57 protein-coding genes (2 of these 57 cut by a window edge) are annotated in these 56,096 nt (G+C 68.2%); 14 read left to right on the forward strand and 43 right to left on the reverse strand.

Features of this window, described 5'->3' with window-relative positions; genetic code table 11:
* Window positions 1-691: the 5' portion of a radical SAM protein gene (locus tag OOK40_RS31400; protein WP_266488333.1), read on the reverse strand. Its footprint begins 425 nt before the window's first position; the window shows 691 of its 1,116 coding nt (coding positions 1-691); the start codon lies at window positions 689-691; its stop codon lies off the left edge, out of view.
* A gap of 182 nt (window positions 692-873) precedes the next feature.
* On the opposite strand from OOK40_RS31400, the gene OOK40_RS31405 reads away from it, so the two are divergent.
* A complete protein-coding gene (locus tag OOK40_RS31405; protein ID WP_266488335.1) occupies window positions 874-3,045 on the forward strand; it encodes a tetratricopeptide repeat protein in 2,172 nt (723 codons plus the stop codon).
* 145 nt (window positions 3,046-3,190) lie between these two features.
* Here the strand turns inward: OOK40_RS31405 and OOK40_RS31410 are convergent, their stop codons facing one another.
* Window positions 3,191-3,745, reverse strand: a complete 555-nt coding sequence (locus tag OOK40_RS31410) for a YbaK/EbsC family protein (RefSeq protein ID WP_266488336.1) — start codon at window positions 3,743-3,745, stop codon at window positions 3,191-3,193.
* A 43-nt stretch (window positions 3,746-3,788) separates the two neighbouring features.
* A complete protein-coding gene (locus OOK40_RS31415; RefSeq protein ID WP_266488338.1) occupies window positions 3,789-4,361 on the reverse strand; it encodes a helix-turn-helix domain-containing protein in 573 nt (190 codons plus the stop codon).
* Window positions 4,362-4,470: 109 nt separating this feature from the next.
* Between OOK40_RS31415 and OOK40_RS31420 the strand changes: the two genes are divergently transcribed.
* Window positions 4,471-5,337: a DMT family transporter gene (locus tag OOK40_RS31420; RefSeq protein ID WP_266488340.1), complete on the forward strand. Its 867-nt coding sequence runs from the start codon at window positions 4,471-4,473 to the stop codon at window positions 5,335-5,337.
* Between the two features lie 15 nt (window positions 5,338-5,352).
* On the opposite strand, the gene OOK40_RS31425 is transcribed toward OOK40_RS31420, so the two are convergent.
* The 4 genes from OOK40_RS31425 to OOK40_RS31440 all read right to left on the reverse strand — a co-directional run bounded on the left by OOK40_RS31425 (window position 5,353) and on the right by OOK40_RS31440 (window position 7,665).
* Window positions 5,353-6,117, reverse strand: coding sequence for an acyltransferase (locus tag OOK40_RS31425; RefSeq protein ID WP_266488342.1), 765 nt, complete (start codon window positions 6,115-6,117; stop codon window positions 5,353-5,355).
* Window positions 6,118-6,411: 294 nt separating this feature from the next.
* The gene (locus OOK40_RS31430; RefSeq protein ID WP_266488345.1) at window positions 6,412-7,215 is read right to left on the reverse strand and encodes a hypothetical protein; all 804 of its coding nucleotides are present in this window, start codon (window positions 7,213-7,215) and stop codon (window positions 6,412-6,414) included.
* Between the two features lie 37 nt (window positions 7,216-7,252).
* A complete protein-coding gene (locus tag OOK40_RS31435; protein WP_266488347.1) occupies window positions 7,253-7,474 on the reverse strand; it encodes a hypothetical protein in 222 nt (73 codons plus the stop codon).
* The gene (locus OOK40_RS31440; protein WP_266488349.1) at window positions 7,471-7,665 is read right to left on the reverse strand and encodes a hypothetical protein; all 195 of its coding nucleotides are present in this window, start codon (window positions 7,663-7,665) and stop codon (window positions 7,471-7,473) included. The genes OOK40_RS31435 and OOK40_RS31440 overlap by 4 nt, the downstream gene beginning before the upstream one ends.
* Before the next feature lie 150 nt (window positions 7,666-7,815).
* Between OOK40_RS31440 and OOK40_RS31445 the strand changes: the two genes are divergently transcribed.
* Complete coding sequence (locus OOK40_RS31445) at window positions 7,816-8,919, forward strand: helix-turn-helix domain-containing protein (RefSeq protein WP_266488350.1); 1,104 nt, start codon at window positions 7,816-7,818, stop codon at window positions 8,917-8,919.
* 145 nt (window positions 8,920-9,064) lie between these two features.
* Here the strand turns inward: OOK40_RS31445 and OOK40_RS31450 are convergent, their stop codons facing one another.
* From OOK40_RS31450 to OOK40_RS31500, 11 genes are all read right to left on the reverse strand, one after another.
* Window positions 9,065-9,424: a hypothetical protein gene (locus OOK40_RS31450; protein ID WP_266488351.1), complete on the reverse strand. Its 360-nt coding sequence runs from the start codon at window positions 9,422-9,424 to the stop codon at window positions 9,065-9,067.
* A gap of 11 nt (window positions 9,425-9,435) precedes the next feature.
* Entirely contained in the window at window positions 9,436-9,831 is a 396-nt protein-coding gene (locus tag OOK40_RS31455) for a hypothetical protein (protein ID WP_266488352.1), read from the reverse strand.
* 1,020 nt (window positions 9,832-10,851) lie between these two features.
* Complete coding sequence (locus OOK40_RS31460; protein ID WP_266488354.1) at window positions 10,852-11,433, reverse strand: hypothetical protein; 582 nt, start codon at window positions 11,431-11,433, stop codon at window positions 10,852-10,854.
* Window positions 11,430-12,392 carry a hypothetical protein gene (locus OOK40_RS31465; RefSeq protein WP_266488355.1) on the reverse strand — a complete coding sequence of 321 codons (963 nt, stop codon included), beginning with the start codon at window positions 12,390-12,392 and terminating at the stop codon, window positions 11,430-11,432. The genes OOK40_RS31460 and OOK40_RS31465 overlap by 4 nt, the downstream gene beginning before the upstream one ends.
* Complete coding sequence (locus tag OOK40_RS31470; protein ID WP_266488357.1) at window positions 12,392-12,748, reverse strand: helix-turn-helix domain-containing protein; 357 nt, start codon at window positions 12,746-12,748, stop codon at window positions 12,392-12,394. The genes OOK40_RS31465 and OOK40_RS31470 overlap by 1 nt, the downstream gene beginning before the upstream one ends.
* Before the next feature lie 389 nt (window positions 12,749-13,137).
* The gene (locus tag OOK40_RS31475) at window positions 13,138-14,757 is read right to left on the reverse strand and encodes a hypothetical protein (protein WP_266488359.1); all 1,620 of its coding nucleotides are present in this window, start codon (window positions 14,755-14,757) and stop codon (window positions 13,138-13,140) included.
* Entirely contained in the window at window positions 14,754-15,485 is a 732-nt protein-coding gene (locus OOK40_RS31480) for a bifunctional DNA primase/polymerase (protein ID WP_266488361.1), read from the reverse strand. The genes OOK40_RS31475 and OOK40_RS31480 overlap by 4 nt, the downstream gene beginning before the upstream one ends.
* A complete protein-coding gene (locus OOK40_RS31485) occupies window positions 15,478-15,693 on the reverse strand; it encodes a hypothetical protein (protein WP_266488363.1) in 216 nt (71 codons plus the stop codon). The genes OOK40_RS31480 and OOK40_RS31485 overlap by 8 nt, the downstream gene beginning before the upstream one ends.
* A gap of 172 nt (window positions 15,694-15,865) precedes the next feature.
* Complete coding sequence (locus OOK40_RS31490) at window positions 15,866-16,075, reverse strand: hypothetical protein (RefSeq protein ID WP_266488366.1); 210 nt, start codon at window positions 16,073-16,075, stop codon at window positions 15,866-15,868.
* A gap of 285 nt (window positions 16,076-16,360) precedes the next feature.
* Complete coding sequence (locus tag OOK40_RS31495) at window positions 16,361-17,821, reverse strand: recombinase family protein (protein WP_266488369.1); 1,461 nt, start codon at window positions 17,819-17,821, stop codon at window positions 16,361-16,363.
* Between the two features lie 411 nt (window positions 17,822-18,232).
* A complete protein-coding gene (locus OOK40_RS31500) occupies window positions 18,233-21,079 on the reverse strand; it encodes a LuxR family transcriptional regulator (protein ID WP_266488371.1) in 2,847 nt (948 codons plus the stop codon).
* 109 nt (window positions 21,080-21,188) lie between these two features.
* Here OOK40_RS31500 and OOK40_RS31505 point away from each other — a divergent pair, with 109 nt between their 5' ends.
* Complete coding sequence (locus OOK40_RS31505; protein ID WP_266488372.1) at window positions 21,189-21,668, forward strand: ATP-binding protein; 480 nt, start codon at window positions 21,189-21,191, stop codon at window positions 21,666-21,668.
* A 41-nt stretch (window positions 21,669-21,709) separates the two neighbouring features.
* Here OOK40_RS31505 and OOK40_RS31510 read toward each other — a convergent pair whose 3' ends face one another.
* The 3 genes from OOK40_RS31510 to OOK40_RS31520 form a co-directional block, all read right to left on the reverse strand.
* Window positions 21,710-22,246 (reverse strand): gamma carbonic anhydrase family protein, encoded by a 537-nt coding sequence (locus tag OOK40_RS31510; RefSeq protein WP_266488373.1) that lies wholly within the window; start codon window positions 22,244-22,246, stop codon window positions 21,710-21,712.
* A 55-nt stretch (window positions 22,247-22,301) separates the two neighbouring features.
* Window positions 22,302-22,949: a DedA family protein gene (locus tag OOK40_RS31515; RefSeq protein WP_266488374.1), complete on the reverse strand. Its 648-nt coding sequence runs from the start codon at window positions 22,947-22,949 to the stop codon at window positions 22,302-22,304.
* Between the two features lie 123 nt (window positions 22,950-23,072).
* The gene (locus OOK40_RS31520) at window positions 23,073-23,510 is read right to left on the reverse strand and encodes a DUF4442 domain-containing protein (RefSeq protein ID WP_266488546.1); all 438 of its coding nucleotides are present in this window, start codon (window positions 23,508-23,510) and stop codon (window positions 23,073-23,075) included.
* A gap of 110 nt (window positions 23,511-23,620) precedes the next feature.
* On the opposite strand from OOK40_RS31520, the gene OOK40_RS31525 reads away from it, so the two are divergent.
* A complete protein-coding gene (locus OOK40_RS31525) occupies window positions 23,621-24,643 on the forward strand; it encodes a hypothetical protein (protein ID WP_266488377.1) in 1,023 nt (340 codons plus the stop codon).
* A 115-nt stretch (window positions 24,644-24,758) separates the two neighbouring features.
* Here the strand turns inward: OOK40_RS31525 and OOK40_RS31530 are convergent, their stop codons facing one another.
* From OOK40_RS31530 to OOK40_RS31545, 4 genes are all read right to left on the reverse strand, one after another.
* Window positions 24,759-25,604: a spermidine synthase gene (locus tag OOK40_RS31530; RefSeq protein WP_266488379.1), complete on the reverse strand. Its 846-nt coding sequence runs from the start codon at window positions 25,602-25,604 to the stop codon at window positions 24,759-24,761.
* A 4-nt stretch (window positions 25,605-25,608) separates the two neighbouring features.
* Window positions 25,609-26,451: a patatin-like phospholipase family protein gene (locus OOK40_RS31535; protein WP_266488380.1), complete on the reverse strand. Its 843-nt coding sequence runs from the start codon at window positions 26,449-26,451 to the stop codon at window positions 25,609-25,611.
* 603 nt (window positions 26,452-27,054) lie between these two features.
* Complete coding sequence (gene tuf / locus OOK40_RS31540; RefSeq protein ID WP_266488382.1) at window positions 27,055-28,224, reverse strand: elongation factor Tu; 1,170 nt, start codon at window positions 28,222-28,224, stop codon at window positions 27,055-27,057.
* Between the two features lie 313 nt (window positions 28,225-28,537).
* Window positions 28,538-29,248 carry a DNA alkylation repair protein gene (locus OOK40_RS31545; protein ID WP_266488385.1) on the reverse strand — a complete coding sequence of 237 codons (711 nt, stop codon included), beginning with the start codon at window positions 29,246-29,248 and terminating at the stop codon, window positions 28,538-28,540.
* A gap of 49 nt (window positions 29,249-29,297) precedes the next feature.
* On the opposite strand from OOK40_RS31545, the gene OOK40_RS31550 reads away from it, so the two are divergent.
* The 4 genes from OOK40_RS31550 to OOK40_RS31565 all read left to right on the forward strand — a co-directional run bounded on the left by OOK40_RS31550 (window position 29,298) and on the right by OOK40_RS31565 (window position 32,644).
* The gene (locus tag OOK40_RS31550; RefSeq protein WP_266488387.1) at window positions 29,298-30,002 is read left to right on the forward strand and encodes a TVP38/TMEM64 family protein; all 705 of its coding nucleotides are present in this window, start codon (window positions 29,298-29,300) and stop codon (window positions 30,000-30,002) included.
* A 317-nt stretch (window positions 30,003-30,319) separates the two neighbouring features.
* Window positions 30,320-31,195: an undecaprenyl-diphosphate phosphatase gene (locus OOK40_RS31555; RefSeq protein ID WP_266488390.1), complete on the forward strand. Its 876-nt coding sequence runs from the start codon at window positions 30,320-30,322 to the stop codon at window positions 31,193-31,195.
* A gap of 53 nt (window positions 31,196-31,248) precedes the next feature.
* The gene (locus OOK40_RS31560; RefSeq protein ID WP_266488392.1) at window positions 31,249-31,422 is read left to right on the forward strand and encodes a hypothetical protein; all 174 of its coding nucleotides are present in this window, start codon (window positions 31,249-31,251) and stop codon (window positions 31,420-31,422) included.
* Between the two features lie 64 nt (window positions 31,423-31,486).
* The gene (locus OOK40_RS31565; RefSeq protein WP_266488395.1) at window positions 31,487-32,644 is read left to right on the forward strand and encodes a methyltransferase; all 1,158 of its coding nucleotides are present in this window, start codon (window positions 31,487-31,489) and stop codon (window positions 32,642-32,644) included.
* 171 nt (window positions 32,645-32,815) lie between these two features.
* Here OOK40_RS31565 and OOK40_RS31570 read toward each other — a convergent pair whose 3' ends face one another.
* On the reverse strand, window positions 32,816-33,439 hold the full coding sequence (locus OOK40_RS31570) for a flavin reductase family protein (protein WP_266488396.1): 624 nt from the start codon (window positions 33,437-33,439) through the stop codon (window positions 32,816-32,818).
* Between the two features lie 128 nt (window positions 33,440-33,567).
* Here OOK40_RS31570 and OOK40_RS31575 point away from each other — a divergent pair, with 128 nt between their 5' ends.
* Window positions 33,568-34,026 carry a nuclear transport factor 2 family protein gene (locus tag OOK40_RS31575; RefSeq protein ID WP_266488400.1) on the forward strand — a complete coding sequence of 153 codons (459 nt, stop codon included), beginning with the start codon at window positions 33,568-33,570 and terminating at the stop codon, window positions 34,024-34,026.
* A gap of 93 nt (window positions 34,027-34,119) precedes the next feature.
* The gene (lnt, locus tag OOK40_RS31580; RefSeq protein ID WP_266488403.1) at window positions 34,120-35,739 is read left to right on the forward strand and encodes an apolipoprotein N-acyltransferase; all 1,620 of its coding nucleotides are present in this window, start codon (window positions 34,120-34,122) and stop codon (window positions 35,737-35,739) included.
* Here the strand turns inward: lnt and OOK40_RS31585 are convergent.
* A complete protein-coding gene (locus OOK40_RS31585) occupies window positions 35,663-36,568 on the reverse strand; it encodes a Gfo/Idh/MocA family protein (RefSeq protein ID WP_266488405.1) in 906 nt (301 codons plus the stop codon). The genes lnt and OOK40_RS31585 overlap by 77 nt on opposite strands.
* A gap of 149 nt (window positions 36,569-36,717) precedes the next feature.
* Here OOK40_RS31585 and OOK40_RS31590 point away from each other — a divergent pair, with 149 nt between their 5' ends.
* Together OOK40_RS31590 and OOK40_RS31595 are read left to right on the forward strand one after the other, a co-directional pair.
* Window positions 36,718-37,233: a DinB family protein gene (locus tag OOK40_RS31590; RefSeq protein WP_266488408.1), complete on the forward strand. Its 516-nt coding sequence runs from the start codon at window positions 36,718-36,720 to the stop codon at window positions 37,231-37,233.
* Window positions 37,234-37,317: 84 nt separating this feature from the next.
* Window positions 37,318-37,782 carry a hypothetical protein gene (locus OOK40_RS31595; RefSeq protein WP_266488410.1) on the forward strand — a complete coding sequence of 155 codons (465 nt, stop codon included), beginning with the start codon at window positions 37,318-37,320 and terminating at the stop codon, window positions 37,780-37,782.
* 11 nt (window positions 37,783-37,793) lie between these two features.
* Here the strand turns inward: OOK40_RS31595 and OOK40_RS31600 are convergent, their stop codons facing one another.
* The 16 genes from OOK40_RS31600 to OOK40_RS31675 form a co-directional block, all read right to left on the reverse strand.
* Window positions 37,794-38,348: a transposase gene (locus tag OOK40_RS31600; RefSeq protein WP_266478175.1), complete on the reverse strand. Its 555-nt coding sequence runs from the start codon at window positions 38,346-38,348 to the stop codon at window positions 37,794-37,796.
* On the reverse strand, window positions 38,318-38,920 hold the full coding sequence (locus OOK40_RS31605; protein WP_266478181.1) for a helix-turn-helix domain-containing protein: 603 nt from the start codon (window positions 38,918-38,920) through the stop codon (window positions 38,318-38,320). Before OOK40_RS31605 ends, OOK40_RS31600 begins: the two co-directional genes overlap by 31 nt.
* Before the next feature lie 91 nt (window positions 38,921-39,011).
* Complete coding sequence (locus tag OOK40_RS31610; protein ID WP_266478175.1) at window positions 39,012-39,566, reverse strand: transposase; 555 nt, start codon at window positions 39,564-39,566, stop codon at window positions 39,012-39,014.
* Window positions 39,536-40,138, reverse strand: coding sequence for a helix-turn-helix domain-containing protein (locus tag OOK40_RS31615; protein ID WP_266478181.1), 603 nt, complete (start codon window positions 40,136-40,138; stop codon window positions 39,536-39,538). Before OOK40_RS31615 ends, OOK40_RS31610 begins: the two co-directional genes overlap by 31 nt.
* A gap of 299 nt (window positions 40,139-40,437) precedes the next feature.
* A complete protein-coding gene (locus OOK40_RS31620) occupies window positions 40,438-40,911 on the reverse strand; it encodes a hypothetical protein (protein WP_266488412.1) in 474 nt (157 codons plus the stop codon).
* A gap of 341 nt (window positions 40,912-41,252) precedes the next feature.
* A complete protein-coding gene (locus OOK40_RS31625; RefSeq protein ID WP_266488414.1) occupies window positions 41,253-41,936 on the reverse strand; it encodes a uracil-DNA glycosylase in 684 nt (227 codons plus the stop codon).
* 78 nt (window positions 41,937-42,014) lie between these two features.
* Entirely contained in the window at window positions 42,015-43,595 is a 1,581-nt protein-coding gene (locus tag OOK40_RS31630) for an ABC transporter substrate-binding protein (protein ID WP_266488416.1), read from the reverse strand.
* Window positions 43,596-43,711: 116 nt separating this feature from the next.
* Window positions 43,712-44,473, reverse strand: coding sequence for an SDR family oxidoreductase (locus OOK40_RS31635; protein WP_266488419.1), 762 nt, complete (start codon window positions 44,471-44,473; stop codon window positions 43,712-43,714).
* Between the two features lie 17 nt (window positions 44,474-44,490).
* Window positions 44,491-45,252 (reverse strand): 3-oxoacyl-ACP reductase FabG, encoded by a 762-nt coding sequence (gene fabG, locus OOK40_RS31640; protein ID WP_266488421.1) that lies wholly within the window; start codon window positions 45,250-45,252, stop codon window positions 44,491-44,493.
* Between the two features lie 153 nt (window positions 45,253-45,405).
* The gene (locus OOK40_RS31645; RefSeq protein ID WP_266488423.1) at window positions 45,406-45,789 is read right to left on the reverse strand and encodes a DUF3037 domain-containing protein; all 384 of its coding nucleotides are present in this window, start codon (window positions 45,787-45,789) and stop codon (window positions 45,406-45,408) included.
* Entirely contained in the window at window positions 45,786-46,637 is an 852-nt protein-coding gene (locus OOK40_RS31650; protein WP_266488426.1) for a HipA family kinase, read from the reverse strand. Before OOK40_RS31650 ends, OOK40_RS31645 begins: the two co-directional genes overlap by 4 nt.
* A gap of 314 nt (window positions 46,638-46,951) precedes the next feature.
* Window positions 46,952-47,584 (reverse strand): DUF6875 domain-containing protein, encoded by a 633-nt coding sequence (locus OOK40_RS31655; protein ID WP_266488428.1) that lies wholly within the window; start codon window positions 47,582-47,584, stop codon window positions 46,952-46,954.
* Complete coding sequence (locus tag OOK40_RS31660) at window positions 47,581-48,144, reverse strand: hypothetical protein (protein WP_266488431.1); 564 nt, start codon at window positions 48,142-48,144, stop codon at window positions 47,581-47,583. The genes OOK40_RS31655 and OOK40_RS31660 overlap by 4 nt, the downstream gene beginning before the upstream one ends.
* A gap of 10 nt (window positions 48,145-48,154) precedes the next feature.
* Window positions 48,155-48,355 (reverse strand): MbtH family protein, encoded by a 201-nt coding sequence (locus tag OOK40_RS31665; protein ID WP_323136135.1) that lies wholly within the window; start codon window positions 48,353-48,355, stop codon window positions 48,155-48,157.
* Window positions 48,356-48,398: 43 nt separating this feature from the next.
* A complete protein-coding gene (locus tag OOK40_RS31670) occupies window positions 48,399-48,638 on the reverse strand; it encodes an acyl carrier protein (RefSeq protein WP_266488435.1) in 240 nt (79 codons plus the stop codon).
* Window positions 48,639-48,643: 5 nt separating this feature from the next.
* Window positions 48,644-50,035: a class I adenylate-forming enzyme family protein gene (locus OOK40_RS31675; RefSeq protein ID WP_266488437.1), complete on the reverse strand. Its 1,392-nt coding sequence runs from the start codon at window positions 50,033-50,035 to the stop codon at window positions 48,644-48,646.
* Window positions 50,036-50,595: 560 nt separating this feature from the next.
* Here OOK40_RS31675 and OOK40_RS31680 point away from each other — a divergent pair.
* Window positions 50,596-56,096, forward strand: the 5' portion of a protein-coding gene (locus OOK40_RS31680; RefSeq protein ID WP_266488439.1) for a non-ribosomal peptide synthetase. It continues 2,347 nt past the right edge of the window; the window shows 5,501 of its 7,848 coding nt (coding positions 1-5,501); the start codon lies at window positions 50,596-50,598; the stop codon falls past the right edge of the window.

Here is a 56,096-nt window from a genome sequence, read left to right on the forward strand (position 1 = left end):
GCACCACAGGATTCGCCCGCCACTGCGCGAAGAGTTCAGCGAAGAACGCCACCCATTCGCTTCTGGTCGCTCGCGACGGGGCACGGTGCGAGCCCTTCGCCTCCTCAGGAAGGATTCCGAGCTGTTCCGCCCCGAGGTCGCATGCATGGGCGTATATGGATCGAGCAGCCTCCGGCGAGGGATCACGCAGCACGGACAGCACGTCAAACGGAATCCTTCTGCGCACCAGCACCGCGATCCCCGCCGCTATTCTCCGCCCGGCTGGTGCACCCGCTCGTGTGACACGGCCCAGGTTCATGGCCTCGGGGCCGTCCACGCTGACGGATATCTGGACGCGATACCGGTCGAACAGGTCGCACCAGGCGTCGTCGATCAGGGTGGCATTCGTCTGGAACCGATGGACTGTGCCGGGGAGCCACACGGAAAGCAATTCCTCGAACTTTCGAACGCCTAACGTGAGCGGCTCGCCCGCGTGCCAGAGGACTTCCACGCGATGGCCGGAGTCGCTCCAGCGTGCTGCCGCCTCTGCGGCGGCACGGTTGACGGCAGCCGGCATGTCCAGGCGCTTTTCCCGATCTGGTAGATAGCAGTATCTGCAGTCGAGATTGCATAACGTCGTGGGCTGCATCACCATCAAGGACGGCCGCATACCAAGAGTTGCCCCGCTCTCCTCTTCGGACGCCGAACGCACGCGCACGCTCCTGGGGGCCGTCCTACGGGTGCCTTTCCATGCAACAGCGGCGCCGCAACCCTGTCAATGGCACCGGCGTTGAGCATTTCCGGATCCGAGGCGTCCGCTTCTTCACTGTTATGGACAGGCCTTGACGCGCCCCGGTATCATAAAACCCCACACTCAGAGGATTATTGTGGCGCATGACAGATCGAAATGATCCACATCCCTTGAGCGGCACGCACAACGATCTTTCCGGTTCTGCAGACAACATCATCCAGGCGGGTCACATTCTCGGTGGCGTGCACTTTCACTCCGACCGGGCAAGACAGGCGACGGTACTCCGGCAGCTTCCCCCCGTGCCGACCCATTTCACCGGCAGGGCGGCGGAACTTGCTCGGCTTGAGGCGATCCTGGCGACTTCGGACGCGAGTGCGCAGCCGACCGTGGTGGTCTCGGCACTCGCCGGCGCTGCCGGAGTCGGAAAGACGGCCCTCGCGGTTCACTGGGCCCACACCCTGCGAGAGCGCTTCCCCGACGGCGATCTGTACATCAATCTCCAGGGCTATGACGTCGGCCCTCCGCTCTCGGCCCTCCAGGCCCTGGAGCATTTCCTCTTGAGTCTGGACGTGCCTCCGGAACGCATCCCTCAGGACCTGGGCGCCCGGACAAGTCTGTACCGTACGCTCGTCAGCAGGCGACGTCTGATCATTCTGCTGGACAATGTGCGCAATGCCGCTCAGGTGCGCCCCCTCCTTCCCGGCACATCGCCGTCCTTCGTGCTCGTGACCAGCCGCAGCCAGCTGTCCGGTCTGGTCGTCCGAGAAGGGGCTCAGCGGATCGTCATCGACTCGCTCGCCCCGGAGGAATCGATCGAACTGCTCCGCTCAATTATCGGCAGGCCCCGCGTAGATGCTGAACCCGCGGCCTCGGCCCAGCTGGCGGGCTCCTGCGTCCACCTCCCTCTGGCCCTGTGCATCGCCGCCGAGCAGGCAGTTGCTCGCCCGCATCTCTCCATCGAGGCACTGGCAGCGGAGGTTGAGTCCGGAAGCAGTCGACTGGATGCGCTGGCAACCAACGATGACGACGAGACAACGGCGGTCCGTGAGGTCTTCTCCTGGTCGTACCGCAACCTGTCCCCGACAGCCGCAAGGACGTTCCGCCTGCTCGGGCTGCCATCAGGGCCAGAGATCTGTGTTACCGCGACCGCGGCTCTTACCGGGCTCACGCCGACACAGGCCGCCCGCGTCCTGGCCGGGCTCGCCAGTTCACACCTGCTCGAGACAGTGGGACCCGATCGCTATCGGATCCACGATCTGCTTCGCGACTACGCCGCCGAGCGTACCTTGGCGGACGATGCCGAAGAGGATCGTGCGGCCGCCCTGCGGCGGCTCCTGACGTGGTATCTGTTCGCCGCTGAGGCAGCGGCGGCAGTGCTCGACGTCCGCCGGGGTGCCGCACCCTTCGACATGACGGTGGGCGACCGTCCCGACCCTGCGCTGACGATCGAGTTCCGCTCCAGCAGGGCGGCGACGGACTGGTGTGAGAGGGAGTTTCTCAATCTTCTCTCAGCCTGCCGCCAGGCCGCCGAGTTGGGCGAGGACGTCGTGGCTTGGCAGCTGCCCATCGCGCTTCGATCCTTCTTCCAGTTACGAAGTCCGACCACTGACTGGATCACGTCCACCGAGAAGGGTCTGGCTGCCGCTCGGCGTCTGGATGACAGAGCTGCAGAGGCGACTGTCCTAAGGACCTTGGGGGCCGCGCACTACTACTGCGGTCGGTACGAGGAGTCCTTGCAGCACAATTGCGAGGCCCTGGCGGTCTGCCGAGAGATCGGCGAGGACGAGGGCTGGTACCTGAACAGCGTTGGAGACGCTCTGGTGTCGCTCGGCCGCTTCGAGGAGGCGATCGACTGCCTGCGGCAGGCTCTGACCGCCTCCGAACGGAACGGCGATGCCTCCCTTACCGCTCACACTCTGGAGAACATCGCCCCCGCGTACCGCGCCTTGGGACGCGATGACAAAGCGATAGATTCGCTGCAGGAGTCTCTGAGGATTTTCCGGAACCTCGGCCGTGCATACGGTGAGGGGCTCGTTCTGGACAAACTTGCCGCTACGCATCTGTCCCTGGGTCGCTTCGATGAGGCGGTCGGCTGCGGCCGGCAGGCGCTCGATCTGCACACGAAAGTCGGAAATCGCCTGGGCGAGGCGAACACTTTGCGCGTTCTTGCCGACGCTTTCAAGAACATGGGCCAGCCCCTCGAGGCCCGAAACCACGGGCAGCGCGCGCTGGCGATACTCGAGGGCCTGGGGCACCGTGATGCGGCAGACGTGAGCCTTGAATTGTGCGCGGTCGATGGCGGGAGTCAGCAATAGCCGAACCAATACTGAGGCAGCGGACCGAGATTCGTTGGCTCGTTCGCCGGGCGTACCTCCCTCAGATACGCAGCGCCTGCGAGGAGGCCGCATGGTCACCCCGTTGGCCGCCTGTCCTGTGCGCGCCACGCCGAACGGCCAAGAGCTAGGTTCCCAGTCCTTCGACAGTCACCGCGCCCGGCAGCTCCACGAACGTCTTCCCCGGCACGATCAGCTTCCCGCGCCGGCGTCCGCTTCCGATGAGCACCCACTCCGTGTCGACCACCGAGGAGTCGACCAGCAGCGGCCATTCGGCGGGCAGCCCGATGGGTGTGATGCCGCCGTACTCCATCCCCGTCTCGCCGACCGCCGTGTCCATCGAGGCGAACGACGCCTTGCGGGCGCCCAGTTGTTTGCGGACGACCCCATTCACATCCACCCGGGTGCTGGACAGGACCACACACGCCGCGAGCGTCGACTCGCCGCCGCGCTTGCCCGAGACGACCACGCAGTTCGCCGACTGTTCGAGCAGCTCCCGCCCGTAGTGCTCGACGAAGGCGGCGGTGTCCGCGATCTCCGGGTCGGTGTCGACGTAGATCAGCTGCTGGACGGGGATGTCGCCGTGCCATTCCCGCACGGCGTCGGCAACAGGCTCAGTGAGCAGTTCGAGGCAGTCGACGGCGGGCCGGGCGTCGTCGAAAGTGCCGATGGGAGCGCGCATTGGGCCACGCTAACAGCCGCTCCCACACTGGCGGTTGAGCTTCTCAGCGCGCGGGCGGGATCGAGACGGCCATGGTCATCTCCACCGGCTCGTCCCCCTCGTTGCGATAGGCGTGCGGAGTGTTCGCCTCGAAGGTGGCGGAGGTGCCTGCCGCTACGACGTGGGGCTCGCCGTCGACGACGAGGGTGAGCTCGCCGGCGGTGACGTGGAGTAGCTCGACCGTGCCGTCCGGGTGCGGGTCGGACTCGCTGGTGTCGCCGGGCATCAGCTTCCAGCCCCAGAGTTCGAGGGGACCGTTCCCCTCGGTGCCGACCAGCAGGGTCGTGTAGCTGCCGGTCGTTGTGGACCACATACGGACGGCCTGTTCCGGGGGTACGAGGCGGACCTGCGGGCCCTGCTCGTAGTCGAGGAGCGTGGTGATGCTGACGCCGAGGGCGTCCGCGAGTTTCACCGTGGTCCCGACGCTCGGATTCGTACGTGCCTGCTCGATCTGGATGATCATGCCCCGGCTGACTCCCGCCCGGGCGGCGAGGGCATCGAGTGTGAACCCCCGCTCGCCGCGCCAGCGCTTGAGATTGCGGGCGAGCGACTGGGTGAGCTGATCGAGGTCCGACACATTCCATCCAACTGTCCGGCCGTCCAATATTCTGGATGACAGAGTTCAATACATTGCACTACCGTGTGGCGCACCCAAACGTTCACTGCACTGTACTGCGAGGCCCGCCATGACCGCACTGTTCGCCCTGGCCACCAGCCTCCTGTGGGGTCTGGCCGACTTCGGCGGCGGACTGCTGACGCGACGTATGCCGGCCCTCACGGTCGTCGTCGCCTCGCAGGCGATCGCGGTGGTGGTACTCGGCGCGGTCGTCATCGCCACCGGCGGCTGGGCGGAGGCCGGTCCGCAGCTCTGGTACGCCGTCGCGGCCGGTGCCGTGGGCCCCGTGGCGATGCTCGCCTTCTACAAGGCGCTCGCCCTCGGCCCGATGGGTGTGGTCTCCCCGCTCGGCTCACTGGGCGTCGCCGTGCCCGTCGGCATCGGCCTGATCCTCGGCGAGCGGCCCGGGCTGCTGCAGTTCGCCGGAATCGCCGTCGCCGTAGCCGGAATCGTGCTGGCGGGCGGACCCCAGCTGCGCGGTGCGCCGGTGCAGCGTCAGGCCATCCTGCTGACCCTCCTCGCCGCCTTCGGCTTCGGCGCGGTGATGGCCCTGATCTCCGAGGCCTCGACCACGATCACCGGCCTGTTCCTGGCCCTGTTCGTGCAGCGCGTCACCAATGTGACGGTCGGCGGCGCGGCCCTGTTCGTATCGGTGAAGCGCGGGGCGCGGGCCCTGCCCGAGGACGGCGGGATGCGGATCGTATGGGCCTCGATCCCGGCGCTCGCCTTCGTCGGCCTCGCCGACGTCGCGGCCAACGGCACCTACTCCCTCGCCGCGCAGCACGGCCCCGTCACCGTCGCCGCCGTACTCGCGAACCTCTACCCGGTGGTGACGGTCCTCGCCGCGCTCCTGCTGCTCAAGGAACGGCTGCGTGCGGTCCAGGCGACGGGCGCGGGGCTCGCGCTGGTGGGCACGGTCCTGCTGGCCACGGGCTGATCGCCGCCCCTGCCGTCAGCTCTCCTCCAGCTCCGCGAGCGCCAGCAGCTGCTCGGAGGTGATGCCTTCCGGGATCGGCACGGGAGCGGGCGTGCGCAGCGGGGGCTGCCAGCCGCGGACCTGGTCCCAGCTGCGTACGACCCGGGCGGGGGCACCGGCAACCACCGAGTGGTCGGGGACCTCGCCGCGTACGACGGCGCCCGCCGCGACCACCACATTGCGGCCGAGCCGCGCGCCGGGAAGGATCACCGCACCCGTGCCCAGCCAGCAGCCGGGGCCGATCTCGACCGGCTCGGTGCGGGGCCACTGCTTGCCGACCGGCTCATGGGGGTCGTCGTAGCTGTGGTTGGTCGAGGTGATGTAGACGTACGGCCCGCAGTACGTGTCCGAGCCGATGGTCACCTTCGTGTCGGCGATGACATGGCTGCCGCGGCCCAGGACCACACCGTCGCCGAGCGTCAGAATGGGGTCGGCGCCCAGGTCGAGACCGGGCATCATCCCCGCTGTGAGCGTGACCTGTTCGGCGATGATGCAGTGGTCGCCGAGCTCGATCCAGGCCTCGCCGAAGACGGTGCCCTGCGGGAAGGCGAGCCGGGTGCCGGAGCCGAGCCGGCGAAAGCGCAGTGGGCCGGGGTGCTCCGCCGTGACTGCGCCTGTGTCCTGCACCCAGCGCCAGCCGCACTGGACGGCGCGCGTGAGGACGCGCCGCCGCCAGGCGGCGAGCGATGAGAACGTAGAGCTGTTCGCTCCGTGGTTCCCTGGCCGCCTCGCTCGGATCATGCGGGGCAGCCTAGCCCGAGCCGTCGCGCCCCAGGCCGCCAGGGGCGGAGGCTCCAGCGCGGGCCCCTCAGTGTCCAGCGCATCCCTCGGGAACAGCAACGGGCGTCGGGGCAGCAGTAGGACCAGTACTTATCCGGTGTCCTGGCTACCTGGGGGGATGCAGGGAAAGTGCCTCTGAGCTGCACAGATGGCACCGGTCAGTGATGGTTGTTTCCAGTCGTCTCTGGCTGGCATATGTCCCGGATGTGTCCTGAGCTGTAGCACGCGGCTGAGCCACGTCGGCTCAGGTCGCGCCTACCGCCGCCCGAGCCTCGCAAGAAAGTTGTCGACGAACTTCTCGACTTCGGCTTTCGTCTTTACGTCCCGCACGTCGAGGCGACTCACCCACTCGACCCCGGCATGCATCAGCAGGTTGTCCCGGCTGTGATCGTTAGACGCTCGGCGCGGCCCCTCGTGGTGCGGACCGTCCACCTCGATGACTCCCGCACGGCCCTTGTAGGTGATCAAGAAATCGGGCTCTCGCGTAGACCCGAGCACTCGTATCCCGCCCAGTGGCATGATCCCGATGGTTTCGTTGTCTGGCAGGGACGCTTGCCGCGCCTTGAGCACTCGGTAGACGCCGTGCTCCCACTCGTTGGTGAAATGCAGTTGGTCCTCGTGCGGGTGCTTGTGCTCCGGCTCAAGGCGGGCCCGGCGAGCCTGGTTCGTAGGCTGTGGACCGTTGACCGACCGCAGTGGCTTCCGCCAGTCCGCACTGGGGAGCGGGACCACCGGACAGACCTCGATGGACTCGATAATGATCGCGGATCTCCTAGGCATCACAGCATGCATGCCTCCCTCAATGCGTCGCAGCACCGCCTCAGTGAACTGGGGGACGAGGTGCGGCTCCACAGTGAAGTACACCTCGTACTCATCCGCTTGGTAATCGCCTGAGTTCCACAGGGACACGTCGACGGCGAGCACGTCAGTGGCGATTACTGCGGCTTCGGTATCACCCTGCTGATGAAGGAGGGTGGCAGCAGCAGCCAGCAACGGTTCCCCGCACTGGTCGATCGGGTTGTTCTGCATGATGTCGCCCAACGACAGCTCTTCACCCATGTAGAGCATTCTGACAGCCACCACCGACAACGCTGTGTCACTCGGCCCGCACGACCATGGCGAACGACGTGCGCAGCCGCCGGAACGACTTGTGGCCGCTGCGGCCGGTGTGGCTCATGCACTCCACGTCGACAGCAGCGGTGTCCGTTGAGGGCGTCGCCTGCCAGTCGCACCACAGGCACTCGGCCTCGAATGTCACGTCCGTGTCCGGGTGCTCGGTGATGCGGTGCAGGACATAGCGGAGTGTCGCGCGGGTCATCCGTCGTGCTCCTCGGCCAGGTGCGTCATCAGCGCGACGTTCGCATCGGAAGCGCCGCTGAAGTCCCCGCCCGAACGTGCATTGGCCTTCCGTACCCCGATGGACAGGCAGTCGGCGCAGCCAGGCACGGGCGACGGTTCCGGGGGCAGCTCCGCAAGCGTGTAGCACTGTGGCTTCTGGGTCTCTGCCATGGTCGCCTCGTCCCTCCGGTGGTCGTACCAGCGCGCTCCTTAGAGTCGTCTCTATGGCGACGGATCAATAGTGTGATCCGTAGTGTGAAGTGATCTGAGCAGAGGGGAACTTGCCTGTCTAGTGGCATCTGTAGGAGCAAGATGGAACCCATGGGCATCGGGGAACTGATCAGGGAGCTGCGCAAGGCACGCGGCTGGTCCCAAGGCCGGTTAGCGTCGACAGTGAACGACCAGTTCGGTACGACCCTCACGCGGGAGTACGTGAGCAACTGGGAGCGTTCCAAGGTAAAGCCGGGGGCGTACTACCTCCGCTGCTTGTCCGCCGTGCTCGATGTCCCGCTGGCTGTCCTTGAAGGTGAAGTGGACCGACGTACTTTCCTGACCGATGCGGCGGGTGCCGCCATAGCCCCTGTGGTTGCCTCAGACCTACTGTCCGAGGGCTTCGCTGCTCGACTCAACGGCGGCCCTTCGGCGGACGCGTGGGAAGCCAAGCTGGCCACGTACGGAACCGAGTACATGTCGCTGGGCGCGGCTGACATCCAACGCCGGGTGTCAGGTGAACTGGTCGTGGTACAGCAGCAGTTGGACGACCCTCGACTGTGGTCCGTAGCCAGCCGGCTGATGACCTTGTACGCCAAGACGTTCCCAGGCAGCGACGGCGCGAAGGCAGTCCACTGGTACCGCATGGCAGCACAAGCGGCCGACCAGTCCGGCGATGACGATGCCCGGGTCTGGGTGCGTGGCCGTGCCGCTATCGCCCTCGGGTACGAAGGTGCGTCGCTGGGTGTTGCTGACATGCTGGCGGACCAGGCCATGGCCATCAGCGTCAAGCCGTCGCTGGGGCTGCTGAACGCCGTCTACGGTAAGGCGCACGCTGCTGCGCTACGCGGGGACCAGGCCACTGCACTGGAGCTGGCAGAGCAGGGCCAGCGCATCTTCGACCAGGCCGGATCGTACGAGCAGACCAGTGACTACGCCGTCCCGTGGTGGCGGGTGAATGTATTCCGGTCACTGTTGTTGGCACGCCTTGGCGATGAACGAGGCGCAGTGGAGGCACAGGAACAGGCACGGCGTGAACTGCCGGACAGCCTGCCCAGGTTTGCCACACATCTGGAGCTGCACCGTGGGCTGATGCTGGCACGCGCGGGCGACCGGGCCGGTGGAACTGCCTACGCGCAGGCTGCGATGGATGCACTGCCGCCGGAGAAGCACTCGCTGACGCTGCGGATGCTGATGGACGAGATCAGGGCGTAGCCGATGACCGTACGCATCTTCGCCGAACCTCCGACGCCCGGTAAGCACGGTCGGCCAGAGTCTGCGCCATGGACGCAGGGTTCGCCGCAGTGCTCGGTGCCTTGGCGAGGGCTGTCGCGACGACCGGGGCTGCGCTGGCCAACCGTCAGGACCTGGTACTGGTCGTCTCAGTTTGATTGGCTTCGCTGCCCTCGGCGACTTTGTACCGCCCTGTGTCTAGGGCCCCAGTCAGGCTGTCGTCTGCAGTGATCTCGGAGACGTTGCCCGATGCATCGGTGATCTTCAGTCCAGTCGGAACTCCACGTTCATCGGTGATCACCTCGACGGCTTCTAGCTCCGGCTGCTCAGCACCCTCAGGGCCACCAGCCTCCTGGGGCCCTGTTCCCTCTTCAATGTGCAACCGGCGCGAGATCCGCTCCATCACGGCAGTGACCAGCTGGTCGACCTCACGAGGCTCGTCGGCTTCGTGGGTACTGCCCTCAGTACGAGCTTGCTCGGGGTTCATGGCACCCATCCTTACTTGACCCAAGCACCTACACCCAAAGCGGCGAAGGCCAAAGCGAACAGTCCAGTGGCCGTCATCAGTCTACGTCGCTTCGGAATCAGCAGTTCCCCGTGGTTCTCCACAACAAATTTTGTCTCAGCGAGGTAGAGCTGCTGGCTAATGAATCTGGCTGGTTGCGCAAGATAGCTACCCAACGCGCTCACATCGAGACTCTTCGTCGCCGTGGGTTTGTTCCATTTCAAAGGGTTAAGGGGAAGATCCATAAGGCACCACAGCAGGATAGCGATACTGGCCCCAAGCAGCCCCAGCGTCACCCCTCTCCAGTGCTCTTGCACTCCCCCCATGTCAGGGATGAGAGTGATCAATACACCTTCGAAACCCAGGAGGGCGGCCGCCACAACGTTCATTGCGTCATTCCGTGCGTACTGATGCCCACGTTCACCCCGGACGGCTTCGAGTAGGCGACAGATCCGTACATCAAGATCGTGTGGAGGAGCCATGCCCTCCAAGATTCCTCAACCCCTGAACCGGCGCACCTTGTGAAGACCCACGTGGGGGCCGTATGGAGCAGCCATGATCGATTCGAAGTTTCCGAGTAGGGAGAGAAGCGGGAAGGAGGGCGGGGTCTCCCGAGCCATTTCTGCAGGGGCGACCCCCCACCCCCCGGGGGCCCCGGGTACCCCTGCCCCGGTGACGGAAGTCCGGTCCCCCGCGAAGCCGATGGCGATGGCCCTGGGCCTGGCCGTGGCACGCGTGGCGGTGGCTCATGCGGCGGCCTGTTGTGGCGGTGGCTGGGCGGCTGCTGCTGCCTGGGCCTGTTCGCGAGCAACGCGCCGCTCGGCGGCCAGATGTTCCATCCACTGAGCGTTGCTGCCGTTGATGAGAGTCCAAACGCGCCCTTCGACTGAAGTGATCTCGATCTTGAGATGACGACACATCGAACCGTCGGTGGAGCAGGGCAGCAGACCAGGCGTGTGGGACAGGGGCATGGGCAGGGAGGACGGGTCAGGGGCATGGGGCATGGGGGACTGGGCAGGGGCAGGTGTGGCGTGGGCTGAGGGCTTGGTGTACCGCATCGTCTGGCCTTCCTTGTGGCGAGTCTCCGATGCGGATCAGGGCTCTGTGTTGACGTGAAACGGGGCTGCGAGTGTGTCGGTGGTGTCTGGTGTCGGGGTGGCGCTGCGATGGCCAGAAGACGGACGGCCCGGCCAGGTCCTGGCGTTGGGCTGTTGGCAGGAGACGCCCGGAAGATGAGTAGCAGATGCCTCCTGCCCAGCCAGTCCCAGACGTGGAGTAGGTACCGCCCAGGACCAGATCAACAGGGGCTACCCATCACCGCCGTCCCCCCTGGAGTTCGCTCTGCAAGGCTTCGAGTTGGTCTTGGATGCTGATGAGAGCGGCCTGGAGCTGGAACAGGTCGGCGGTGTTCATGACGCAGCGACCTCCCGGTCCTTGCGCTTGGCCCAGCGTCGACGGCTTTCATAACGGTTCTCCGCCGCGCTCAACTTGTCGCGGCTTTTGCGAAGTTGCTGCTCCGCCTCGTCGACATCCCGGCGGAGTTCTTCCTCGCGGTCCTGGAGATTCCGTGCGGCACGCGGGGAGAGACGACGCCGAGGAATGATCGATGCGTCAAAGTCTTCGTTGTGCACCAGTGCGGGGGCTCCGGGCGACGACGGCTCCAGTGCGGACTGGCCTAGTTCCAGCAGCACTTTGAAATGCGACTTCTGTGCCTCGTCGAAGCGTTTCGTTGCCTCGTCGGCGAGCTTGCTCAACTCCTCCACTTGTGGGGCGAATTCGTCGATGACGTCCTGTTCGGCCTTGCCGATCGGATCAGGCGCGGGATGCCGCAGCATGTGTTCGTGATACTGCCAAAGGCCGTACTGCTGGCAGTAGAGCCCCAAGCGAACCACGCGACACCCGTATTCAGTCAGCTCTCGCTCGCAACGGGGGTGCTGGCACTTCTTGGTGTCGGCGTAGGCGGCCTTGTCTTCTCTTGGCCTGCGCATCATGACTCCTCCAACCAGTCGAGCCGTGCTGCGGTTTCGTACACCATGGCGTCATCCTCCGAACCGCCCGCTATATGCCGGATCTCATGCGCCGAAACGCTCCATGCATCACACGCGTCCAGCTCGGAATGGATCCAGACGACATTGGGCTCGGCGATGGGGCGGCAATAACCCCGAAGTTTCTGGAGACTCCACTGATCAACGAACTCGGGGTCGGCTTCTTCGGAAAAATACTTGATCTTTATGCTGGACGGGTCAATGCCGAGGCGCGGTGCATACTCAGCGACAGCAGCCTTGGCCGCGTTCTTCGTCTCCGACAGCACTGCCCATTCGAGGTCGTTCGAGTAGCCGATGCTCACAGTCCGGGCCGCCGCCTCCAACTCGGACTGTATTGCGGCACACTTCATGTCGCGGTCAAGCGTCCTGGCGATCTCGTCCAGTATGTCGTGCTGCAATTCGGCATAGATGGAGTTCAATTCGTCTTTGACACTGCTGTAGCTTTTAACGGCCAGCACACGCGTATTGATGCCGCTGCCCCGCAGGACCGGCGAGACCTCATGAACCTTGAGACGCTTGAGGAACCTGACGGACCTCCCCTCGAACTGCCCTCGATCGGAATCCAGGACTTGAAAGCCGTAGCTCCATTCCATACCCGGCCCGTCAGCGAGCTCTTTCACAGTCTGAAATGCGTCCCGGCCGCCACTGGTCTGGAGGAAGAAACGCCCGCGCAGGACAACTTCATTGCCATTCTCGTGGATCGTCCCCTTGCCGACCGGGAGTACGCCTTCCCATGACTTGTGACCGAAGGCGCTGATGGCAACCTTGGCGCCACTCTTGAATGCCCCGGGCAATGTCACATCGTCATCACGATCAACACAGTTCAGGCTGGCGAAGACTGCCTCGACTTCACCGGAGACGGCACTTTTAATTTCCACGTGCCCCGATGAGTGCTTGCTCTCCATCACTCCTCCTCCTCGCGCAGGTACCGCAGTACTGCCTCTTTCTCGAACCACCAGGGCCCTTTGCCGTTGCGCTGCGTGCCGCCCAGTCGCCCAGCCTTGCGCGTCACCGTGCGGGTTGTGCAGTACAGAATGTCAGCGGCCTCTTGTGTCGATATCCATTCTCCGCCGGGGTCCGGATTCGGACGTGATTTCTGTCCCTGCCCGGACAGGTCATTTTTAAGGCGTTGCAAGGCCAGGCGCTGCTCAACGTTCAGGTGCTTCTGCGCAGTGGGATTGGCCAGACCGGCTGTTATCGCGAACGCGAGCAGGTTTGCTTCATCGGTTCCCGGCACCAGTGCCACGACCAGTTGTGCCATCCGGATCACCTCCCCGACCGACAGGGCACGACCGCTCGTGTTTGCCGGTGCCGGAGTAGTCGGAGCACCACGGGCAATAGGGCGGTGTCCAGAACAAGTCGGTGTCCGTCTCCGTCTCTCGCATCAAGTCGTCGAGTGTGGGCAGCGTTGGTGTGTCGTTGCCAGTCATTGCGGTCCTTCCTCTCGGCCAGGGATTTCAGTGCGTGGGCAATGCGGTCCTTTGTTCTTGGCCAGGGACATCAACCTCGCCAGCGATCCAGGTAATCGCGCCGGTCCGGGCTCCGGCGAAAAGTGCACATAGGCCCCCTTGCATTCACGATGATCTTCTTGATCTTTGGGGGGAATGGGGGGATGGGTCTGTCCTTTTCGTCTAAAGGGATTACGGTGAGTCACAATTCGATTACCCCTCTCACCAGTGACGTGCGATCCGGGCGGAGCCGCCAGGGCTGGGAGGCTCGCAGGCCCCGCAGCGCCGAAGTGGGTTGCCAGTACTCCGGTTCGTCAGGCCGCTCGCACAGGGTCAGGCCGATGCACTCCAGCTCCTCCAGGTTCCGCAATGCGGTGTCACGGGACAGCTCGTTGCCGGTGGACCTGGCGACCGTCCCGGCTGTGAGCGTGTTCTCTGCGCCGAGGAGTGCCCGCAGCACCGCGAGCCGGGGGCGCGGCATGGTGTCGAGTGAGCACCGCCGGGCAACGGAGACGGCGTCCTTCTCCTCCATGCCGAGGGCGACGAGGGAGCGTGTCAGCAGCCGGAGCTGTCCAGCCAGCCGGTACGGGTCCTCCACGTCGGGCATGCCGTCGATCTCCCGCTTGCCGTACCCGTTCCTCGGTACCGAACCGCGACCGAGTGCGGTGAGCTTCGCGGTGGCCTCGATCTGCTCGTGTGCCCCGGTGGAAAGCTCCACACCATCAATCCGTGTGCGCGCGTCCCGTATGAGTCCCGTCGCTATGAGCTGCGCCGCCTTACGGAACTCGGCAGTGCTGCCATTACGTCGCAGCGCCATTGCCTTGTCGTGGTCCCCGCTGGCAAGTCGGCAGTACAGCCAGCGCGGTCCGAGTGCCGTCGAGTGCGAACTGAAGTGGTCGATCGCGTTCGTGCACGCTGCGAGCAGACCCACGCGGCCTTCCCAGACGAGAGGCAGCTCCACACCGCCAATGTCACGGCTGTACCGGCCGTCGTACATTCCCCGAAGCGCGGCGTACAACTGGTCGCGTACTCCCCTATTCGTGGCGTCCAGCAGCGGAGCGAAGTCCTTGATGGTGATGAGCGCCGGATTAGGGATGCGTGGCAGAAGGCCGATCACCTTGCCGGGTTTGTTGCCCTTCGGCGGAATCCACCCCAGCAGTGCGGCTTGTGACGTCAGTTCGTCCTTGCGTTCGTCGGCAAGGTGATCCGCCAAGGCGACAGCTTCGGTCTTGCCTCCCGATGCGGGGCCGACCACCATCAGCCATAGCGGGTCACCCTCGATTACCGAAGCTGCGACCGCCGTAGCAAGCACCACGTCGTAGGGCGTGTAGTCCTCAAGGTGTATGTAGCGGTCCAGGGCGTTGTGATAGTCGGCCAGGCTCTGATCGGCCGTACCGGCCACGAAAGGCGGCACCGGAATTGTGAACGTCTGTGTCGGCGCGTTGTACTGGGGAGCCGGCGGTGTCTCGGCGGTCACGGTGGCGATGATGTCGTCCAGATCTCGCGGCTTGGCCCAGCCCGCCTTCAGGGCGTTCTCGATGGTCCCGCGCTGCGTCTGCTCGCTTCCGCCCGTGAATATCCAGCCGTCCACAACCCTGTTCATAAGGTCGCGGATGCGTTCCTGCGGCAGCAGTTCGGGATCGAGTTCGTCCAGGGCCGCGCCGAGAGTGGCAAGGGCGAATGTGGCGTTGTTGAGGGCTTCGTTTCCGCCTTCGGCGTTGGCGGTCTCCGCTTTGATGGCCTGCTCCACGTAGCCGATAAGACGGTCTGCTACGTCGGCGCTGCACTGGTCCGGCTTGTCCGGCTGGTTATAGCCGCTCATGACTCCCCCCTCCTTGCCCTCAGGGCAGCCGCGAGACGTTCACGGGCACCGGGGTCGGCAGGAGGAGGAGGAGTTGTCCGGTGTGGGTACGTTGCCTTCGGCCGCAGCAGGTCCAGCAGCCACGCCGGGGCCGGGACGGGGTCGATGTCGAGCAGGACCACGTACTGCATGAAGTGTGACGGGTCGTCTGCCCGGGAAGGCGGAGCCACAACCTGACCGCCGTTGCCGCGTGTGTCGAGCCCGTCCCCGAGGCGCCCGGCGCTGTTGCCTAGCGGGAAGTCCACGCCCGCGTGCGAGAAATAGTGGTGGACTCCGCCGGAGCCGGTGCCGACAGTGAAAGTCAGCGGAAGACCACCGTGCTGCCGTTCGAGCGCGGCGAGGGTGGCGCTGCCCGTGTGGCCGTCCTTGTCGTCGACATCGAGAACCCAGATCCCGGAGGCGGGGCCGGTGGCGATGCAGACGTTTGCGTCGGGGTGCTCCGACCACCACTGCCCAACGATCACGGGATCTGTTGTGGCGGCCTTCGGCCAGTCCTTGACGACCGGGCGTTTCATGCCGCGCGGTGCCCACATCACCCGCAACCCGCGGGAGGCGTAGCGGAGGGCGTAGGCCATGGGCGCTGTCGGCGTTATCCTGGACGCGTGATCGATGCCGCTGCCTGGTGTGCCGATCTCAGTCGGGGCCTTGCCGCTTTCCACGGTGGGGCCCTCGCGGCTGTCGTCAGCCATTGCCACCACCACCGTCAGGGCGCAGCAGGGCACGCAGCCGGGCCAGTTGCTCAGGGCTGGGGACGGGTGCGCTGGAGACCACGCGCTCGATTACTTCGGCGACCTGGGCCGTCTTGAGGTCCTGGTAAAGCTCGGTCAGGTCAGCCTCGGGATTGGAACGCTTGGCGCGTGCGATGCGTGCGGCGCAGATACGGCGATTGGATGCCATGGGGTACTCCCACGAACGTGCGGGCATAGAAAGCCCTATGTGTTCGCGAGGATTTGCCAGCCGTGTTCCCCTGCGGCTCGGGAGTGCGTCGCGCTTGCTATTCAGAATGGTACGGCCCGCACAAGGCATTCCCGTGTGAGCCCGGTCACATTGCGTCTTGGTGAGGGGGTTATCAGTCATTGCCGCCACCCAACAGGGCACGTAGCCTGGCCAGTTGCCCGGGAGTGGGAAGCGGCGCGGTCTCGACGAGGTCACGGATTGAGTCGGAAAGCCTGGCAACCCGCAGATCACGGCGGGCGTTGTCGGCCTGTTCGGGACGGTTCCAGCGTTCGTTTGCGGCGACGGCCGCGCGCGCCTTGGCGGCATCGGGAGAAAGTGACATGGCGGAGCTCCTGGCTCAACGCGCTGTCTTCTCCTACGATCTCAGAATCCATTCCCTGTCGGCATAATCCGGGTAACGAACGGCCGACCCCCAGCTGAGTCATTCCAGCCGGGCACCCGCCGAACCAGGGTTGTGCTGAGTCAGATCCGAGCCAGCGAGGCACTCGGCAATCCCCGATGCTATAGGGAGATCGGACCGAATTCCACCATGGCCGTAATAGTCACGGGACGGTAAAGTACGTGTCCGCGTGGGGAATACGAGCCGCTCCGCCAAATGACGAATTCGTCATGATTCCCGCCTCCACACCAACCGGTCCGCCACTGGTGTCGCACGGTTCGGGACCCGGGAAGGCGTCACCCGTACCTCGCCCAGCAGCCCCGGTGCCAGCAAGAGAGCCGCCACAGCCCGCTTGGTGGATACCTCGGCGTCTTCCCACCACTCCGCCACGTCCTCCTCCGGGGACAGCAGCCCGACCAGCACGCTGGGAGTGGACAGCTCCATCTCCCGTTCCTCCAGCTCCGTCACCGCCGTCGCCAAGGGTGGTTCCAGTCGAGCCACAGCAGCCACCGACAGTGTCCTCTTTGCGCCCGCATCGTGGAGCGCGTCCAGTTCGGCGCGGGCGTGGGCCAGCTCTCCCCGGACATTCTCCAGCTGGGCATCGTTGCCGTCATCCTTGGCCAGCTCGGCGAAGATCCCGGGTCGGCTCAGGTACGCGATCACGGCCCCGATCACCTGTTCGTCGGTCTCGGCCTGGTTGATGCGGACGTGGCCGCCGTCGCGGCACCGGTAGGCGGCGGGTGCCTCTTTGCCGCGCTTCCTAGCCGAGGTCACGGCCAGGGGCCCGGAGCAGACATCGCAGCGGATGATCATCGAGAGTGCATGCTTCGCGGCGCCCGATCTTGACGTCTTCCGCTTGGGGTCAGTAAGGATGCGCTGCACGCTCCAGAACACCGATTCGTCGACCAGGGCGGGCCAACTACCTTTCACCGTCCCGCTGTTGTTGTGGCTGCGCAAACCGACGTACGAGACCTTGAGCGCCATGACCCGCAGCGTCGTCGGGCTGAACCGGGTGCCGTTGCGGGAGACAATCCCGCGCTCCGCCCAGTCCTTCGAAATCGCCTTGAGTGAATGGCCCTTGAGGATGCGGCCAAACAACTCAACGACGTGCGGGGCAGTTTCGGGGTCGGGGTACTGACACTCCGGCCGTCCTCTCCAGTCATAGTCCCGCAAGTAGCCGTAGGGGCAGGGACCGTGAAACCACCCCTTGGCAACGTTGGCATCCAGGCCCCGCTGCACGCGAGTGCTGATCTTCCAGCTCTCGTATTCGCTGTCAGTGGCGTCCTCCTGCATGGAACGCCGATCGCGGCCGTTGCTGGGGTCGTAGAGATGACCGTGGGTGGTGATGAAGATCTTCACCCCGCGCCGCTCGCAAAGCTTTATCAGCTTGCCCCACTCCGCCGAATCCCTGCTGAGACGGCTGCTCTCCCAAAGGATCAGGACCCCGGCACCGAAGCGGTCGGCCTCAAGATCCTGGACCAGCAGGTTGTACCCCTCGCGGGTCTTCGTGGCGTAGCGGCTGGCCGAGCCGACGTCGCGGTATGGATCGCCCAGTTCGAATCCACGGGCGGCGGCGGCCGTGCGGTTTTCGGCGTGCTGCTCCTCGGGAGACCGCTCCCGGCCGGAGTGATCTGCGCTCACCCGGAGGTACTCGCGGGCGGTGATCATGAGTGCGTCGGGTGTGGTCATGAGGGCTCCTTGACTTGCCCCCTTATCCGCAAGGGTACCCCTCTACAGAACATTTGGGTGTTTCTGTTCCGGGGCACGCGCACACGGTAGTCGGCCCGCCCGGCCTGATCACGGCCGTGCGCTGTGATGTTCGCCCCACGCCGCGTCACACAAGGATATTGATCACCCGTCAGCGACGAGAGGCCGTGCCCGGGGCCGGACCCCCCTGTCTGGACGAGGCGGCCACCGCGGTGGGGACGTGGCCCGCGCTCGCCCCGGCCGTCCGGCATCCCGGGCACAGCACCGAAGCGGGCACTCTGCCTGCCGCGACGGGAAACGGCAACGGTGCGTTCCGCATTTCGGTGCCTGGAAGCTATGCCGCAGACCGACGAGCGCCTATCCGTGAACGCGATCTACGGATACGCAAATAAATCAGAGCGGGCGGCTGTTCCTTGACCGGCTGAGCTGCTGCCGGGACTGCGATTCGAGCTTCCGGCGGGCCCGGGAGACATGCTGCTCGACGGTACGCGGCGACAGATGCAGCGTAGCGGCGATCTCACGGTTGGTGAGCCCCGCGGAGGCCAGGTCCACGACCTCCTGCTCACGCGGGGAGAGCTGGTCCCCGTAGCTCGGGCGCCCGCGGGGGCGCTGCTCGGCGGCGGGCTGATGGGCACGGAGCGTCGCCCGTACGCGTGCCGCGTCCCAGCCCGCCCCCAGGTCGGTCAGTTGCTGGACACACAGGGCCAGCTCCTCGACGGCAGCGGCGGCTTCGGTGCCCCGGCCCGCCTCCAGCACGCACTGCGCGGCGGCTTCGTTGGTGAGGATAGCCGCGTACGGGCGGGGCATCTCGGTGTACATGGCCGCCGCTTCACGGAAGTGGGGCGCCGCCCGGGCCGGTTCGCCCGCCGTCTCCAGCAGGACGCCACGACACCACTGGAGTGCTGCGGCGGCCGCCGGTACGAGATTGCCCTTCAGGCCCGCCTCGAATTCGGCGACCATGTCCGAGGCGAGCTGCGCCCGGCCCGCGCGTGCGGTCGCCTCGACGGCCCAGGGCGCGAGCTCCGAGGCCCACACCCAGACCCCCTTGTCACGCAGTCGGTCCCAGGCGTCGGCCGCCTCGGAGGCCGCGGTGTCGATGTCGCCGCGGGCGATGGCTGTACGCACCAGCGCACCGGCGGCCGCGGCCACGTGCGGCAGCGGTGAGCCGACGGGCAGCGGATGCCCGTCGCCCGACAGCCAGGCCGCCATCTGCTGCCATTCGCCCTGGGCCAGGGCGAGCATGCCGAGGACGATCCGGGCGTCGGCCGCCGGCCCTGGCATGACGCCCGTCTCGGCGACGAAGGCCCGCGCCCGGCCGGCGAGCCCCTCCCACCGGCCGTTGATCCAGTCCAGCAGGAGGACGCTGCCCCGCCCGTCCTGTTCGACGTACGAGGCTCCGCTGCGGGCCGCCAGATCCAGCCCCTCTTCCAGCAGGTCCCCCACGCGCTGCAGATGTCCCAGCCACAGGGAGGCGTCCGCTGCGTTCACCAGCCCGCGCGCCACGTGCGGGAGCCGGTCGGGATGATCGGTCTCCTCGCGCAGCCGCTCCAGCACGTCCCAGGCCGTGGGGTCCCCGATCTCCAGCTGTACGGCGATGCAGTTGGCGGCGACAGCCGTGCGCACTTCGGGGTCGTCGCTGCTGGCCGCCATCTTCTGGACCTTCTCCAGCCAGTGCAGATTGCGTTCCAGCGGGACCGCGGACATCACCGGCATGGCGAGCGCCGACATGGCGCGTGCCGCGAGGGCCGGGCGTTCCGCCAGCTCGTCGGCCGCCTGCTCCAGTTCGAGCCAGCCCTGCAGGCCCATACCGGCCTGGTTGTACAGGACGAGTCCCAGGTCGAGCCTGATCTGACCGCGTACGGCCGGGGGCAGGGACTGGTCGTCGAGGATCTGGCGCAGCACCTGAACGGTCTGGTCGGTGTGCAGCCCGAGCACCGCGCTGTGCGCCAGCAGCGGCGCGAGCCTGGCACGCACCTCGCGCGGGACCAAGGGGTGGGACAGGGCGTGTTCCAGCAGGTCCATCGCCGTCTGGTGGTCACCGGCCTCGGCACACTGCTGTGCCGCCCGCTCGACTGCCTTCAGCCAGCCGCGCAGCTGGCCGCCGCGGTGCCGGTGGGTGGCGAGCCGGGCCCACGGCACGGGGTGGCGGCGGGCGAGGACGGCGGCCGCCCGGCGGTGCATGTCCCGGCGCAACGGCCCGGGGAGTTCCTCGTAGACGGCCGCGCCGGCGAGCGGAGAGGGGAATCCGTACACATCACTGCCGGTCTGCTGGAGCACGGCCCCGCGCAGGGCGGCCATCAGGGCCTCGCGACCGGTCTCGGCGGGCAGCGCGGCGACCGCGTACAGGTCCTCGGCGCTGCCGGGCTCGTCCAGTACCGCCGCCGCGTGAGGGACGGCCCGGTGCTCCGGTGACAGCGCGGCCATGCGGCCGAGGACCAGTTCGGCCAGCCGTACGGGAGTGCCCGTTGCGTCCACGTCCCGTGCGGTGTAGCGCTCCTTCGGGCCGCACACGTCCTCCAGCTGGCGCACCAGGTCGACGACGACCTGCGGGACTCCCGCGGAGCGCTCGTGGATGCGGGCGACCAGTTCCGGCGGGCAGCTCTCGGGGCCCAGCCGCTCCTCGACCAGTCGGCGCACCTCCTCGGCGTCCAGTGGTTCCCGTCGTATGCGCAGCAGGGACAGCCGGGCCGGGTAGCTCACGGGTCTGCCCAGCACCAGACCGGGTTCGGTCAGCTCCTCGGACCGGTAGACCAGCACGGCCGCGAGTCCGGCGGGCGGCCGTTCGAGCAGCCGCCGCAGCAGGTCCTGGGTGCCCGGGTCGGCGCGGTGCACGTCTTCGGCGATCAGCAGTACGGGGCCGCCGGATTCGAGCAGGGGCGCCAGTTCCTCGGCCAGCGCGGCGGCGTCCGGGTAGATCCGCGGCGGCAGCGGGGGCTGTTCGATGCGGGTGCGCCCGGTGGTCCGGTCGTTGCCCGTCTCGGGGCGGGGCGGATGGGCCGGGTGATGAGCCAGTGCGGTGCCGGAAGCGGTGAAGGTCAGAACGACGCGTGGTCGTGGTCCCGTCTCGGAGGCGTCGAGCAGCCGGTCGACCAGTCGGCTCTTGCCGGTTCCTGCTTTTCCTTCGATCAACAGCAGGGCCGGCTGGCGGGTGGGACGGTCGAGGGTCTGTTTCAGCCACCTTTCCCAGGCTTCGTCACCGAGTGTGTTCACCAGCTCACCCTCCTCGACATTTCCGGGCATTTCATTTCTTTAGGTATCCGTACTTCAGTCTCCCCAATTGCGCCGACTGTGCGCTGCCCACGAGGTTAGACCCAGCGCCCGGGCACCACCTGGGCAAAAGGAGCCGACAGTGATCGCATCAGCAGAGGAGTCCCCCCACCGTCCGCCTTCCGGCCGGATGCCGTATGGCGGAATTTCGGGACTGGCCCAGTGTGCGATGTCGGCGACGCCGGAAGCCGCGCGCACGCTGAGGCACTTCGCCCGCGCCGTCGCGCAGCGGTGGCGACTGCACGACGACTTCCACGAGGCACTTGCGGTGATCGTCACCGAGCTGGTCAGCAATGTGGTGCTGCACAGCGGCAGCCCGTGGGTCGCAGTGGCCATCAGGGTCCGCGGGAACACCCTGACGACCGAGGTCAGGGACGGCGGGAGCTGGAAGCACCGCTCAGTACGGCGGCAGGAGCCGCTGGACGCCCACGCCGACCTCGGTCATGGTCTCCGGCTCGTCGACGCGTTCGCGACACGGACCACCACGCGCAGGCTGGAAGCCGGCAGCGTGGTTGCGGCCGAGATTGTCATGCCCGCCTCTTCCGGCGGACCCCCGGTGTAGCGGACTGCGGCCGCTTCGAGCTGACGGGACCCGGCGGGGCTTCAGCCGGTTTCCGTCGCCTCGCGATGCCCCTTGGCCAGAAGCAGATACATCGAGGCGTTGAGCTTGATGCCCTCCCGCTCCTCCTCGGTCAGCTCACGCTTGACCCTGGCGGGCACGCCCGAGACGAGCGAGCCGGGCGGTACTCGCATCCCCTGCGGTACGAGCGCCTGCGCGGCGATCAGCGAACCGGCGCCGATGTGCGCGCCGTTGAGGACGGTCGCGCCCATGCCGACCAGTACGTCGTCCTCGACCGTGCAGCCGTGCAGCACGGCATTGTGGCCGACGGAGACGCGCTCGCCGACGGTGACCGGGAAGCCGGGGTCGACATGGACCGTGCAGTTGTCCTGGATGTTGGTGTCGGCGCCCAGGACGATCGGGCCGCAGTCCGCGCGCAGCACCGTGTGGTACCAGACGCTGGAGCCCGGAGCCATGGTGACCTCGCCGATCACGACGGACGTGGGAGCGGTGAAGGCGTCGGGCGAGATGCTCGGCTCCTTGCCGCCCACTTCCGCGATCAGTGCCTGACCTGCTGCCATCGCCGTCTCTCCTCGGTTCTGCTCGTCAGTCCTTCGCGCCTTCGCGGATTGTTGGTCAGTCGGCGGCGGGCACGGGCTCCGGCTCGGCCTTCGCCTGCGCGGCCGCCTTCTTGGCGCGGCTCTTGAGCACCAGCATCGACGTGAGGCCGATCAGCACGGCGAGGACGAGCCCCAGCCACGAGAACCGCTTGAGCCATGCCTCGGCGACGACACCTACGGAGTAGATGACGGCGGTCGTGCCGCCGGCCCAGAGGATTCCGCCGAAGACGTTGGCGATGAGGAACTTCCAGTACGGCATGCGCAGCACGCCCGCGAGCGGCCCGGCGAAGATACGCAGCAGGGCGACGAAGCGGCCGAAGAAGACGGCCCACATGCCCCACTTCTCGAAGGAACGCTCGGCCATGGCGATCTGCGCCTCACCGAAGTGCTTGGGGAACTTCCCGCCGAGCCAGGCCAGCAGAGGTCTGCCGCCCTTGCGCCCGATGGCGTAGCCGATCGAGTCGCCGATGATCGCGCCGGCCGAGGCGCAGGCGCCGAGGATGTACGGATTGATCTCGCCGTGCTGCGAGGCGAGCAGGGCGGAACTGACGAGGACGATCTCACCCGGCAGAGGAATGCCGAGGCTCTCAAGGCCGATGACCACCCCCACCAGGAGGTAGATGCTGACCGCAGGGACGGTCTCGAGCCACTCCTGGACGTGCAACGCCGGTTCCTCCCGAGGTCACCGGGCACGGACTGCCCGGCGTGCGCCCGCGTCGGCGCACGCCGGGCAGCCTACCTCGGGCGCTCAGGCAGTGCGCTCACGCGGTGTGCCCGGCCGGTGTGCTCAGGCGTTGGGGCGCAGCGTCCACACGATCGTCATCTCGCCGGTCACCGCGCCGTCCGCGCGCTGGATGGCGATCTCGACGGGGAACTCCGGGCGCTCCCCCGCGTCCAGTTCGGCCACGACATCGGCGATGGGGCGGCCGAGCGTGGCGGTCGCGGTGACGACGCCCATCGCCAGTTTCTTGTAGCCGATTTCCGCCTTGACGGCGAGCGGTACGGCACGGGTCATCTGGTCGCCGAAGGCCGCGATGACGATGGCACCGCTCGCGGTCTCGGCGAGCGTGAACATCGCTCCGGCGTGCGGTCCCCCGACGTGGTTGTGGAAGTCACTCTGGTCCGGCATGCGGACGACGGCCCGCTCGGCGGTGGTCTCCAGAAACTCCAGGTTGAGGGTCCGGGCCATGGGGACCGTGGCGGCGAGCATCTCGCCGACTGACATCTGATCAGCGCTCATGGACCGCGATGTTACCCATGAGTAGCAGTCTTGGCCATCCCCTGGGCGGGGGCGGACGTGGCACCCGTGGCACCGCACCTCTATCGTTACTCGCCATGTGGCCAGGACAGCAGCCGCCCGGGGGCGAGCAGAACCCGCAGGACCAGAACCCGTACCAGCAGCCGGGGTACCAACAGCCGAATCCCTATCAGCAGCCGGGATACCAGCAACCGGGTTACCAGCAGCCCAATCCGTACCAGCAGCCGACGGTGCCGCAGTACGCCGTACCCGGCCAGCCGCCCGGTGCGCCGCAGCCACCGCAGGACGACAGGAAGAAGACGACCATCGTCGCGATCGTCGCGGCCACGGCGGTCGTCGCGGCCACGGTCGTCACCGGCGTCATCGTGCTCAAGGACGACGACAAGGGCACCAGTGACGAGGGCAGCAAGGTGGGCGCCTCGAAGACGCCCACCCCCAACAAGCCCAGCACGGCGCCCGCTTCACCGACCGAGAACCCGCGCGGGGGCGAGGACGCCAAGCCGCTCATCGCGGGCTGGAAGGTCGTCACCAACCCCAAGCGCGGCACGCAGTTCGACGTCCCGCCCACCTGGGAGGTCGCCGGCTCCGGCGTGAGCACCTTCTTCGAGGACGAGAAGAAGAACGACGGCTCGCCCGTCGTCGTCATGTCGGCCCCGGCCCACTACAAGTCCAAGTGGTGCACGTTCGACACCGACAAGGACGGCAAGCCCGAGCAGTGGGGCCTGAGCACGACCGGCACCAAGGGCGGCAAGGGCGCGACCGACACCGCCACCGGCGCCTACAATGAGGCGGGCAACTGGGTCTGGGCGGGTTACGCACAGAAGGAGCCCAAGGGCACGGTCAAGATCACCAAGGCCAAGCCGTACACCACCAAGTCCGGGCTCACCGGCAGCGTCGCCACGGCCACCGCGCTCGGCGTGAAGAAGACCAACAAGTGCAGCACTGACGGCAAGTCGATCGCTTTCACCTTCAAGAACAGCAAGGGTGACTTCGCGAGCTGGGTCCTGTACGCCAACACCGGCGTCAAGGACGAGGTCCCGGACGCGACCATCGCGCAGATCCTGAGCACGGTCCGGCTGGCGGGAACGCCCACCGAGTAATCCGTTCGGCAATGCGGCCGGCAGCGGGTCTCGAGGTGACCTTTTCAGCCACCTCAGGCACGTGCCTGAACTGCGGGGGCAGAGGTCGGCTTCGGGCCGGCCCTGTCCGGCCGGCTCAGCCGATACTGAAAGCGCCGTCGGGCGGCTCGGGTGAAGCCACCGCGTCCGCGTCCCGTACGACCCTCGCGTCCCCGATGAACCGGGTCAGCGATGTGCCGTGCTCCAGCCGCGCCGGAAACGCGTCGGCGGAGGTGCGGCGGGCCAGGAGCGCCGTGTCGATGGGAGTCTGCGAGGCGAGCAGCAACGCGTTGCCGAAGCGCCGCCCGCGCAGTACCGAGGGTTCCGCGATCAGCGCAAGCTCGGTGAACACCGAGGCGAATGTGGCGAGTTGGGAGCGCAGGAAGGCGAAGGGCGCGCCGTCGGCCAGATTGGCGGCGTAGATTCCGCCGGACCGCAGGACGCGTTCGGCGGCCCGCGCGTACTCGACCGAGGTGAGATGGGCGGGTACCCGCGAGCCGCCGAAGACATCGCCGATCAGCATGTCCACGGAGTCTGCGGGAGCCGCCTCGACCCAGGCGCGGGCATCGGCGCCGTGCACCTCGATCCCCGATCGCGCGGGCAGCGGCAACTGCTCGGCGACCAGCGCCAGCAGTCCGCGGTCCGCCTCCACGACGTCCTGGCGCGAGCCCGGCCGGGTCGCGGCCACATAGCGCGGCAGGGTCAGCGCCCCGCCGCCCAGATGCAGCACGTCGAGAGGGGCGCCCTCGTCCGCGGCGCAGTCGACGACATGGCCGAGGCGCTGCGCGTACTCGAACTCCAGGTGGGTGGGCGCGTCCAGGTCGACATACGACTGGGGCGCACCGTCCACCGTCAGCAGCCAGGCCCGGTCCCGGTCGATGTCCGGCATCAGCTTGGCGGTGCCGCGGTCAACCTCGCGGATGACGGGTAGCTGCTCGTTCACCGTCTCATTGTGCCCACACCGCGCCGACGGCTTTGACGTGCGCGGCAGCCTGGGCCAGCCCGGCACGGGCGGCGGGCGCACGCAGTGCCGGGTCCAGGCGGCCGCGGCCGATTGCTTTCCTGGCGGCGGCGTCCGGGGTGATGACCGCGACGCGGGCACCCGCCGCGGCGAGCTGTGCGGCCTGGGCGCGGGGCGAGGCGATCGCCTTGGTGCCGGAGGCGATGGGCGCGAGGACGACCACCCGCTCGTAACCGGCGGCGAGATGGGCATTGGCCGTGGTGTGCACTCCCCCGTCGATCCACCTGCGGCCATCGATGGTGACCGGAGGCCAGACACCGGGGACCGCGCAACTGGCCGCGACGGCGTCCACGAGCGGTACGCCGCTGTCCTTGTCGTACGTCTTCAACGCGCCGGTGAGCGCGTCGACGGCGGTGACGAGCAGGCGCCGCTCCGGCCACGTGTGTGAGAGGAGCCGCCGGGCGATCACCTCGCGGCGGGACGCCTCGTCGCCGTTGTCGCGGGCGAGTGCCATCCTGCCGAGCTTCCGTCCGCACTCCTCGGGTGTACGGGACGTGAGGATCGCCCGTGCGTACGTCAGCGTCATCGCAAGACCGAACCGGGCGGCGCTCTCGCCCTCGGGCCGGGCGAGCTGGCGCTCGTACAGATCGGCGAGGTCCAGCCTGCCGGATGCGACCTGGGCGGCGACGACCGCGCCGGCGGAGCTGCCGACGAGGAGGTCGGCGGTGGTCAGATCCACGTCGGCGCGTGCGAGTCCGTGGAGGATGCCGATCTCCCAGCCCACACCTGTGATTCCGCCGGCGCCGAGTACAACTGCCGTGTCAGCCATGGGAGTCAGTCTGGCGCGACCGCGTCCGGCGGGGTGCGGCGGGGCTGGGACGCGGGGGCTGACGCCCCCACGCCTCCGGTGCGCCGGCTTCGCGGCAATGGTGGCACCGCCTCCCGCGGGTGCGGTTGGGGGGAAGCGCAGCCCGCCCGCCCGGGGACGCCACCTTCACGGCGCGTCTCGCACGCGCCGCGGCGAAGCCGATCGCTCCCGCAGGGTGCAAGAGTCGGCCGTAGGGGCCGACGCCCCACCCCCGAGGCGCCGACTGCGCGGCGCACCTCGCACCCCCCGGCGGAACCGGGCGCCGCCTCCCGCGGGTTCGGGTGGGGGAAGCGCAGCCACCCGCCCGGGGACGCCAGCTTCGCGGCGAACAGGCAGCGCCTCGCGTGGGATACCGGCCGGAAGGAACGCGGGGGCTGACGCCCCCACGCACCCCCGCCGCCGGCTTCGCCGCGCGGCACGAGCCGACTCGCGCGGCGAAACCGACCGCACCCCGCCGCGCCACCACCCGCCGAATCGGCGCCGCCTCCCGCAGGTGCAGGAGGCGGGACGCGGCAGCCGGCGAAACCCTGCCGCCCGGCGCAACCGGCGCGGCGCGCACCGCAGTTACACCAGTTCCGTCACCGTCCCGGCGCCCACCGTGCGGCCGCCCTCGCGGATGGCGAAGCCGAGGCCCGGCTCCAGTGGGATGTCGCGGCCCAGCTCCACGGTCATCGTGACCGTGTCGCCGGGCCGGGCGACCGCCGCCTCGCCGAGGTCGATGTCGCCGACGACGTCCGCCGTCCGGATGTAGAACTGCGGCCGGTAGCCGGTGGAGACCGGTGTCGTACGGCCGCCCTCCCTGGTGGACAGCACGTACACCTGCGCCGTGAAGCGCCGACTCGGCACGACGCTGCCGGGCGCCGCGACCACATCGCCGCGCCGGACCGCGTCACGCGCCATGCCGCGCAGCAGCAGGGCGACGTTGTCACCGGCCTCCGCGGACTCCATCGGCTTGCCGAAGGTCTCCAGTCCCGTGACGACCGTCCCGGTGTCCGCGCCGAGGACCTGGACGCGGTCGCCGACGCGGACCGTGCCCCGCTCGACGGCGCCGGTGACGACCGTGCCGCGCCCGGTGATGGTGAGGACGTTCTCCACCGGGAGCAGGAACGGCGCGTCCGTGTACCTGACGGGCATCGGCACATACGTGTCGACGGCGTCGAGCAGCGCATCGACGGCGGCCGTCCAGCGTGGGTCGCCCTCCAGCGCCCTGAGCCCGGAGACCCGTACCACCGGCGCGGCATCCCCGCCGTACCCATGGGCCGTCAGCAGCTCGCGGACCTCCAGCTCCACCAGGTCGGTGAGCTCGTCGTCGCTTGCGTCCGCCTTGTTGAGGGCGACGACGATGTGGTCGACGCCCACCTGGCGGGCGAGCAGGACGTGCTCGGCGGTCTGCGGCATGACCCCGTCGAGCGCCGAGACGACGAGAATCGCCCCGTCCAGTTGCGCGGCTCCGGTGACCATGTTCTTGACGTAGTCGGCGTGGCCCGGCATGTCCACGTGCGCGTAATGCCTGGTGTCGGTCTCGTACTCGACGTGCGCGATGTTGATAGTGATGCCGCGCTGCGCCTCCTCGGGCGCCCGGTCGATCCGGTCGAACGGCACGAAGGTGCCGGTCCCGCGCTCACTGAGGACCTTGGTGATGGCGGCGGTCAGTGTGGTCTTGCCGTGGTCGACGTGGCCCATGGTGCCGATGTTGAGGTGCGGCTTGGTGCGCACGTATGCCGTCTTGGGCATGGCTGTTTTCCTCGGTTTCCTCGGAACTCGAAGCGTGATGGGACCCCTGGGCCTTGCCGACCCTCCCCCTGTGGGGTCCGCCGGACGATCCGGGAAGGGTCAGCTTCGGGCGCCGTCGAGGGGCGCTGCGGCAGCGGCGGCTGCGGGGAATGCGGCAGCCTTCGGCGCGTCCGCGACTGCGGACGGCGCTGCGAGGAAGGCGTACCGGAACATGTCGACGATGATCGCTCAGGGCGCTTCGCCGCGTCGAATGGTTTTCCCCGCGCGGGAGTTGTGCGGGAGCCGGGCGGATGTTGTACGGGAGCTCAGCAGCTCACAGGTTCTTCAGAGCCTCGCGTACGGACAGCGGCGCGAGCCGGTCCCGGTGCCGCTCGACGAAGTCGCGTACCGCGTCGGCATCTGTCTTGGCGTACTCGCGCAGGCACCAGCCGATCGCCTTGCGGATGAAGAAGTCGGGGTGGTCGGCACGGCGCAGGCAGTAGGCGAAGAGCCGTTCCGTATCCGTCGCGTCCTTGTAGCCGAGCTGATGGAGCAGCGCGGTGCGCGCGACCCACAGGTCGTCGTCCTCGATCCAGCTGTCCATGACGGACTTCAGCCCGGGATCGGCGCTCACGAGCGGTCCGGCGACATGTGAGGCGAGGGCGTCGACGGTGTCCCACCAGGAGACGGTGACGACGAGATGGCGTACGACCGGCAGCAAGCCGGAGGAGCAGCGCTTCACATGGCGGCGCAGATAGTCGACCGCGAAGTACTGGTACTCGCGCTCGGGCAGCTCCCAGCAGCGCAGGGCGATCGCCGTGCAGTCGGCCTCGTCGGGGACGGCGGTGCCGTCGAGAACGGTGCGGGAGAGCTCGCGGCGGGCGCCGGTATAGAGCCCGAGGAAGGGCGCGATGCCCTTCATGTACGCGGCGGCCGACTCGGCCCTGACCGCATCGGCGCCGGTCGGGTACATGGCGGTGAGGCGCGCAAGGACGGTGTCGGCGAGCTCGCTGTGCGGGACGGCGGGCGGGTGGACCGGGGTCATGCGGCTCACATTACGGCGATCACATCCCCCTGTCGGTTAGTCTCCCCGGATGCTCGACCCCGTCCCCCGGCCCGCATCGGGCCTCGCCGTGCGCTGCACGAGGGCGCTGTTCTCGCCGTGGTCGCGGCTGTCGCTGCTCGTGGCGATGCTGGCCGCCGCCGCGGTGACGGTGGTGTTGTACGAGCCGCAGCGGATGCTCTCCGCGGGCTGGCCGCCGCAACTGAGCGGGGCTGCCGCGGTGGTGCTGTTCGGCGTCGCGTACGGGGCGTGCACCGCGGCCTTCGTGCCGCGCCCGCTGCTCAATCTGGCGGCGGGCGCGCTCTTCGGCTCGCAGGCCGGGTTCGTCTCGGCGCTCGCCGGGACGGTGCTGGGTGCGGGTATCTCGTTCACGCTGGGGCGACTGCTCGGGCAGGACGCGCTGCGGCCACTGCTGCGGGGGCGTTGGCTGAAGGCGGCCGACGCCCAGCTGAGCAGGCACGGCTTCCGCTCGATGCTGTCTGTGCGGCTCTTCCCCGGCGTGCCCTTCGCCGCGGCGAACTACTGCGCCGCCGTCTCCCGTATGCGCTATGTCCCTTTTCTGCTGGCGACGGCGATCGGCTCGATCCCGAACACGGCGGCGTATGTGGTCGCGGGCAGCCGGGCGGGCTCGCCGACGTCCCCGGCGTTCCTGATCGCGATGGGCTTCATCGTGGTGACGGGGCTGGCCGCGGCCTGGGTCGCCTGGTGCAAGCGGCACCGGCTGCGGGGGCGTTAGACCAGGGGCCCAGGGCGCCCCGCTGCCTCATCTGCTCGCCACCACTGCCCAGTTGGCGTGGGAGGAGTGGAGCGCACCCCGGGCCTGCGCACCAAGGCGTGGGCCGCGTCCGGGCGTTGAGCGGGGGACGGTGGCATGCGGCTCCATGGGCGCCGTCCGGCCCGCCCCGCGAGGGGGCGGGCGCCCGGCGCGGGCGCTCACAGGGGCTGCGAGATTCCCGCCGATCGGGGGACGCTAGGCTTCCTGAGACCTGGCGCATGATCGGGAACGCTACGCGCCGTCAGACCGTGATCATTTCTTGGGTGGCGTAGTTTTCGATGTCTTGGTTCGAATCATTCATCCTCGGGCTCGTCCAGGGACTGACCGAGTTCCTGCCGATCTCCTCCAGCGCGCATCTGCGGCTCACCGCCGCATTCGCCGGCTGGGAGGACCCGGGCGCCGCCTTCACCGCGATCACCCAGATCGGCACCGAGACGGCCGTCCTCATCTACTTCCGCAAGGACATCGCACGCATCGTCTCCGCCTGGTTCCGTTCCCTGACGAACAAGGAGCTGCGCAGTGACCACGACGCCCAGATGGGCTGGCTGGTCATCGTGGGTTCGATTCCGATCGGTGTGCTCGGCGTCACGTTCAAGGACCAGATCGAGGGCCCGTTCCGGGATCTGCGGCTGATCGCCACGACCCTGATCGTGATGGGCATAGTCCTCGGCATCGCCGACCGTCTCGCCGCCCGTGACGAGCAGGGCGGCAAGCACCGGGCCATCAAGCAGCGCAAGACGCTGCAGGAGCTGGGTGTCAAGGACGGTCTGATCTACGGTGCCTGCCAGGCGATGGCCCTGATTCCGGGCGTCTCACGCTCGGGCGCGACCATCAGCGGCGGTCTGCTGATGGGCTATACGCGTGAGGCGGCGGCTCGCTACTCGTTCCTGCTGGCCATCCCGGCAGTGCTGGCCTCGGGCGCCTTCGAGCTGAAGGACGCGAGCGAGGGCGGGCATGTGGACTGGCCGCAGACCTTCTTCGCGACGATCATCGCCTTCGCCGTGGGCTACGCGGTGATCGCCTGGTTCATGAAGTTCATCACTACGAAGAGCTTCATGCCCTTCGTGATCTACCGCATTCTGCTGGGAATCCTGCTGTTCATCCTGGTCGGAACGGATGCGCTGAGCCCCCACGCGGGTGAGTCGGGCGGCTGAGGCGCGTTGACGCGGGACTGACGGCTGTCGTACCCAGGCCTTAGCCTGTCTGCATGTCCCCCTTGTCCCGCGAGTCAGAAACCGCGTTGTCCGCCGCCGAGCTCAATGCCCGGATCCGAGAGCTGTGGGCGGACGGCGAGCTGCCCGACGACCGGCGCCCGGAGTACGAGGCACTGGTGGTGGAGTGGGCCGCGGCCGCGCTCGGGGACGTGCAGCACGCCGCCTGAGCGCGGGGCGGGCAGGCCGGGAGCGCTCGGCGTGATCGCGGGCTCGGCTAGCCTGAGTGCCACAATGAATCGTTTGACCACGTCATGGGGCGGCTTCGAGCTCGCCCGCTTCCCCGAGGACCCCCGCGACACGCTCCGCGCCTGGGACGCCGCCGACGAGTACCTTCTGGGGCAGCTCAAGGGGATCGACGACGCCGCGCCCACGGATCTGACCGGCACGCCGGCCGTCGTCGGGGACCGCTGGGGCGCCCTCGCCACCTCGCTCGCAGCCCACCGGCCCGTACAGATCACGGACTCCTTCCTCGGCCAGGAAGCGACCCGGGCGAATCTGGCCCGCAACGGCATCGACGTGGACGCGGTACGCCTCCAGTCGGTCAGGGACCTGCCGCCGGAGCGTATCGACGTACTGCTGATCCGGGTGCCCAAGAGCCTCGCGCTGCTGGAGGACCAGCTGCACCGCCTCGCGCCCGCCGTGCACGCGGACACGGTCGTCGTGGGCGCCGGGATGGTCAGCGAGATCCACACCTCGACGCTGAAGCTGTTCGAGCGGATCCTCGGTCCGACCAGGACCTCGCTCGCGGTGAAGAAGGCGCGGCTCATCTTCTGTACGCCCGACCCCAGACTCGCCCGCACCCCGAGCCCCTGGCCGCTGCGCTATGCGCTGCCCGACGACGTGGGCGTGCTCGCGGGCCGGACCGTCACCAATCACGCGGGCATCTTCTGCGCCGAGCGCCTCGACATCGGCACCCGTTTCTTTCTGCGGAGCCTGCCGGAGCGGCACGGTCCGGAGCGGGTCGTCGACCTGGGCTGCGGCAACGGCGTGGTGGGCGCGGCGGCCGCGCTGGCCAATCCGGCGGCCTCGGTGACCTTCATCGACGAGTCGTTCTCGGCGGTCGCCTCGGCCGAGGCGACGTACCGCGAGAACGTCCCGTCGGACACGAAGGCGGAGTTCCTGGTGGGCGACGGTCTGTCGGGTGTGCCGGACGCGTCCGTCGATCTGGTGCTGAACAATCCGCCGTTCCACTCGCACCGGGCGACGACGGACACGGCCGCCCGCCGGATGTTCGGCGAGTCGCGCCGTGCCCTGCGGCCCGGGGGCGAGCTCTGGGTCGTCGGAAACCGCCACCTCGGCTATCACCTGAGACTGCGCCGCCTCTTCGGGAACTGCGAAGTCGTCGCCGGCGACCCGAAGTTCGTGGTGCTGCGGGCCGTCAGGAAGTAGGTCCTGTCCGGTCGATCAGGCCGGATCAGTGAGCGGGGTCTGGTGCGGTGCATCGCAAGGCGGAGGATGGAGCCCACGCGGAGCGTAGGCGACTGACGACAACGCGGCGAGGTGCCGTGCCAGGGCACGCGAGCCCGGCAAGATCGGCCGGACAGGACCTAACCGCCGGGCTCAGCGGCCCAGGCCGTCGGCGCCGTCCTGCCACTCGGCGTAGGGAACACGGGAGATCTCGCGTACGCCTCCGAGCGTGCCCCATTCGTCCTTGCCGAGCCGGGTGAGCGGCGCCAGCTTCGTCACCTCGGGGTGCCCGCCGGCCATCACTTCCTTGCTGACGACGGCATGGACGACGCGGCCGAAGACGACCGTCGAGTCGCCGAGTCGTACGGTGCTGTGCAGTTCGCATTCGAGGGCCACCGGGGAGGCCGCGACGCGCGGAGGCTTCACGCGCAGGCTCGTCTCGCGGGCGATGCCCACCGCGTCGAACTCGCTGATGCCACGCGGAAAATCGGTGGCGGTGGCGTTGATCTGCTCGAAGAGCGGCTCGGGTGCGAAGTTGACCACGAAAGCCCCGGTGTCCTCGATGTTGCGCAGCGAGTCCTTGCGGCCGACCGAGGTGAACTGCACGACGGGCGGAGCCACGCACGAGATCGTGAAGAACGAGTGCGGGGCGAGATTGTCCGTGCCGTCGGCCGATGTTGTCGAGACCCAGGCGATGGGCCTCGGGACGACGGTGGCGGTCAGCAGCCGGTAGAAGCTGTCGCGGTCGCACTGGGCCGGGTCGTAGTCGATGCGCATGGGGGAAGTATGGCGCCTGACGCCGAACTGGCGCAGATCGACCGTTTGCTGAACAAGAGCGGGTGAAGAGCAGGTGACTGGCGTGCACAGCTCTTGGCCTTGGGCCCTTACTGCCCGAAACTGACCCGATGACGCAGCGCGTGGATCTCGCGACCGTGATGGACCGGCTGACCATCGATGAATTGATCACCAGTTATGCGGTGGCGGTGGACGACGGCGACTGGGACGCCTACCGCGCCCTGTTCACCCCCGAGGGGCGCGCGGACTACCGCAGCTCGGGCGGGATCGAGGGTCCGGCCGCCGAGGTCGCCGACTGGCTGGCGGAGACGATGCGTCTCTTTCCGGTACGCCAGCACCTCATCGTCAACCGGCGGCTGCACATCCAGGACCTGGGCGGCTATCCGGGCGACCGGGCCGAGCTGCAGGCCGACTATGTGAACCCGATGCGTCTGGAGTCGGGGGACGACTTCGTCTCCGGCGGCCGGTACACCTTCGGCCTGCTGCGTACGGACGCGGGCTGGCGGCTGCGCACGGTGGTGATCCACGAGAAGTGGAGGCGGGCTCCGGACGCCCCCGGCGGCGCCTGACCGACCTGGGCGCACTGTTCTTGCAGGTCCTGCTCGCGCACACTGGAGACGACACCGCTCGCGGTCGCCGCGAGGCGGACGAGGAGGCGCGGTATGCGGATTCCGGTCGGCCGGCCTGGCTGGGGCCGCGCGCGAGAGCTCGCGGCGTCTGGGCGCTGGCGGGCCGTCGCCGCGGTGGCCGCCGGTGCGCTTCCCGCGCTGGCCTTTCCCGAACCCTCGCTGTGGTGGTTCGCGTATGTCGCGCTGGTGCCATGGATGCTGCTGGTCCGGGACGCGCCGACGGGCCGACGGGCGGCGGTCGAGGGCTGGCTGGGCGGCATCGGCTTCATGATCGCCGTGCATCACTGGCTGATCCCGAGCCTGCATGTGTTCATCGTGCTGATCGCCGCGCTGCTGGGGCTGCTGTGGGCGCCCTGGGGGTGGCTGGTGTGGTCGCTGCTGTCCGGGAGGCGGCCGAGGGCGGCCAGAGCGGTCGCCGCTCTCGCGGTGGTGCCCTCGGGCTGGCTGATGATCGAACTGGTCAGGTCGTGGGAGGGATTGGGCGGTCCCTGGGGGTTGCTGGGGGCGAGCCAGTGGCAGGTCTCCCCCGCCCTGCGGCTCGCCTCGGTGGGCGGCGTCTGGCTGGTGAGTCTGCTCGTGGTGGCGGTGAACACCGCGGTGACGGTGCTGATCGCGGTGCCGCGCGCCCGGACGGCCGCGGTGGGGGGCGGGGTCATCTGTGCGCTCACCACGACCGCGGTATGGCTCTGGCTTCCGCAGCCGGAGCCGTCGGGGCGGGCCCGTATCGCTGTCGTACAGCCGGGCGTCGTCGACGGTGTCGAGAGCGTCGAGCGGCGCTTCGCCCGCAGTGAGGAGCTGACCCGTCAACTGGCCGGTCAGGACATCGATCTGGTGGTCTGGGGCGAGAGCAGCGTCGGCGCGGATCTGCGCGAACGCCCGGATCTGGCGGCCCGTATCGCGGTGCTCTCGCGCGCGGTCGGCGCGGATCTGCTGGTCAATGTGGACGCCCGGAGCCAGGACGGCGCCGGCCGGGCGGGGATCTTCAAGAGTTCGGTCCTGGTGGGCCCGCAGGGTCCGACCGGTGATCGCTACGACAAGATGCGGCTCGTCCCCTTCGGTGAGTACATACCGGCGCGCGGGCTGCTGGGCTGGGCGACCTCGGTGGGCAAGGCGGCCGGCGAGGACCGGCTGCGCGGCAGCCGTCCGGTGGTGATGGTGCTGCCCGGCGAGGGTGCGGGCGGACTGCGTCTGGGGCCGCTGGTCTGCTTCGAGTCGGCGTTCCCCGACATGGGCAGGAGGCTGACCAGGGACGGCGCACAGCTGCTGATCGCCCAGTCGGCGACCTCGTCGTTCCAGGGGAGCTGGGCGCCCGAGCAGCATGCCTCGCTGGCGGCGCTGCGGGCGGCCGAGAGCGGCCGGCCGATGGTGCACGCCACGCTCACCGGCGTCAGCGCGGTGTACGGACCCGACGGCAGCCGGGTCGGCCGCCTGCTCGGTACGGACAGAAGTACCGCCGCCGTCTACGACGTCCCGCTGGCCCGCGGCACCACCCCGTTCGTCAGGTTCGGCGAGTGGCCGGTCTACGGAGCACTGGCGGTCCTCGCCGCGCTCTGCGCCGCGGAGGGTGTGCGCTCGCTCAGGAAGCCTGCTCCAGGGCTCGCAGCACCACCTGTTCGCACAGCTGATGAGTCCGCAGCGCGTCCTGTGCGCTGAGGAGTTTCCCGGCCCGTACGGCGTCCAGGAAGGCCAGCACCGACTGCTCGATACCGCGCTGGCGCGCGACGGGCACCCAGTCGCCCCGCCGCCGTACGCTCGGCTGCCCCTTGTGGTCGACGACCTCCGCGAGATTGCGGACCTCGCGCTTGGTGTCCTGCCCAGACACCTCGAGGATCTCCTCCGTGGAGCCGCTCATCCGGTTCATCGTCCCGATGGCGGTGAAGCCGTCGCCGGACAGCTGCAGCACGACATGGTGCATCAGGCCGTCGACGATCCGGGCCCGTACATCGGTGTGGTCGATCGGTCCGGGGACGAGAAAGCGCAGGGTGTCGACGACATGGATGAAGTCGTCGAGTACGAGGGTGCGCGGATCCTCGGCGAGGCCGAGGCGGTTCTTCTGCATCAGGATCAGCTCGCGCGGGTGCTCCAGGCACTGGGCGTAGCCCGGCGCGAGACGGCGGTTGAAGCCGACTGCCAGGCTGGTGCCACGCGCTTCGCCGAGGGCCACCAGCCGCTCGGAGTCGGCCAGTTCGTACGCGAGCGGCTTGTCGACATACGTCGCCACACCCGCTTCCAGCAGCCGCGTCACGATCTCGGCGTGCACGGACGTCGGCGCGTGGACGAAGGCGGCGTCGAGGCCCTGGGCGAGCAGCGAGTCGAGGTCGGTGTGGCGGCGCCCGGCCGGGATGTGGTGGGTCTCGGCGATCCGCGCGAGGGTGGCGGGGGTCCGGGTATGCAGATGCAGTTCGACCCCGGGGAGCGTGGTGAGCACGGGCAGATAGGCCTTCCGCGCGATGTCGCCGAGCCCGATGCAGCCGACCTTCACAGGGGCCTCCCTTGGCGCTGTGCCGGTTCATTCGTGTGCGTCGTGTGCTCCGGCAGCATACGTGCGCTGCGGGGGCCCGAGCTTGCTGCGCGGAATGCTCGGCGAATAAGGCCTGGCGGCAGGTGGGTCCGTGCTCCAGGATGATCGGCATGACGACACCTGAGCGCATCGAACCGGCCACCGCCGCAGATGAACGCACCATGTTGGACGGCTGGCTCGACTACCACCGGGCCACGTTGGAACTGAAATGCGCGGGGCTCGACGACGAGCAGCTGCGCACGGCATCGGCAGCACCCTCCACGCTCTCCCTGCTCGGCCTGGTGCGGCACATGGCCGAGGTCGAGCGGCACTGGTTCCCGGTGGCCATGGCCGGCGAGGAGCACACGCCGATCTACTACTCCAAGGACGACCCCGACGGCGACATCAATGTCACCGAGGCCGACACCTGGGCCGAGGGGTACGCCACCTGGCAGGCCGAGATCGCGCGAGCCAGGCAAGCCGTCGCGGGACGATCGCTGGACGAGCTCTCGGTGAAGAAGGACCGCCGCACCGGAGAGCTGTTCAATCTGCGCTGGATCTATACGCACATGATCGAGGAGTACGCGCGGCACAACGGCCATGCCGACCTTCTCCGTGAGCGGATCGACGGCGCGACCGGCGAGTGACCGACGGCTCCCGTCGTCACCCTTGTGGGCCATTGTCTGCTCGTACGACGGTGAACGCGTGCCGCGCACAGCAGAGTTGGGCAGGTGCACCGAACGAGAACAACCGTCCTGGCCGGGATGGCCGCCTTCGCCCTGTCCGGCTGCGTCGTCCTGACCGGATGCGTGGCCGTGGAGCCGCGGACCGCGCCCGCACCACGGCTGCCCCCGCCGCCGGGGAGCGGCCGTCCGGCGCAGGTCGTGGAGCCGCAGAACATGCAGGACCCGGCGCGGGAGGCCCTTGCGCCCCCGGCGTCCGAGAAGACCATGCCGCCCGCCGCCATCGAGGACGCCCCGCGCGAGCCGTCGAGACCGAGGCCCGCCCAGCCGGGCACCTCGGGCCCGGCTTCCCGGCCGCGCGAAATGCCCGCGCGCCCTGCACGGCCCACAAAGCCCGTGGCGCCGGTGCCCGTCGAAGTCCCCGCCGGCATCTGTGCGCTGAGCGAGGACTACGGCCGCTGGCGCCCCGGCAGCACCGAAGCCCGGATCTGCCGGGAGGTCTACGGGAACTAGTGCTGGATTCCTCAAAGGAAGTACACATAGCGGCGGCGTAAACGCCTGGTGGGCGGTGCGGGTCTGCCCCAGATCCAGGGTCGGGCGCGGGCGTTGAGCTGGGCCGTGGCCACTTCGGTGGCGTGGGTGATGTGGTCGCGGTCGCCGAAGGAGCGTCCGGCCAGGGCGGTCTTGCGGAAGATGCGCCACCAGCCCTCTTGAAGGTTGAGCCAGCAGGCGCCGACTGGGATGAACACATGCCTGATGCGGGGATGTTCCTCGAGCCAGGTTCGGGTGGACACGCTGTTGTGGGAGGACAGATTGTCGGTGATCACGTAGATGTCCCCGACGGGGTTGGCGTCCTCGACCAACTGAAGGAACTGCTGGTAGAAGGCACTGTTACGGGAGGTGGCCGTCATCGTGACCTCGTGGCCGTCCCGGACGCGTAAGGCGCCGTAGACCCAGGTTTTCTCCGGTCCGCGGGAGTAGTCGAGCTCGTTTTTGATGCGGTGTCCGTCCGGCGACCAGCCCGGTGCCGGCGGGAAGGTGCGTGGGATCACCGGGCCGAGTTCGTCGGCGCAGACCACCGTCGCGCCGTCGGGAGGGCTGGTGTAGAGCTCGACGATCCGCGTCCTTTTCCCTCGAAGTCCACATCTCTCGAGCGGGTCCACGAGCGCGTGCGCCGCCAGCGCACCCCCTCGGCCAGCAGGATCCGACGTACCTGGGAGCGGCTGACCTCGATGCCCAGGTCCCGGGCCGTGGCGGCCAGCGCGTCCAAAGTCCACTCCGAGGGCCCCAACTCGTCCGCGGCCCACATCTCGTTCGACGGCTGCACCTCCAGCCGACCCGGCGGCGTCAGCCTGACCAGGCCGATGATCCTCGAGCGCTCGGCCTCGGTGATCCTTCGCTTGCGTCCCTGCCCGCCCAGATCCTCCAGTCCCTCCAGCCCGCAGCGGTTGAAGCGGTGCAGCCAGCGGCGCACCGTCTTCTGACCGCACCGCAGCTCGTCGGCTATCTGCGGGACCAGCCAGCCGCCCCAGCTCAGCTCCACCATCCGGCAGCGCTCCACCACAACCTTCGGCGCCTTTCTGGCCGACGCCAGGCGGTGGACCACCGCTTTCTCACCCTCGTCACGGCCCGGCCGTGCCCTCAGCACCACTACCCAGCACCCGCCCCCGAGCACCTGCAACTGCCCCGCTACCAGCAGCTATACCCACCGAAAGAGGAATCCAGCACTAGTGCTGGATTCCTCAAAGGAAGTACACATAGCGGCGGCGTAAACGCCTGGTGGGCGGTGCGGGTCTGCCCCAGATCCAGGGTCGGGCGCGGGCGTTGAGCTGGGCCGTGGCCACTTCGGTGGCGTGGGTGATGTGGTCGCGGTCGCCGAAGGAGCGTCCGGCCAGGGCGGTCTTGCGGAAGATGCGCCACCAGCCCTCTTGAAGGTTGAGCCAGCAGGCGCCGACTGGGATGAACACATGCCTGATGCGGGGATGTTCCTCGAGCCAGGTTCGGGTGGACACGCTGTTGTGGGAGGACAGATTGTCGGTGATCACGTAGATGTCCCCGACGGGGTTGGCGTCCTCGACCAACTGAAGGAACTGCTGGTAGAAGGCACTGTTACGGGAGGTGGCCGTCATCGTGACCTCGTGGCCGTCCCGGACGCGTAAGGCGCCGTAGACCCAGGTTTTCTCCGGTCCGCGGGAGTAGTCGAGCTCGTTTTTGATGCGGTGTCCGTCCGGCGACCAGCCCGGTGCCGGCGGGAAGGTGCGTGGGATCACCGGGCCGAGTTCGTCGGCGCAGACCACCGTCGCGCCGTCGGGAGGGCTGGTGTAGAGCTCGACGATCCGCGTCCTTTTCCCTCGAAGTCCACATCTCTCGAGCGGGTCCACGAGCGCGTGCGCCGCCAGCGCACCCCCTCGGCCAGCAGGATCCGACGTACCTGGGAGCGGCTGACCTCGATGCCCAGGTCCCGGGCCGTGGCGGCCAGCGCGTCCAAAGTCCACTCCGAGGGCCCCAACTCGTCCGCGGCCCACATCTCGTTCGACGGCTGCACCTCCAGCCGACCCGGCGGCGTCAGCCTGACCAGGCCGATGATCCTCGAGCGCTCGGCCTCGGTGATCCTTCGCTTGCGTCCCTGCCCGCCCAGATCCTCCAGTCCCTCCAGCCCGCAGCGGTTGAAGCGGTGCAGCCAGCGGCGCACCGTCTTCTGACCGCACCGCAGCTCGTCGGCTATCTGCGGGACCAGCCAGCCGCCCCAGCTCAGCTCCACCATCCGGCAGCGCTCCACCACAACCTTCGGCGCCTTTCTGGCCGACGCCAGGCGGTGGACCACCGCTTTCTCACCCTCGTCACGGCCCGGCCGTGCCCTCAGCACCACTACCCAGCACCCGCCCCCGAGCACCTGCAACTGCCCCGCTACCAGCAGCTATACCCACCGAAAGAGGAATCCAGCACTAGGGCCTGTCGTTCGGATCTTGCCGGGTTCGCGTGCCCTGGCACGCACTCCCCCGTAGCCCTTCGGGCACGGGAGGTGCCCCCATGCCGCGTTGCGTCAGTCGCCGACGCTCCGCATCGGCTCCATCCTCCGCCTTGCGATCGCACGCACCACAGTGACATCAGCCGCTCCGCGGCGGGCCGCTCACTGATCCGGCCTGATCCGAACGACAGGCCCTGGCCTCACTCCCCCCGCAGCCGCCCCTCCAGCCGCTCGATCGCGGCCCTGACGCCGTTGCCGTATCCGTCGTCCCCCAGGGCGTCCGTCGCCGCGCGAGCCCGGTCGAGATGGACCCGCGCGGCCTCGGGGCGCTGGAGCTTCACATAGTCGGCGGCGAGGTTGAGGTGGAGCGAGGGGTAGAAGGCACGCACCTCGAGCGCCGCCTCGTGCCGGGCCGGCCGCTCCTCGCTCAGCCCGTCCGCCGCGGCCAGCGCCCGCAGATCCCAGGCGAGCTCGTCCCCGGGGTCGTCCTGGGTGTCCGCCATGTAGTGCGCCAGGGTGCAGCGGTGAAGTGCGTCACCGGCCTCGCCGATCTCCGACCAGAGGGCGCCGAAGCGATTGCGTGCCTCCTCGCGGTCTCCGCCGTGCAGCAGCATGATCGCCTGCCCGATCCGGGTCACGACGGCGTCCCCCGACGCCTCCGGCTGCTCCCTCACTGCGGCCTCCCACGTCCGTGCGGCGATTGCGCGAAATGCGACGAGTCACGGATCACGACGCTAGCCGCCGCCCTTGACAATGCCGCACAGGCTCGGGCACGGGCCCGAGCCTGTCAGCCGGGTGCGCGAACGCTTAGGTCCTGTCCGGTCGATCTTGCCGGGCTCGCGTGCCCTGGCACGCACGCTGCGTTGTCGTCAGTCGCCGACGCTCCGCGTCGGCTCTCCCCCTGCCTTCGGCGGAAGGACCCCCATCCTCCGGCCTGCGATCGCACGCACCACAGTGACATCAGCCGCTCCGCGGCGGGCCGCTCGCTGATCCGGCCTCATCGACCGGACAGGACCTAGCCGAGGTTCGGGATCCGCCAGTCGATGGGCTCGTGGCCCTGGGCGGCGACCGCCTCGTTGATCTGCGTGAAGGGGTGCGAGCCGAAGAACTTCTTCGCGGACAGGGGCGAGGGGTGGGCGCCCTTCACCACCACATGCCGCGTCTCGTCGATCAGGGGCAGCTTCTTCTGCGCGTAGGCGCCCCAGAGCACGAACACCGCGGGGTCGGGCCGCGAGGCCACGGCGCTGATCACCGCGTCCGTCACCTTCTCCCACCCCTTGCCCTTGTGGGAGTTGGCCTCGCCGGCCCGCACCGTCAGCACGGCGTTGAGCAGCAGGACACCCTGCTCGGCCCACGGCATCAGATAGCCGTTGTCCGGGACGGGGTGGCCCAGCTCCGCCTGCATCTCCTTGTAGATGTTCCGCAGGGAGGGCGGGGTCCTGACGCCCGGCCGCACGGAGAAGCAGAGGCCGTGCCCCTGCCCCTCTCCGTGGTACGGGTCCTGGCCGAGAATCAGGACCTTGACGCGTTCGTACGGTGTCGCGTCGAGGGCGGCGAAGACCTCCTCGCGCGGCGGATAGACCGGCCCCCTGGCCCGCTCCTCCTCGACGAACTCGGTGAGCTCCTTGAAGTAGGGCTTCTGCAGCTCGTCGCCGAGGACGCCGCGCCAGGACTCGGGCAGCATGTCGGTGTCGGTCACGTCAACAACCTCCGGAATGGGACCAGTTCTCGAGAAAGAACCTACCGGGGGCCACTGACAACGGGGTCTGCCGGCGGTCTACCAGCTGGCCTTGCGGTACAGCTGCCACATCTGCATGAACGTCTGCGGGTTGATCGCGAGTTCGCCGCCGCCGATCTCCTCGCTGGAGGCGACGAACATCTTGCCCTGCCACAGCGGCAGCAGCCGAACGTCGTCACCGAGGATCTCCTGTGCCCGCTCGAACTGCTCGGTGACCGCACCGCGGTCGCTCTCGCGCCGGGACGCGGGCAGCAGCTGGTCAGTGATCTCGGGGCTTTCGTACGGCATGCTGAGCGCGTTGTTCTTGCCGACGAACGGCGCCACAAAGTTGTCCGGGTCCGGGAAGTCGGGGAACCAGCCGCGTCCGAAGACGGGGTACTCGCCGGCCTGGTAGGCCTTCCTGAAGTCCTTCTCCGGCTTGCCCTCCACCGTGATCTTGAACAGGCCGGTGGCGTCGAGCTGCCGCTTGAGCTCGTCGAACTCGGCCTTGGAGGCGGAGCCGTAACGGTCGGAGGAGTACCCGAACATCAGCGGCACCGGCTTGGTGATACCGGCGTCCTTGAGGATGGCCCGCGCCTTGTCCACGTCCGGCTCGCCATAGCGGTCGAAGAACTCGGTGGTGTGGCCGGAAATGCCCTTGGGGACCATGGAGTACAGCGGCTCGGCCGTGCCCTGGTAGACCTTGCCGACCAGCGCGCCGCGGTCGACGACCTGAGCGATCGCACGGCGTACGGCGAGCTTGCCCGCCATGGGGTCCTTGGAGTTGAAGACGAGGTAGCGGATGTCGGCGCCGACCGTCTCGACGAGCTGGAGGCCGTCGTACTCCGGCTGCTTCGACTGAAGCTTGACGACCTCCTGCGCGGTGAGACCGCGGTAGATCGTGTCGATCTTCTTCTTCTTGAGCTCTCCGACCATCACGTCGGAGTCCTGGAAGTAGCGGATGGTGACGGCTTCGTTCTTGAGCTTCGCGAACCCCTCGTACTTGGAGTTCTTGGTCAGCTCGGCCCGTTCGCCCTTCTTGTACGAACTCAGGACGTACGGCCCCGAACCTGTCAGCCCGCCGTCCTCGCGGAGCTCGTCCGCCGGGTACTCCTTGGGCGGGACGACAGCCATGGCGGGCGTGGCCAGGATGAACGGGAACGTGGCGTCAGCCGTCTTGAGGCTGAACCTCACGATGCGGTCCCCGGCGACCTCGACCTTGTCGAGCGAGCCGAGCAGACCGTTGGGGCCACCCTTCGCGTCGATCTTCCGGATCCGCTCGATGGAGTACTTGACCGCCGCGGCGTCGAGCTTGTCGCCGTTGGAGAAGGTAAGGCCAGGCTTCAGCTCGCACTCGAAGAGCTTGTTGCTGGAATCGGTGAAGCGGCAGGATTTCGCGGCGTCGGGCTGCGGCGCTGCGCTGCCGGACGGGAAGCTCACCAGCGTCTGGAAGACATTACTCAGCAATTCCCATGAGCCGTCCCAGGCTGCGGCCGGATCGAGGGTGGTGGGCTCACTCATCGTACCGACCGTAATCTTCTGCTCGCGCTCGGTGCTCTCACCCGAAAACAGGCTGCATCCGGCCAGCAGAGATATGGACGCTAGGGCTGCAGTGGCCTGCAGGCAGGTCCGGTAGAACACGTGCACGCTCCTCGTTCAGCCATGGGTCGGCCGACCATACCGCAGCGCCCTGCCGGGTCAATCTGATGGCCCGGCAGGGCACTTGACACATTCAGGAACAAAAGGGTCCAGGGGGCTCAGTGCACCCCGGCATTGAGGAAGATACCCCCGTCGACGACCAGCGTCTGCCCCGTGATCCAGTCGGATTGCTCAGAAGTCAAAAAAGCCGCCGCTCCGCCGATGTCCTCGGGCACACCGAGGCGCGCGAGCGGGTAGCCCGCGGCCGCCTCCTCCTCCCTGCCCTCGTACAGGGCCTGGGCGAACTTGGTCTTGACCACGGCCGGTGCGATCGCGTTGACCCTGACACCCGGCGCGAACTCGTGCGCCAGCTGCAGGGTCAGGTTGATCATCGCCGCCTTGCTCATGCCGTAGGAACCGATGAAGGGCGAGGGAGCGAGACCGGCGACGGACGCGATGTTCACGATCGCACCGCCGTTCTCCTTCTGCCAGGCCTTCCAGGTCTGCTGGGCGAAGCCGAGCGCCGAGATCACGTTGGTCTCGTACACCTTGCGCGCCACGTTCAGGTCGAGCTCGGCCATCGGCGAGTAGACCGGGTTCGTACCGGCGTTGTTGATCAGGAAGTCGACGCGGCCGAAGGCCTCCATGACCCGCTCCACGGCGGCCGCCTGGTGGGCTTCGTCGTGGGCCTTGCCCGCGATGGCGATCACCCGGTCGGCGCCGAGCTTCTCCACGGCCTCCTTGAGCGCGTCCTCACCACGTCCGGTGATGCACACCCGGTCGCCGCGGGCGACGAGCGCCTCGGCGACGCCGTAGCCGATGCCACGGCTCGCGCCGGTGATCAGCGCGACCTTTCCGCTGTCCTGTACCTCTGCGCTCATGTCCGTCGTCTCCCGATTCAGTTGAGCGGTCCGCCGGCCACGTACATGACCTGGCCGGACACAAAGCCGGCCTCGTCGCCCGTGAAGAAGGCGATGGCGTTGGCGATGTCCTCGGGGAACCCGACGCGCGCGACCGGGATCTGGGTGGCGGCAGCGGCCTGGAACTCCTCGAAGCCCATGCCGACGCGGGCGGCCGTCTGGGCCGTCATCTCGGTGACGATGAAGCCGGGGGCGACGGCGTTGGCGGTGATGCCGAACTTGCCGAGCTCCTTGGCGAGGGTCTTGGTGAAGCCCTGCAGACCGGCCTTGACGGCGGAGTAGTTGGCCTGGCCGCGGTTGCCGAGCGCCGAGCTGGAGGAGAGCGAGACGATACGTCCGAATCCGGCGTCCACCATGTATTTCTGGCAGGCCTTGGCCATCAGGAACGCACCCTTGAGATGCACGTTCATCACGGTGTCCCAGTCGGACTCGCTCATCTTGAAGAGCAGGTTGTCGCGGAGCACGCCCGCGTTGTTGACGAGGATCGTCGGCGCGCCGAGCTCGGCGGCGACGCGCGCGACGGCGGCCTCCACCTGGGCGCTGTCGGAGACGTCGCAGCCCACGGCGAGGGCCTTGCCGCCCGCCGCGGTGATCTTCTCGACGGTGTCCTTGCAGGCCGCCTCGTCGAGGTCGAGTACGGCTACGGCGCGGCCCTCGGCCGCCAGTCGTACCGCGGTGGCTGCGCCAATACCGCGCGCAGCCCCGGTCACGACGGCGACGCGCTGCTCGGTGGTGGACATGCTGGTTCTCCTCGCCCTTGGATGCGGCTCATCCGGTACGTCCCACGTCCAGGGATGAGCGACCGCTTAGTACCTTCAGCAGACGTGACGCTAGAAGCCCTGGCACCCGGTGTCAACGGCCCACCGGGTGCGCCCCGTCACTCACGGAATCACTCACCGGACGAGCAGGTCGAGCAGCCGCTCCACCTCAGCCTGTGGATCGGAGGTCAGTCCCGTGTGCACGGGGCCCGGCTGTACGACGGTCGAGCGCGGCGCGATCAGCCAGCGGAAGCGGCGTCCAGCGTCGTCGCGCGCCGCCTGGCCTGCGTCCTCGCCGCCTCGGCAGACGCCCTCGACGGCCCGCAGGGCGGCGCGTACCCCCGTCACATCGGCGCGCGGGTCGAGGGCCTTGAGTTTCCCCTCGTCGAGATACGTACGGGCGGCGACGAAGGACTTGGCACGGCAATAGACCACCACGCCGGCGTTGAAACACTCACCGCGCTCGACCCGCGGCACCACACGCAGCAGCGCGTACTCGAAGACATCACGCTCGCTCACTGGCCCGCGTCCTTCGTGCTCTTGGTCGGGTGCGGCCAGGGGGTGAGATGCTCGGTCAGCCAGCCGGGCGCCTGCGAGGGCCGGGGCTTGGAGGGCGCGCTCAGCGAGATCCGCTCATGGATCGTGGCCGCACGGGGCAGCAGCGCCTCGACATAAGCCCTGCGCAGCGCGTCGGTGGTCCCGAAACCCGGCTCGTCGACCAGCCACTCGTCCGGGACGTCGGCGGCGACCTCGGTCAGCAGCTCCTCGGTGACCAGCGGCGCGAGTTCGGCGGCGGCCGCGGCGATGTCGGGCTTGAAGGGCGCGAGGGCATGGTCGGATGCGTCGTACGGCTTGGCCGCCGAGACCGCGGCGCCCGGCCAGTTGTGGTGCCAGATCATGGTGGCTCCATGGTCGATGAGCCACAGGTCGCCGTGCCACACCAGCATGTTGGGGTTGCGCCAGGAGCGGTCGACATTGTTGATCAGCGCGTCGAACCAGACGACCTTGCCGGCCTCGGCCGCGTCCACCTCGTAGGCGAGCGGGTCGAAGCCGAGCGAACCGGGCAGGAAGTCCATCCCGAGGTTCAGCCCGCCGCTCGCCTTCAGCAGCTCCTGCACCTCCTGATCGGGCTCGCCGAGACCGATGACGGGGTCGAGCTGGATGGCGACCAGCTCGGGGACCCGCAGGCCGAGCCGCCTGCCGAGCTGTCCGCAGATGACTTCGGCGACCAGGGTCTTACGGCCCTGTCCCGCTCCGGTGAACTTCATGACGTAGGTACCGAAATCGTCGGCCTCGACGATTCCAGGCAGTGATCCGCCCTCCCGTAGGGGTGTGACGTAGCGGGTCGCGGTTACTTCCGTAAGCATTTTCCCAGGTTATCGGGGCCCAACGTCCGGACCTCACGAGTAACGATGCCGGCCGAAGCCACTCCTTCCCCAGAACCCGGGATGAGCAGTGGGAAGAATCTGGGGAGTTCAGCTCCGAACCTCACTCTCCATCGAGGCCATCACGATCGCTGGAGCCCCGTCCGCAGCCGACAACCGGCCCGCCGGACGGCCTTCGCGCTGGACGTGTGTGTTCCTTGGTCGGATCACTTGTTCAGGCGAAGGCCGCTGTGGCGTATGCCGTTCACCGACCCGCGTGATCAAGTTCGACGCACCATTCGACGCCGAAGATCAAGTCAGGACGAGAAGCCGTAGGCCTGCTCGCTCTCCCGAAAGTGCTGCACCAAGAGCGGATCCATCACCGTGGAATCCGGTCCGAAGAACTTGCCGAACTTCTCCCGGTATTTCCGGAACCAGAGGGGCCGGTCGGACAGGAAGAAGATGTCGTGCAGGGCGATGGCGCGGATCGCGAGGACGGGCACCGGCGCCCTGCTCACCACGAAGCGGGGGTTGCGCGCCGCGGTCACCGTGCAGTTCTCGTGGAACTGGCCGATCATGAGCCCCTGCGCCACGAAGTCGTCCTTCACACGCGCCTGGGCCTGGTCGAGCAGTCCCGTGTCCTCGCTGCGCAGATCGGGGAGGACGACCACCATGGCCTGCAGCATGGGATTTCGGCCCTGCCAGGTGGTCAGCTCGTACTCGCGCAGACTGCTGCGCGCGATCTCCTCGACCAGTTCGAGGCTCGGCGCGTGCCCGACCAGACGTAAGCGGATCTCCAACGTCCGGTTCTTGCGGGAGGGTGACACGAACGGGCAGATCGGACCCGTGCGGCCGATCTCCGGATGGTTCGCCGATATGTACTCGGACAGCCACGAGTCGACCGACTCCAGCGCGGACTCGAAGTCGACGACAGATGCCGTGGGCGTCATGACATACCCGTCAGGTCGGCGACGCGGTCGACGGCGATGCCTGCGAGCCGATGGATCTCGGACTCGTCCGGGATACGGATGTTGATGAAGTTGAGGATGTCGTCCTTGGGAAATATCACCCAGGCGGTCTCGATGCGGAAGTGGTCGACGGTGGACAGCCAGCGCACCAAAAAACCGCTGTCCCCCACCTCGACCGGCCCCAGTTCCACCCTCGTGATGTCGAGCTGCACCCCGTCGTTCAGCTCCATCCGGTAGTGCGCGCAGTCGCGCACCGCGTCGAAGAGCTCCTGGAACACCTGCCGACAGGCTCCGTTGCCGAACTGCGCGACGTGGTGGAAGACCACCGACCCCACGATGTTCGTGAACAGCGCGGAGGCGTGGTGCGTCGTCTCGGGGTGCGTGCCGTGCGTGAGCATGTTCGTCAGGTCGACGATGGCCCGCCCCGACTCGTCGCCGGAAACGAAGGCGGGATCGTAGGCGGCGCTCGGCTCCTCACCGAAGAAGGACTCCTCGAGATCCTCCTCCCTCAGTAGCAACTGCTGGAAAGCGGCGTCGTCCATCGCAGTCTCCCTATCGTCGTACGAGGCTCAGCGGGCGCATGTCGGTCCAGTGCTCCTCGACGTAGGCAAGGCAGGTCTGGCGGTCGGTCTCGGCGAGAGCGACCGTCCAGCCCGCGGGTACCTCGACGAAAGCGGGCCACAGCGAGTGCTGGCCCTCGTCGTTGACGAGCACAAGGAACGTGCCGTCGGGGGTCTCGAAGGGGTTGCTCATCATTACTCCCTGCGCAAAAGGGTCGAGGTGGGGGACGGGTTCGTCACTTCTCTTCCAGAACCTTCGTCACGTACTTGTGGATGCCGTTGATCGAGGTGAACAGCGCCATGTCTTCGAACTGCGGGTCGATAACCGCGCCGTGCCGCTCCTCCAGCCCGTGCTGGAGGACGACCAGGGTGAACGAGTCGATCACCAGCTCGGCGTCATCCGACAGCTCCTCGGGCGGTCCGAGCCCCGCGCTCTCGCTCAGGATCGCTCTGATGTCGTCTTTCGAGATCACCATTCCCCCTACGCCTGCGACGACGATTCCGACGTGACGCGCCCGTGCATCAGCACAAGGTCGCGGACCAGCTTTCCCATCGAGTTCCGCGGCAGCTGCCGCGTGACGGAGAACCGCTTGGGAATCTTGACCGGGCTCAGCCGCTCCCGGCACCAGGCGGTGAGCTCATCCGCGGTGACTGCCTGGTCGGCGCCCACGAACGCCTCGATGACCTCCCCTTGGGTCACCACCACCTCGGTGACCCGGGGATGTCCCAGCAGGACGGTCTCCACTTCCGTGAGATCGACCTTCAGCCCGCCGACGACGACCAGCGAGTCCGCCCGGCCGAGCATGCTGAGAACCCCGGTCGCCGGGTCCTGGTGGACCCGGTCGTAGGTCCGCAGCCAGCCGTCCGTGAAACGGTCGGCGTGCTCGCCGTACAGGTACGGCGAACGGTCCATCCGGACGAAGAGCTCCTCGCCGAGCACCTTCACCTCGGCCCCCGGCACCGGGCGCCCCAGCTGCGGAGGCACTGACGTGCCGGACAGGTCGCCCGCGATCAGCCCAATCTCGGTCAGGCCGTAGACCGGACTGATCGGCAGGCCGAAGTGCGCGCGGAACCGCTCGTAGGTGTCCTGCGGCACCCGTTCGCCGCCGGACACCGCGAGCCGCAGCGCGGGCAGTTCGGGCCGGCCCCCGATCCGGGCCAGCAGGTCGAAGTGCACGGGGGTTCCGTACGCGGCGGACACCTCGGCACGCGCCATCAACCGCACCACCTCGGCCGGGCGGAGCGTCGGCGGGACGATCAGGGTCGCCCCGGCCGCGAGGGCGTGCAGCACGCCGCTGACCAAGCCCATGTTGTGCATGACCGAGTTCAGCAGCATCACCCGGTCGCCCCTGCCGGGGACTCCGGGGAGTGCGGTGTGCCGGTCGAGTTCGGCCAGCACAGAGTCGGCCGGCCTGCCGATCACCTTGGGCCGACCCGTCGAGCCCGAGCTGAACTGCACCAGGCGGATGCCGTCGACGGCCGGCCGGCCGCTCGGCAGCCGCTGGACCGAGAAGTCGGACTCCTGCCGGAATCCGGCCACCGGGCCGCAGGCCCCGGTCGCGACGACGAGGTACTGAGGACGCACCAGGTTGACGAGCGGCTCGTATTCGGCCGGTTTCAGCCGGAAGTCGACCAGAACCACTTGCGCGCCGCGGCTCCACAGGGCCATCAGCACTTGCAGATAGGTGAAACTCGGCTTCATCCGCAGGAGAACCGAGCTGCCCTCCGCAATACCCTGCTCCCGAAAACGCCTCCCAAGATCAGCGACCGCCGTACGTAACTGCCCCCGAGTGACCGGTGCGCTGGAAATGGCCCACAGGTCGTCGTCCGTGCCCTGGCTCAGCAGATGGCTTCCCCACCATGTATTTGCCATACACGCTTCCTTTGCGAAGACAGATACGCGAAACGTTCGATCGGCATTTGGTGAGGGCGAAACTAACACCGCCGTGAAACGTCGGGCAAGCGCCCCAGTGATCAATTCCGCCCGCCCCGGCAAAAGGCGACGTCCCGGCCGTACGTCCCCGCGGCCGGGGCGTTCCATCCCGCGCCACAGGCGGTCCACGCCCCGTCCACAAGGGAGTTCAGGGCTGCTGCCTGCACCGATCACCGAAGTGGCGTGCCACGGGCTCACGCGTCACGCGAATCTCGGGCGTCGCCGGTCCATCCGGTTGTCCCGCCGGCGGGACATGCACGCGGCATAGGCGATTGATCTCCTTGACCCTCCAGAGCTCCCGGGTTAGGTTGCCCTTGATTGTGTTTCCGGGCCATTGCGCCCGATTCCGATGCGTAGGCGGCCTCCGTCACTCCGATTGTCCCCCGGCCGCCATTCCTCTGATGCCCGGTCGAATTTTCGACTCGCTTTCCGGGCCGTTGCGAGTTTTTCATTCATGTCTCTCCGGCCATCCGCGCGGGGGAAATTTCGGAGGTGGAGACTTGTCCGTCAGTGATCGCGCCACCCTGCCCCTCACGGCTGCGCAACGCGAGATATGGATCGCCGAGCAGCGGCTGGGGAAAGCGAATCGGGTTTTCCGGGTCGGCGAATATCTGGAGATCCACGGACAGGTGGATCCGGTGCTGTTCGAGCAGGCCCTGCTGCTGGTCGTCGCCGAGGCCGGCGCCCTGCACGTCCGCTTTGTCGAGGAACGCGGCGAGGTCCGGCAGGTCGTCCACGAGCTCGGCGACTGGTCACCCTCGTTGGTCGATCTCAGCGAGGAGCCGGACCCCGAACGGGCCGCCCGCGACTGGCTGGACGCCGCGGTCGCCCGGCCGATGGACCTCGCCGAGGACCGGCTGTTCGAGTACGCACTCCTGCGGGTGGACGCCGACCGGTTTTATTGGTACCAGGGCTACCACCACGCCGTGATGGACGCCTTCGGCTCACTGCTGATCACACGCCGGGTCGCCGACGTCTACACCGCGCTCGCCCAGGGGCGCCCGGTGGGGCCGAGCCCGTTCGGATCCCTGTCCGACCTGCTGGCCGCCGACCAGAACTACCGCATTTCCGACCAATTCGCCGATGACCGGGCCTACTGGACGGAACGCTTCGCCGACCGCCCCGAGCCGGCCGGGCTCGTCGGCCGCCCGACCACCACCCCGGAGCGATACCTCCGGCACACCGCCGGCCTGGACCCCGCCGAGCTGACGGAACTGCGCAACGCGGCCCGCCGTGCGCGGGCCCCCTGGTCGCACCTGGTCATCGCCGCCACAGCTGTCTATCTCCACCGGATGACCGGCGCATCGACCGTGGTGCTCGGTCTACCGGTGACGGCACGCCTGAACCAGGTCCAGCGTCGGACGCCCGGCACGGCATCCAACGTCCTCCCGCTCAGGCTCTCGCTCCGGCCGGACACAACGCTCGGCGAGCTCCTCGGCCAGATCGGGCAGCGGGTGTTCGAACTGGGCAGCCACCAGCGGTACCGGGCCGAGGACCTCCAGCGCGACCTCGACCTGCCCGGCCATGTGGGGACTTGGTACGCACCGGTCGTCAACGTCATGTCCTTCGACTATGCGGTGACCTTCGCCGGCCTGTCGGCCACCGCGCACAACCTCTCATCGGGCCTGGTGGGCGACCTCACGCTCGCCATGTGGGACCGACGCGACGGCACCGGGCTGACCGTCGACCTCAACGCCCACCCCGAAATCTGCCCGGACCGTGAACTGGCCGCTCACCATCGACGTCTGCTCACCATGCTGCGGACCGTCACAGCGACGGCGCATTCCCGGCCGATCGGCCAGATCGACCTGCTCACCGAGGAGGAGCGCGCCGCGCTGCTCGCCATCCCCGACGATGTTCCTCCGGCGACGGAGACCAACCTCCCGGGGTTGTTCGAGGCACGGGCCGTCGAGACCCCGGACGCGGCCGCCGTGGTCTGCGGCAAGACCACCCTGACGTACCAGGAGCTCAACGAGCGGGCGAACCGGCTGGCCCACCTGCTCGCAGCCCACGGCATCGGCCCCGAACACATCGTCGCCCTCGCCCTGCCCCGCTCCACCGACCTCGTCGTCACCATCCTCGCCGTCCTCAAAGCCGGCGCCGCCTACCTCCCCCTCGACCCCGCATACCCACCCGCCCGCCTGACCCACATGGTCACCGACGCCCACCCCACCCTCCTCCTCACCAGCACCGCCACCGAGCCCAGCCTGCCCGCCACGCACGACACCCCCGTCCTCGTCCTGGACACACCAGACGTCGCCACCGACCTCACCGACCAACCCACCCACAACCCCGCCACCGAACTCGCACCTGATCACCCCGCCTACGTCATCTACACCTCCGGCTCCACCGGACAACCCAAAGGCGTCGTCAACACCCACCGGAACGTGGTGCGGCTGTTCGACGCCACACGGAAGTGGTTCGACTTCGGCCCGGACGACGTCTGGACGCTGTTCCACTCGTACGCCTTCGACTTCTCCGCCTGGGAGCTGTGGGGAGCGCTGCTGCACGGCGGGCGGCTGGTCGTGGTTCCCTACGAGATCAGCCGGACGCCGGGCGCCTTCCTGGACCTGCTGGCCGACGAGGGCGTCACCGTCCTCAACCAAACCCCGTCGGCCTTCTACCAGTTGGCGCAGGCCGATGCCGACGCCTCCCGGCCCGCTCGCCGGCTCGGCCTGCGTACCGTGGTGTTCGGCGGTGAAGCGCTGCAGCCGTCCCGCCTCGCCGACTGGTACGAGCGGCATCCCGATGACGCGCCGGTGCTGGTCAACATGTACGGCATCACCGAGACCACGGTGCATGTGACGTACCAGCCGCTGACCCGTGACCGAGCCACCGCCGCGGCGGCCAGCGTGATCGGTCTCGGCATCCCTGATCTGCGCACCTATGTACTGGACGGCGGACTGCAATTAGTGGCGCCGGGGGTGGTGGGTGAGCTGTACGTGGCGGGGGCCGGCGTGGCCCGCGGCTACCTGGGCCGACCGGGCCTGACGGCCGAGCGCTTCGTCGCGGATCCGCACGCCCCCGAGCCCGGCGGCCGCATGTATCGCACCGGCGATCTGGTGCGCTGGAACCTGGACGGAGAACTGGAGTTCATCGGCCGCGCCGACCACCAGGTCAAGATCCGCGGCTTCCGCATCGAACCCGGCGAGATCGAAGCCGTGTTGACCAACCACGCGGACGTTGCCGAGGCCACGGTCGTGGTCCGCCAGCAGCAGTCCGGTGACTCTCGCCTGGTGGCCTACGTGGTCGGGCGGGAGGCTCTTCGACCCGAGGAGGTTCGGAAGTTCGCGCGGGACCGGCTGCCCAAGTACATGGTGCCGACTGCCGTCGTCCCCCTGGACCGCATGCCGCTGACGGCCAACGGCAAGCTGGACAAGGCGGCGCTCCCGGAGCCGGACTCCATGGTGCTGGCGTCGGGGCGGGAGGCGCGTACGCCGCAGGAGCAGATCGTGTGCGACCTGTTCGCGCAGGTCCTCGGCCTGCCGCGGGTCGGGGTCGACGACGACTTCTTCGACCTGGGCGGGCACTCCCTGCTCGCCACCCGCCTGATCGCCCAGATCCGAGCCGCCTTCGGGGTCGAGCTGGAACTGCGCTCGCTGTTCGAGGGCCCGACCCCGGCCGCGGCGGCGGCCCTCCTGGACACCGCCGGCCCCGGGCGCCTGGCGCTCACGGTGCGGCAGCGGCCCGAGGTCGTTCCACTCTCCTCGGCCCAGCGGCGGCTCTGGTTCCTGCAACGGATGGAAGGCCCGAGCGCCACCTACAACATCCCACTGGTCGTACGGCTGTCCGGCGAGCTGGACCGTGACGCGTTGCGCGCCGCCCTGGGTGATGTGGTGGCCCGGCACGAGAGTCTGCGCACGGTGTTCCCGGAGGCCGAGGGCGTGCCGTGCCAGCAGGTGCTGGCTCCCGAGGCGGCCGTACCGCGCCTGACCGTCACGCCGACGACCGAGACCGAGCTGCCGGCCGTGCTCGAAGCGGGCACTCGGTACGCCTTCGACCTGACGACCGAACCTCCGCTGCGGGCCGAGCTGTTCACGCTGTCGGCGCAGGTGCACGCTCTTCTGATCGTGGTCCACCACATCGCCGGTGACGGCTGGTCGATGGGACCCCTGTCACGGGAGCTGACGGAGGCGTACACCGCACGCACCCAGGGACAGGCCCCCGACTGGTCTGCACTGCCCGTCCAGTACACCGACTACACCCTGTGGCAGAACGAACTCCTCGGCGACCAGAACGACCCCGACAGCCTCTTCGCCACCCAGATCAACTACTGGACCAACACCCTCGCCAACCTCCCCGACCAACTCACCCTCCCCACCGACCGCCCCCGCCCCGCAGTGATGACCTACCGCGGCGACTACCTCACCGTCGACATCGACCCCGACCTCCACCAACGCCTCACCGACCTCGCACGCACCACCGGCGCCAGCCTCTTCATGGTGCTGCAAGCAGGCCTCGCCGCCCTCCTCACCCGCCTCGGCGCCGGAGAAGACATCCCCCTCGGCAGCCCCATCGCCGGCCGCACCGACCAAGCCCTCGACCACCTCATCGGCTTCTTCGTCAACACCCTCGTCCTACGCACCGACACCACCGCCAACCCCACCTTCACCCAACTCATCACCCGCGTCCGCGAAACCAGCCTCGCCGCCTACGCCCACCAAGACGTCCCCTTCGAATACCTCGTCGAACACCTCAACCCCACCCGCACCCTCGCCCACCACCCCCTCTTCCAAATCATGCTCGCCCTCCAAAACGCCCCGGAGAGCGGATTCGAGCTCCCGGGCCTGCGAGCCGGTGTCGAGTTGGGCAGGACGGGCACGGCGAAGTTCGACCTGTTCTTCAGCCTCGCCGAGCGGCGCGGTGAAGGCGGCCAACCCCACGGCATCACCGGCGCCGTCGAGTACTCCAGTGACATCTACGACGCCCCCACGGTCCGCGCCCTCTTCGACCGCTGGATACGCCTGCTGGAGGCGGCCACTTCCGACCCCGACCGCCCGTTCAGCACGATCGACCTCCTGTCCGCCGAGGAACACCAACAGACCGTCGTCGACTTCAACGACACGGCCCTGCCCTTGCCAGAGGCCTCCCTCGCCGAGCTCTTCACACGGCAGGCGGCCAAGACCCCGGGCGCCCCCGCCGTCACAGACGGCAACTCCACGCTGACCTACGCACAGCTCGACAACCGCGCCAACCAGCTCGCCCACAAGCTGATCACCCGCGGAGTCCGCCCCGGCAACGCCGTCGCCGTCCTCTTGCAACGCTCCATCACGACGGTCACCACCGTCCTCGGGCTGATGAAGGCCGGCGCCCTCTACGTCCCCCTCGACACCCGCTACCCGGCCGAGCGCATCCGCCAGATCCTCGCCGACACCGGCGTCTCACTCATCGTGACCGACGAGGTCTCCCAGTCCGAACTGCCGCCGCTGACAACGGGCCTGCTCGTCATCGACTCCGCCGGCCGGGACGAGCAGGAGCACGAAGCGCCGAACGTGGTCGTGGCTCCGGACGCTGCGGCGTATGTGATGTACACATCCGGGTCGACCGGCATCCCCAAGGGCATCGCGGTCACCCACCGCAACGTCACCGCCCTCGCCCTCGACCCCCGCTTCAACCCCCAAGCACACCAACGCGTCCTCCTCCACTCCCCCGCCGCCTTCGACGCCTCCACCTACGAACTGTGGGTCCCCCTCCTCAACGGCGGAACCGTCATCATCGCCCCCACCGGCGACCTCGACGTCCCCACCCTCCAACAAGTAATCACCCAACAGCGCGTCACCGCCCTGTGGCTCACCAGCTCCCTGTTCAACGTCGTCGCCGACCACGCACCCCAATGCCTCACCGACGTCCACGAGATATGGACCGGCGGCGAAGCCGTCTCCGCCACCTCCGTCCGACGCGTCCAAAACACCTGCCCCTCCCTCACCATCGTGGACGGCTACGGACCCACCGAAACCACCACCTTCGCCACCTGCCACCCCACCACCAACCCCTACACCGG

Origin of the sequence: Streptomyces sp. NBC_01481 (assembly GCF_026339995.1) — a bacterium.
Classification (GTDB): Bacteria; Actinomycetota; Actinomycetes; order Streptomycetales; family Streptomycetaceae; genus Streptomyces.

Bases quoted from the DNA above. Each gene is read 5' to 3' on its own strand.
- OOK40_RS31405 (WP_266488335.1), top strand. From the start codon at position 874: ATGACAGATCGAAATGATCCACATCCCTTGAGCGGCACGCACAACGAT.
- OOK40_RS31410 (WP_266488336.1), bottom strand. From the start codon at position 3,745: ATGCGCGCTCCCATCGGCACTTTCGACGACGCCCGGCCCGCCGTCGAC.
- OOK40_RS31420 (WP_266488340.1), top strand. From the start codon at position 4,471: ATGACCGCACTGTTCGCCCTGGCCACCAGCCTCCTGTGGGGTCTGGCC.
- OOK40_RS31425 (WP_266488342.1), bottom strand. From the start codon at position 6,117: ATGATCCGAGCGAGGCGGCCAGGGAACCACGGAGCGAACAGCTCTACG.
- OOK40_RS31430 (WP_266488345.1), bottom strand. From the start codon at position 7,215: ATGGGTGAAGAGCTGTCGTTGGGCGACATCATGCAGAACAACCCGATC.
- OOK40_RS31435 (WP_266488347.1), bottom strand. From the start codon at position 7,474: ATGACCCGCGCGACACTCCGCTATGTCCTGCACCGCATCACCGAGCAC.
- OOK40_RS31440 (WP_266488349.1), bottom strand. From the start codon at position 7,665: ATGGCAGAGACCCAGAAGCCACAGTGCTACACGCTTGCGGAGCTGCCC.
- OOK40_RS31445 (WP_266488350.1), top strand. From the start codon at position 7,816: ATGGGCATCGGGGAACTGATCAGGGAGCTGCGCAAGGCACGCGGCTGG.
- OOK40_RS31450 (WP_266488351.1), bottom strand. From the start codon at position 9,424: ATGAACCCCGAGCAAGCTCGTACTGAGGGCAGTACCCACGAAGCCGAC.
- OOK40_RS31455 (WP_266488352.1), bottom strand. From the start codon at position 9,831: ATGAACGTTGTGGCGGCCGCCCTCCTGGGTTTCGAAGGTGTATTGATC.
- OOK40_RS31460 (WP_266488354.1), bottom strand. From the start codon at position 11,433: ATGATGCGCAGGCCAAGAGAAGACAAGGCCGCCTACGCCGACACCAAG.
- OOK40_RS31465 (WP_266488355.1), bottom strand. From the start codon at position 12,392: ATGGAGAGCAAGCACTCATCGGGGCACGTGGAAATTAAAAGTGCCGTC.
- OOK40_RS31470 (WP_266488357.1), bottom strand. From the start codon at position 12,748: ATGGCACAACTGGTCGTGGCACTGGTGCCGGGAACCGATGAAGCAAAC.
- OOK40_RS31475 (WP_266488359.1), bottom strand. From the start codon at position 14,757: ATGAGCGGCTATAACCAGCCGGACAAGCCGGACCAGTGCAGCGCCGAC.
- OOK40_RS31480 (WP_266488361.1), bottom strand. From the start codon at position 15,485: ATGGCTGACGACAGCCGCGAGGGCCCCACCGTGGAAAGCGGCAAGGCC.
- OOK40_RS31485 (WP_266488363.1), bottom strand. From the start codon at position 15,693: ATGGCATCCAATCGCCGTATCTGCGCCGCACGCATCGCACGCGCCAAG.
- OOK40_RS31490 (WP_266488366.1), bottom strand. From the start codon at position 16,075: ATGTCACTTTCTCCCGATGCCGCCAAGGCGCGCGCGGCCGTCGCCGCA.
- OOK40_RS31495 (WP_266488369.1), bottom strand. From the start codon at position 17,821: ATGACCACACCCGACGCACTCATGATCACCGCCCGCGAGTACCTCCGG.
- OOK40_RS31500 (WP_266488371.1), bottom strand. From the start codon at position 21,079: ATGCCCGGAAATGTCGAGGAGGGTGAGCTGGTGAACACACTCGGTGAC.
- OOK40_RS31510 (WP_266488373.1), bottom strand. From the start codon at position 22,246: ATGGCAGCAGGTCAGGCACTGATCGCGGAAGTGGGCGGCAAGGAGCCG.
- OOK40_RS31520 (WP_266488546.1), bottom strand. From the start codon at position 23,510: ATGTCAGTCGGCGAGATGCTCGCCGCCACGGTCCCCATGGCCCGGACC.
- OOK40_RS31525 (WP_266488377.1), top strand. From the start codon at position 23,621: ATGTGGCCAGGACAGCAGCCGCCCGGGGGCGAGCAGAACCCGCAGGAC.
- OOK40_RS31535 (WP_266488380.1), bottom strand. From the start codon at position 26,451: ATGGCTGACACGGCAGTTGTACTCGGCGCCGGCGGAATCACAGGTGTG.
- tuf (WP_266488382.1), bottom strand. From the start codon at position 28,224: ATGCCCAAGACGGCATACGTGCGCACCAAGCCGCACCTCAACATCGGC.
- OOK40_RS31545 (WP_266488385.1), bottom strand. From the start codon at position 29,248: ATGACCCCGGTCCACCCGCCCGCCGTCCCGCACAGCGAGCTCGCCGAC.
- OOK40_RS31550 (WP_266488387.1), top strand. From the start codon at position 29,298: ATGCTCGACCCCGTCCCCCGGCCCGCATCGGGCCTCGCCGTGCGCTGC.
- OOK40_RS31555 (WP_266488390.1), top strand. From the start codon at position 30,320: ATGTCTTGGTTCGAATCATTCATCCTCGGGCTCGTCCAGGGACTGACC.
- OOK40_RS31560 (WP_266488392.1), top strand. From the start codon at position 31,249: ATGTCCCCCTTGTCCCGCGAGTCAGAAACCGCGTTGTCCGCCGCCGAG.
- OOK40_RS31565 (WP_266488395.1), top strand. From the start codon at position 31,487: ATGAATCGTTTGACCACGTCATGGGGCGGCTTCGAGCTCGCCCGCTTC.
- OOK40_RS31570 (WP_266488396.1), bottom strand. From the start codon at position 33,439: ATGCGCATCGACTACGACCCGGCCCAGTGCGACCGCGACAGCTTCTAC.
- OOK40_RS31575 (WP_266488400.1), top strand. From the start codon at position 33,568: ATGACGCAGCGCGTGGATCTCGCGACCGTGATGGACCGGCTGACCATC.
- lnt (WP_266488403.1), top strand. From the start codon at position 34,120: ATGCGGATTCCGGTCGGCCGGCCTGGCTGGGGCCGCGCGCGAGAGCTC.
- OOK40_RS31590 (WP_266488408.1), top strand. From the start codon at position 36,718: ATGACGACACCTGAGCGCATCGAACCGGCCACCGCCGCAGATGAACGC.
- OOK40_RS31635 (WP_266488419.1), bottom strand. From the start codon at position 44,473: ATGAGCGCAGAGGTACAGGACAGCGGAAAGGTCGCGCTGATCACCGGC.
- fabG (WP_266488421.1), bottom strand. From the start codon at position 45,252: ATGTCCACCACCGAGCAGCGCGTCGCCGTCGTGACCGGGGCTGCGCGC.
- OOK40_RS31650 (WP_266488426.1), bottom strand. From the start codon at position 46,637: ATGCTTACGGAAGTAACCGCGACCCGCTACGTCACACCCCTACGGGAG.
- OOK40_RS31655 (WP_266488428.1), bottom strand. From the start codon at position 47,584: ATGACGCCCACGGCATCTGTCGTCGACTTCGAGTCCGCGCTGGAGTCG.
- OOK40_RS31660 (WP_266488431.1), bottom strand. From the start codon at position 48,144: ATGGACGACGCCGCTTTCCAGCAGTTGCTACTGAGGGAGGAGGATCTC.
- OOK40_RS31665 (WP_323136135.1), bottom strand. From the start codon at position 48,355: ATGAGCAACCCCTTCGAGACCCCCGACGGCACGTTCCTTGTGCTCGTC.
- OOK40_RS31670 (WP_266488435.1), bottom strand. From the start codon at position 48,638: ATGGTGATCTCGAAAGACGACATCAGAGCGATCCTGAGCGAGAGCGCG.
- OOK40_RS31675 (WP_266488437.1), bottom strand. From the start codon at position 50,035: ATGGCAAATACATGGTGGGGAAGCCATCTGCTGAGCCAGGGCACGGAC.